The sequence below is a fragment of the Rhodococcus sp. HNM0563 genome (assembly GCF_012726195.1).
GTDB lineage: Bacteria > Actinomycetota > Actinomycetes > Mycobacteriales > Mycobacteriaceae > Rhodococcus.
In genome coordinates, this window is record NZ_JAASAF010000005.1 from 461018 (window position 1) to 506631 (window position 45614).

The following is a 45614-nucleotide window of genomic DNA, read 5'->3' on the forward strand; positions in this document are numbered from 1 at the left end:
GGACGGCTTCTACTACGACTTCCAGGTCGAGCGCCCCTTCACTCCCGAGGATCTCGCGAAGCTCGAGAAGCGGATGAAGAAGATCGTCAAGGACGCGCAGCGCTTCTCCCGCCGCGTCGTCGAGAACCTCGAGGATGCCCGCGACGAACTGAAGAACGAGCCGTTCAAGCTCGAGCTGATCGACGACAAGTCAGGCATCGATGATCCCGAGATCATGGAGGTCGGGGGCGCCGAGCTCACCATCTACGACAACCTCAACCCGCGCACGGGCGAGGTCGTGTGGAAGGACCTGTGCCGCGGCCCGCACATCCCGACCACCAAGTTCATTCCCGCGTTCAAACTCACCCGCAGCTCCGCCGCGTACTGGCGAGGCGACCAGGACAACGCCGGCCTCCAGCGGATCTACGGCACCGCGTGGGAGTCCACCGATGCACTCGACCGCCACCTGGAACTGCTCGCCGAGGCCGAGCGCCGCGATCACCGCAAGCTGGGCGCCGAACTCGACCTGTTCTCGTTCCCTGACGAGCTCGGTTCGGGTCTTCCGGTGTTCCATCCCAAGGGCGGCATCATCCGCCAGGAGATGGAGAACTACTCGCGTCAGCGCCATGTCGACGCCGGATACGACTTCGTCAACACTCCGCACATCACCAAGGGGCACCTCTACGAGGTCTCGGGTCACCTCGATTGGTACAAGGACGGCATGTTCCCGGCGATGCACATCGACGAGGAACTGAACGACGACGGCACGATCCGCAAACCCGGCCAGGACTACTACCTCAAGCCGATGAACTGCCCGATGCACGACCTGATCTTCCGGTCGCGAGGGCGTTCCTACCGCGAGCTTCCGCTCCGCATGTTCGAGTTCGGCTCCGTCTATCGCTACGAGAAGTCCGGTGTCGTCCACGGACTCACACGTGTGCGGGGCATGACCCAGGACGACGCGCACATCTTCTGCACCCCCGAGCAGATGCGCGACGAGCTGACCACCGTCCTCGAGTTCATCCTCGATCTACTGAAGGATTACGGACTCGACGACTACTACCTCGAGCTCTCGACCAAGAACCCCAAGAAGTTCGTCGGTAGCGACGAGTTGTGGGAGACCGCCACCGACACGCTGCGTGAGGTCGCGGAGTCCTCGGGGCTGAACCTCGTGCCCGATCCGGGCGGCGCCGCCTTCTACGGACCGAAGATTTCGGTACAGGTCAACGACGCGCTCGGTCGCAACTGGCAGATGTCGACGATCCAACTCGACTTCAACCTCCCCGAGCGGTTCGAACTCGAATACACCGGATCCGACGGTGCCAAGCATCGCCCGGTGATGATCCACCGTGCACTGTTCGGCTCGATCGAGCGGTTCTTCGGTGTGCTCACCGAGCACTACGCCGGTGCGTTCCCCGCATGGCTCTCGCCGGTCCAGGTGGTCGGTATCCCGGTCGCTGCCGAGTTCGAGGAGCACCTCTTCGACGTCGTCGGCAAACTGAAGTCGGCCGGGATTCGCGCCGAGGTGGATGTGTCCGACGATCGCATGCAGAAGAAGATCCGAACGCACACCACGCAGAAGGTTCCCTTCATGCTGCTCGCCGGCGAACGCGACGTCGCCGCCGGTGCGGTGAGCTTCCGGTTCCGCGACGGTACCCAGGTCAACGGTGTGCCCGCCGACGAGGCCGTGAGCATCATCGCCGAGTGGGTTCGTCGACGCGACAACGCTTCTCCCACTGCGGAGCTGGTGCGTCCGGTGGAACGGGGAGCGACCTCTTGACGGGCGAGGGAACTCCGGGGCCGGCAGACACGTCCGACTCGATGATCGACCGAGGGGTCGGCGAATCCGACCACCTGCAGCGGCTGTGGTCCCCGCATCGGATGTCGTACATCACCGAATCTCCGGGATTGCGGAGCGAGCCGTATGAGCCGTTCACCGAGATCCCCAAGATGGCCGACGAAGAGGGGCTGGTCGTCGCCCGCGGCGAATCCGTGTACGCGGTGCTCAATCTCTATCCCTACAACCCGGGCCACCTCATGGTGGTGCCGTACCGGCGGGTGGCGAACCTCGAGGACCTCACGGTCGATGAGAGCACCGAGCTCATGGCGTTCGCTCAGCGGGCACTTCGAGTGATCAAGAAAGTGTCCCGTCCCCACGGGTTCAACGTCGGGCTCAATCTGGGTGCCGCTGCGGGTGGTTCGCTCTCCGAACACCTGCATCTTCACGTGGTGCCCCGGTGGGGTGGTGACGCGAACTTCATCACAGTCCTCGGCGGATCCAAGGTGATGGTGCAGCTGCTGCGCGACACCCGCGCATTGCTGGCTTCGGCATGGGACGAGTAGCGCCTGCCGAAGGCGGACCAGTCCCTGACCACACCCATGGTCGGACGGTGCGTCGTGGCAGGATCTGGTTCCGGACACGTCGGTCGAAGGGGAAGTCGGGGGTCTCGGGATGCTGAGCTTCTTCGGTCGCGCATCGGTTTCGAAAGTGACCGCACCGCTCGGTCACGCCTTGATCCGCACGGGCCTGACCCCGGATGCCGTAACCATTATCGGCACTGTTGCAACGATCGCGGCTGCCCTCACGCTGTTTCCTTCGGGCCACCTCTTCGTCGGCACACTCGTCATCTGGTTGTTCGTGATGTTCGACATGCTCGACGGTGCAATGGCACGTGCCCGCGGCGGCGGAACACGTTTCGGAGCGGTACTGGATGCCACGTGCGATCGGGTCGCAGACGGAGCGATCTTCGCCGGTCTGGCCTGGTGGGCCGTCTATCACGAGCAGAGCAGGCCGCTGCTGATCGCGACGCTGATCTGCCTCGTGTGCTCGCAGGTGATCTCGTATGCGAAGGCACGTGCCGAAGCCAGCGGTCTGTCGGCCGACGGGGGTCTCATCGAGCGCCCCGATCGTCTCGTGATCGTGCTGGTCGGTTCCGGGTTGACCGGTCTCGGTCTCGACTGGGCGATCCACATAGCGATGTGGTTGCTCGCCGCGGGGTCGGTCATCACAGTGTTCCAGCGCGTACTCGCCGTGCGGGACTCTCCGGGTGCGCGCGAACTGCTACCGATCGCGCCGACATCGGACTCGACGTGTGAGACGGATACCGAGGATGGGGAGCGGTCGTGAACGGCGAGGACCGGGTATGAAGGCGGCCGAGCGTCTCTCGGACCTCGGATACGCGGCGGGATGGCGGCTGGTTCGACTCTTGCCGGAACGCGTCGCGACGCGGCTGTTCGATACGGGAGCCGACTTCGCTGCTCGTCGGAACGGCGGACCGAAGCAACTGCGCCGCAATCTTTCCCGCGTTCTCGGGGTCCCCCCCGAACAGGTCCCGGATGATCTGATCAGGGCTTCGACCCGGTCGTATGCACGATACTGGCGCGAGTCCTTCCGCCTTCCGTCGATGGATCTCGACGCCACCGCGGCGTCGATCGATTCCGCGGTCGAAGGCCGCGAACACATAGAGGCGGCGTTGGCTGCCGGTCGCGGCGTGGTTCTGGCGCTGCCGCACAGCGGCAACTGGGATATGGCCGGCGTGTGGTGTGTCCGCACATACGGCGGGTTGTCCACGGTGGCCGAGCGTCTACGCCCCGAGTCGTTGTTCCGTCGCTTCGTCGAGTACCGAGAGGGCCTCGGGTTCGAGGTGTTCCCTCTTTCGGGTGGTGAGAGCCCCCCGTTCGTCGAGTTGTCGGCGCGTCTGCGCGACAACAAGGTCGTCTGCCTGCTGGGAGAACGCGATCTTGCGCGCAAGGGCGTGCCCGTGACGTTCATGGGAGAATCCACGCGTATGCCTGCCGGACCGGCGAAATTGGCGATCGAGACCAACGCACCCCTACTTCCCGTGCACTGCTGGTTCACCGACGACGGATGGGGATTCCGGGTCCATCCGGAGATCGACGTCAGCGGCGGCATCGGCAGCGCCACGCAGCAACTCGCCGACCGATTCGCTGCCGATATCGCGGAGCACCCTGCAGACTGGCACATGCTGCAACCACTGTGGATGGACGACCTGTCCGACTCACGACGCGCCCGAATGGAGGAGTGAGTGAGGATCGGAATGGTCTGTCCGTACTCGTTCGATGTACCGGGTGGTGTCCAGGCCCACGTCGTGGATCTCGCCGAGGTTCTCATCGCCCGCGGCCACGAGGTGAGCGTGCTCGCGCCCGCCTCCGAGACCACAGCGCTACCCGACTTCGTCGTCTCTGCAGGTAGAGCGGTCGCGATTCCGTACAACGGCTCGGTGGCCCGGCTGAGCTTCGGCCCCGTTTCCTACGCGCGAGTGCGCCGCTGGATCAACGACAACAACTTCGACGTCCTCCACATCCACGAACCGAACGCCCCGAGCCTGTCGATGCTGGCATTGAAAATTGCCGAGGGGCCGATCGTCGCGACGTTCCACACGTCGACGACGAAGTCGCTCGTGCTGAGCACTTTCCAGGGGGTCCTTCAACCGTTCCTCGAGAAGATCAGTGGTCGGATCGCCGTTTCCGAACTTGCTCGCCGCTGGCAGGTCACCTCGCTCGGAGCCGATGCAGTAGAGGTCCCCAACGGAGTCGACGTGCCATTCTTCCGGCACTCTCCGCCGCTTCCCGGATATCCGAGGGCCGGCCGGACGGTGCTGTTCCTGGGCCGCTTCGACGAATCCCGAAAGGGCATGGATGTGCTCGTCGGTGCGTTGCCCGCACTGGTGGCGCGATATCCGAACATCGAGATCCTGGTCGTGGGTCGCGGTGACGAGGACCGACTTCGCAAGGACGCGGGACCGCACGCAGGCCACCTCCGGTTTCTCGGACAGGTCGACGACGACGAGAAGGCCTCCGCCATGCGCAGCGCCGACGTGTACTGCGCACCGAATCTCGGCGGGGAAAGTTTCGGGATCGTCCTCGTCGAGGCGATGGCATCGGGTACGGCCGTCGTCGCCTCCGAACTCGATGCGTTCAGGCGGGTGCTGCGCGACGGGCGAGCAGGGGTGCTCGTCCCCATCGGTGACTCGAAGGCGCTCGCCGACGGCATCCTGGAGGTTCTCGACGACGACGACCGCCGCGCCGCGTTGGTCGACGCCGGATCCGAGGTCGTGGAGACCTACGATTGGCCGGTGGTGGCCGACCAGATCCTGCGGGTGTACGAGACGGTCACCGTCGGCGCCGGCCCCGTGCGGGAGGTGCGGTCGTGACTCTCAGCGCTCTGACGATCCTCGTACTGTCGCTGATCGCAGCCGTCGTCCTGTTGCTCGGCCTGTGGGCATACGCGACCGCGAATCGCCTCGATCGGTTGCACGTGCGGTCGGACCTCTCGTGGCAGGCGCTCGATGCAGCCCTTGCCCGTCGCGCCGTGGTGGTGCGCAGCATCGCAGCATCCACGTCCGCGGCGGAGGGCCGCCGATTGTCGGCGCTCGCCGACCGAGCGGAACGTGCCGACCGTGCGCATCGGGAGGCCGCCGAGAACGAACTGTCCGTTGCGCTGGCCGGTCTCGATGCGGAGCGTCTGCGCCCGCAGCTGGTCGCCGAACTCGCCGACTCGGAAGCCCGCGTGCTCATCGCCAGAAGGTTCCACAACGATGCTGTGCGCGACACACTCGCGTTACGCACCCGTCGCCCAGTGCGGTGGCTTCATCTCGGCGGCACCGCCCCGCTGCCGACCTATTTCGAGATCGCCGAACGCGAAGTCGACAACGCCGGTGCCGTCGAGAGAACCGGCGACGTCGAGAAGACGGGGGTTGTTCCCTCGCAGTCACGGACGCCGGATCGGGCTCGCACATCGGCGCGGGTCGTGTTGTTCGACGACAGCGGGCGCGTGCTGCTGCTTCGCGGTCATGATCCGGCACGTCCGGAGGTGTGCTTCTGGTTCACCGTCGGCGGTGCCGTGGAACCGGGCGAGGATCTGCGTGTCGCGGCCGTCCGGGAACTCGCCGAGGAGACCGGACACGGCGTCGCCCCCGAACAGCTTGTCGGTCCGGTATGGCGGCGAGTGGCCGTCTTCCCGTTCAACGGTGAGGTCCTGCATTCCGAAGAACTGTTCTTCGTCCTCCAGACACCCGGATTCGAACCGGGTTCCGAGGGGTTCACCGAACTCGAACGTCGCATGGACCTCGAGTTCAGGTGGTTCGACAACGACGGACTCCGCGAACTGGTCGCTGCCGGAGAACCGCTGTATCCGCAGGACCTGCCGGAACTCCTCGATGAGGCAAGGCGTCTTGCAGGCAGCCGAACGCACACCGCATCGAACACTCCGCTGCGCGCCATCCGCTGACCCGGCCGGCGACCGATAAGGCCAGCGCATCGCGACTGGCTATGGGGAACACCCGCCATGCGGTCATAGGCTCGGCGGGTCGCTATCTGCGTCGGCGCGCCGACCCTTCCGCGCTGTGCCGTCGTGTCGGATCGCTGCATCCCGTTCTGCTGTGTCGAGATCTTCTGAGGAGTTCAGCTGTGAGTACCCCGGACACCACCGCCCCCACCGGGACCGCCCGCGTCAAGCGAGGCATGGCCGAAATGCTCAAGGGCGGTGTGATCATGGATGTGGTGACGCCGGACCAAGCGAAGATCGCAGAGGACGCAGGTGCGGTCGCGGTAATGGCACTCGAACGCGTGCCCGCGGACATCCGCGCACAGGGAGGGGTCTCGCGGATGAGTGACCCCGACATGATCGACGGCATCATCGAGGCCGTGTCGATTCCTGTCATGGCGAAGGCTCGGATCGGACACTTCGTCGAGGCACAGGTATTGCAGGCGCTCGGAGTCGACTACATCGACGAATCCGAGGTCCTCACCCCCGCCGACTACGAGAACCACATCGACAAGTTCGCGTTCACCGTGCCTTTCGTGTGTGGTGCCACCAACCTCGGGGAAGCGTTGCGCCGTATCAACGAGGGCGCCGCGATGATCCGTTCCAAGGGGGAGGCGGGCACCGGCGATGTCTCCAACGCCACTACCCACATGCGGCAGATCCGTCAGCAACTCCGGCGGCTGAGCTCGCTACCCGAAGACGAGCTCTACGTTGCAGCGAAAGAACTGCAGGCCCCGTACGACCTCGTCGTCGAGGTTGCGAAGGCAGGCAAACTTCCGGTGACGTTGTTCACGGCCGGGGGAATCGCCACGCCTGCGGATGCTGCGATGATGATGCAACTCGGCGCAGAAGGCGTGTTCGTCGGCTCCGGGATCTTCAAATCCGGCAACCCCGAGCAGCGCGCCGCAGCAATCGTCAAGGCCACCACCTTCTATGACGATCCCGACGTGCTCGCGAAGGTGTCTCGTGGGCTGGGCGAAGCCATGGTCGGCATCAACGTCGACGACATTCCGGTGCCGCATCGGCTCGCCGAGCGCGGTTGGTAGCCATCCCTGCCTTGTCACCGGGGCCCGGCGGATAACCTACTTCCGAGTACAAACGGAAAGGTCCCGCATGGCGAAGATCGAAGACATCCTCGAGCTCGAACGAATCGAAGAGAACATCTTCCGCGGTATTGCGACGGAGACGTTGCTGCCTCGGACGTTCGGCGGCCAGGTGGCGGGGCAGGCGCTGGTATCGGCGGTCCGCACCGTGGTTCCGGAGTTCCAGGTCCATTCCCTGCACGGCTATTTTCTCCGTCCGGGAGATCCCACGAAGGGCATCGTGTACCAGGTCGACCGGATCCGGGACGGGCGCTCGTTCTGCACGCGCCGGGTCACCGCCGTCCAGGACGGACGTGCGATCTTCACGATGTCGGCGTCCTTCCACGTCGACGATCGTGGCCTCGAGCATCAGGACGAGATGCCTACGGTGCCCCGACCGGAAGAGCTCCCCGACGCGAAGACCCTCGTCGAACAGGGCCGTGAGGAGTTTGCGTGGGCGTTGCGTGAGTGGTCGAACTGGGATTTCCGATTCGTGCCCCCGGAGCACATGGTCGCGGACCGGGGCGTGGCTGCGCACCAGCGGGTGTGGTTCCGTTCGCGTGCCGCACTTCCGGACGACCCGGTCTTCCACGTGTGCACACTCGCCTACATGAGCGATATGACCTTGCTCGGTTCCGCTCATGTGATTCATCCCGACGTAGCCACCCAGGACGCGTCGCTCGATCACGCCATGTGGTTCCTGCGTCCGTTCCGGGCCGACGACTGGTTGCTCTACGACCAGACGTCCCCGTCGGCGGGGTTCGGCCGTGCGTTGACCCAGGGCCGGATCTACGACAGTGAAGGAAACATGGTCGCCGCCGTCGTGCAGGAAGGGCTTACGCGCTGTCTGCGTGAGTCCTGATCTGCTCGGACCGTGTGGAGCGGCGGCCGCCGATGATATGAGAGGAAGGCGGTCGGCCGTGGCAACTTCGCTGCTGCACACCACCCCGACGATCGGAGTGCTCGCACTCCAAGGCGATGTGCGGGAGCATCGAGCAGCGCTCGAGGCGGCAGGTGCGCGCACCGTCGCGCTACGCCGTGAACGAGAACTCGATGCGGTCGACGGGATCGTGATTCCCGGTGGCGAATCGACGACCATGAGTAGGCTCCTCCGAGTCTTCGACCTGCTCGAACCGCTCCGTACGCGTCTGAAGGACGGGATACCTGCGTACGGCTCGTGCGCCGGGATGATTCTGCTCGCCACCGAGGTACTCGACACCCGTTCCGATGCCGAGCATCTCGACGTGCTCGACATTGCCGTGCGGCGGAATGCCTTCGGTCGCCAGGTGGATTCGTTCGAGACCGATATCGACATGGTCGGCATCGACGATGGACCGGTGCGGGCCGTGTTCATTCGCGCACCATGGGTGGAGCGGGTCGGTGCCGGGGTCGATGTCCTCGCGCGGGTTCCCCACGGCCCGGCCGCGGGGCGGGTCGTGGCGGTGCGGCGGGACGCGGTGTTCGCGACGTCGTTCCATCCCGAGGTGACCGGTGATCTGCGGGTCCATCGGCTCTTCGTCGAGGCGGTGCGCTCGCACGTCGCGGGCCGGTAGGTAGACTCGACTCTCCGAACTGTCGGTTTCACCGACTTCACATCGCCGGAAGGGGCTCGAAGCGAATGAGCGGCCACTCCAAATGGGCCACCACCAAGCACAAGAAGGCGGCCATCGACGCCAAGCGCGGCAAGATGTTCGCGAAACTCATCAAGAACATCGAGGTGGCAGCTCGTACCGGTGGTGGGGACCCCGGCGGGAATCCGACCCTGTTCGACGCCATTCAGAAGGCGAAGAAGAGTTCGGTTCCGAACGACAACATCGAACGGGCGCGTAAGCGCGGTGGCGGCGAGGAAGCCGGCGGCGCCGACTGGCAGACCATCACCTACGAGGGGTACGGCCCCAACGGTGTCGCGTTGCTCATCGAGTGCCTGACCGACAATCGTAATCGTGCTGCGGGCGAGGTCCGCACCGCAATGACTCGTAACGGCGGCAATATGGCCGATCCGGGCTCCGTCGCATACCTGTTCACCCGCAAGGGTGTCGTCACGCTCGAGAAGAACGGCCGGACGGAGGACGACCTTCTCGAGATCGTCCTCGACGCCGGCGCCGAAGAGATCAACGACCTCGGCGAGTCCTTCGAGATCGTCTCCGAACCGACGGACCTCGTTGCAGTTCGCACCGCGCTCATCGATGCGGGAATCGACTATGACGCAGCGGATCCCGACTTCCGTGCGTCGGTCGAGGTGCCTGTCGATGCGGAGGGCGCGCGGAAGGTCATGAAGCTGATCGATGCGCTCGAGGATTGCGACGATGTGCAGGACGTCTACTCGAACGTCGACATCCCCGACGAAGTCCTCGCCGAACTCGACGCCTGATCGACCGCCGTGGCGTCGGCCCCCGGGGCGGGCGCCACGACAGGTCGGATGTGCACACGGGCCTGAGCCGACGACACGGCCGGTGCGTGTCCTCGAGGCCGCGGCCGTGGTGTTCCGCTAGGCTCTCGAACAACTGTTCGTAGCGCGGGAAGGGTGTGGCGGTTGCGTGTGATGGGTGTCGACCCCGGCCTGACACGATGCGGATTCGGGATGGTCGACACCGGCCGAGGCCGGGTCGTCGTGCCCGTTGCTGTCGACGTGATCCGCACGCCCCCGGATCTCGATCTTGCCGAGCGGCTGTTGCAGATCTCCGATGCCGCCGAAGACTGGCTCGACCGTTACAAGCCGGACGTTGTCGCCGTCGAGCGGGTCTTCTCCCAGAACAACGTCCGCACCGCGATGGGAACCGCGCAGGCAGGGGGCGTGGTCGCCCTGTCGGCCGCCCGACGGGGTATCCCGGTCATGTTCCACACTCCTAGCCAGGTCAAATCCGCGGTCACCGGGAACGGCAGTGCCGACAAGAAGCAGATGACCGCGATGGTCACCCGTATCCTCGGGCTCGATACCCCGCCGAAACCGGCCGACGCCGCCGACGCATTGGCCTTGGCCATCTGTCACTGTTGGCGGGCGCCGATGCTGGCGCGGATGGCGGCAGCAGAAGCTGCGGCGGAAGAACAGAAGCGACGGTACGAACAACGGTTACGCGAACAGGTCGCGGCCCGGAAGGCAGGGACACGGTGATCGCCTCGGTACGCGGAGAGGTCCTCGAGATCGGCCTCGACCACGTCGTCATCGAATGCGGTGGGATCGGGTACCGCGTCAACGCCACACCGGCCACCCTCGCGACGTTGCGTCGTGGCGAGGAGACGCGACTCGTGACAGCGATGATCGTCCGCGAGGATTCCATGACCCTCTACGGATTCGCCGATTCGGAGGCGCGGGATCTCTTCGGACTACTGCAGACGGTGTCGGGTGTGGGCCCCCGCCTCGCGATGGCGACCCTGGCCGTCCTCGAACCTGCAGCGCTGCGCGCTGCCCTCGCCGACGGGAACACCGCGGCACTGACCCGGGTGCCCGGTATCGGCAAGCGCGGCGCCGAGCGCATGATCGTCGAACTACGCGACAAAGTCGCCGCGTACGGCGTCGACGAGAACGCGCCCACCTCGTCGGCGATATCCACGCCGATCAGAGAGCAGGTCGTCGAGGCCCTCGTCGGCCTGGGCTTTCCACTCAAGCAGGCGGAACAGTCGACCGACGCTGTGCTGACGGCGAATCCCGCCGCCGACACCTCCACCGCATTGCGTGCCGCGCTGTCGGCGTTGGGTAAGGCACGATGACCGACGACACACCCGCTCCGTTCGCCGACGAGTTCGGCGAGGAATCGCCGGTGACAGCCGAATACACCTCGTCCGACGGCGATATCGAAGCGAGCCTCCGGCCGAAGAGTCTCGACGATTTCATCGGTCAACCCCGGGTCCGGGAGCAGCTGCAACTGGTGCTACGCGGTGCCAAGATGCGCGGCGGCACGCCCGACCACATCCTCCTGTCCGGCCCACCCGGGCTGGGGAAGACCTCGATGGCGATGATCATCGCAGGCGAGCTGGGATCCTCGCTCCGGCTGACATCAGGCCCGGCACTCGAACGCGCAGGCGACCTTGCCGCGATGTTGTCGAACCTGGTCGAAGGCGATGTTCTCTTCATCGATGAGATCCACCGTATCGCCCGCCCTGCCGAGGAGATGCTCTATCTCGCGATGGAGGACTTCCGGGTGGATGTCGTCGTCGGCAAGGGCCCCGGCGCGACATCGATCCCCCTCGAGGTCGCCCCGTTCACCCTGGTCGGCGCGACCACGCGTTCCGGCGCCCTCACCGGCCCGCTGCGCGACCGTTTCGGCTTCACCGCTCACATGGACTTCTACGACCCGCCCGAACTCCAGCGGATCCTGCAGCGCTCGGCCCGCATACTCGGTATCGACCTGCACGAAGATGCCAGCGCGGAGATCGCCGGTCGTTCCCGTGGCACCCCGCGCATCGCGAACCGCCTGCTACGACGTGTCCGCGACTACGCCGATGTTCGCGCCGACGGCATCGTCACACGCGAGATCGCACAGGCCGCTCTCGAGGTGTACGACGTGGACCCGATCGGGCTCGATCGCCTCGACCGTGCCGTGCTCGGTGCGCTCGTGCGCAGCTTCGGAGGCGGACCGGTGGGTGTGTCGACGCTTGCGGTTGCAGTAGGCGAGGAACCTGCCACGGTCGAGGAGGTCTGCGAACCGTTCCTCGTACGTGCCGGCATGGTGGCACGCACTCCACGGGGACGTGTCGCGACGCAGGCCGCGTGGTTGCAGCTTGGCCTGACACCCCCTCCGGACGCTGCCGCCGGCGGGATCGAGGTGCGTGCCCGCGAACCGCACGTCGATTCGTATGCCGAGGAGTGAAGGCGTCTCATCGCCGCACACCGGACGGCAGGACATACCTTCCCGTTCGAGGTAGTGGCACACTGGTCTATTGCGTCGGTCCGTGGAGGCCGACAGAGCGTTGCTGTGGCGGACGCCATGGCTACACCGGTTACGAACCCGAGGACTGACTTCAACGATGGAATTGCTCTTCCCGCTCCTGATTCTCGCACTGCTCGTGCCCACGTTCCTGGGTGTGCGGCGCCAGAAGAAGGAGATGCAGAAGGTTACCGCCCTTCAAGACTCCTTGACTGTCGGCGACCGAGTCGTCACTACAGCGGGTCTGCACGCCACCGTGGTGGACCTGCACGACGACACCGTCGGTCTCGAGGTGGCCCCGGGCGTCGTCACAGTGTGGTCGCGCTTGGTCATCCGTGAGCGGATCGAGGAGCCGGCCGTGGCCGATGACCTCGACTCGATTTCGCTCCGCAAGGACGCCGACACCACATCACCCGAGGCGGGTCCGACCGAGCACTGAGGCGTACGCTCAGCCGTCTCGACCCGCCGACGCGTCCCACGTGGTCGACACCGCGGTAGCCGGTGTCGATCCGTCACGCCCTGCGCGGCCGCTTCACCGACCCACTCACTCGTATCGAGGAGACTGACAGACCGTGGCACCTTCCAATGGATCGGTGCATCCCGCGCGCGCACTTGCCCTGTTCGGGGTGATTCTCGTCGCGTTGTATGCACTGGTCTTCTTCACCGGGGACAAGTCGCCGACCCCGAAACTCGGCATCGATCTGCAAGGCGGCACGCGAGTGACGCTGACGGCACGCACCCCCGATGGGAGCAACCCGAGCCAGGAGAGTCTCTCGCAGGCCCAGCAGATCATCGAGACCCGTGTCAACGGTCTCGGCGTGTCGGGTTCCGAGGTCGTCGTCGACGGCGACAACCTGGTGATCACGGTTCCCGGCGACGACAGTGCGCAGGCCAAGACGCTGGGCCAGACCGCCCGTCTGTACATCCGGCCGGTCATCGGTGGTCCGATCGACAGTTCCATGACGGCGGACCAGCTCACCGAGCAGGCGCCGGCGGACGGAGTGGATCCCGCAGCGCCGCAGGGCGCCGATCCCGCCGCGCCGCAGGGCGCCGATCCCGCCGCGCCGCAGGGCGCCGATCCCACCGCACCGGAAGGCACTGACCCGGCAGCACCGGTTCAGCCGGAGTCTGCGGAGCAGACACCGAACGATGCTCCGGAACCGCAGGGCCGACCGTTCCCAGCGCAGGACCCCACCGATACTCCCGCCGAAACCGATGCTCCGGCCGAGCCCGGGGACGACTCTGCTCCCGCACCGGAGCAACCTGCCCCGGCACCGCAGGACTCCGAGCCGCTGACCCAGCAGGAGCAGGCCGCAGCCGACATCGCCGCAGCGAAGGCGACCAGGCAGAGCGAAGACCCGATGGTGCAGCAGGAAGCCGCGCTCGCCCTCGACTGCTCGGCCACCGATCCGTTGGCAGGCAACGATGATCCGGCGCTCCCGCTCGTGGCATGTTCGACCGACGGCACGGCGATCTACCTGCTCGGACCGAGCATCATCGATGGGCAGCAGATCGACGACGCGACGTCGGGTTTCAACAGCCAGCAGTCGCGTTACGAGGTGAGCCTGACATTCGATGACGAAGGCAGCACCACCTGGGCGCAGTACACCGCCGCGAACATCGGTTCGCAGGCTGCATTCGTGCTCGATTCGAAGGTCGTGAGTGCACCCGTCATCCAGGGCGCGACACCTGCGGGTAGCGCCACCTCGATCACGGGCCAGTTCACCAACACCCAGGCCGCCGAGTTGGCGAACACCCTCAAGTACGGCTCGCTCCCGTTGTCGTTCGTAGCCTCCGAAGCCCAGACGGTGTCCGCGACGCTGGGCTTCGCTTCTCTCGAAGCGGGTCTGATCGCCGGTGCGGTCGGTCTGGTTCTGGTTCTGATCTTCTGCCTCGTGTACTACCGGGCGCTGGGTCTGCTCACCGCGTTGTCGCTGGTGCTCGCCGGCCTGGCCGTCTACGCGATCATGGTGCTGCTCGGCCGCTACATCGGGTACACCCTCGACCTGGCGGGTATCGCAGGCCTCATCATCGGAATCGGCATGACTGCCGACTCGTTCGTCGTGTTCTTCGAACGAATCAAGGACGAGATCCGGGAGGGCCGCAGCTTCCGGTCGGCGGTACCGCGTGGTTGGGCTCGCGCCCGCCGCACCATCCTCTCGGGTAACGCAGTCAGTTTCATCGCTGCCGCCGTGTTGTATGTCCTGGCAGTCGGCCAGGTTCGTGGCTTCGCATTCACCCTGGGTCTGACCACGATCCTCGACGTCGTGGTGGTCTTCCTTGTGACCTGGCCACTCGTCCACCTCGCGTCCAAGTCGAAGACGTGGTCCAAGCCGAGCATGAACGGTCTCGGCGCGATTCAAGAGGTGGCGCGTGAGCGTCAGCTCGCTGCGGCTTCGGCGAAGGAGGCGTGACGATGACCGACACGACGACGACGGCATCGACCGGCTCGCGGAAGGGAAGGCTCTCCGGTCTGTACACCGGCACAGGAGCCTTCGAGATCATCGGACAGCGCAAGCGCTACTACATCATCACCGCCGCGATCGTGGCGGTCGCTCTGCTGAGCATGCTCGTGCGCGGTTTCACCTGGGGTATCGATTTCGAGGGTGGTACCCGGATTCAGATGCCCGCGGTGGCAGGCGCGACCACCTCCGACGTCGAAACGGTGTTCAGCGACACGCTCGGATCCGAGCCGGAATCGGTGCAGACCGTCGGTGCGGGAGCGGGAGCAACCTTCCAGATCCGGTCGGAGGCTCTCGACCTGGGGCAGGTCGAGGCGGTGCAGACCGCGCTGTACGACGAATTCCAGCCGCTGGGTGCCGACGGAGAGCCGTCGCGCAACGCCATCAGCGTCGCGGACGTCAGCGAGACCTGGGGCGGACAGATCACGCAGAAGGCGCTGATCGCACTGCTCGTGTTCCTGGTGATCGTGAGCGTCTACATCGGGGTTCGGTACGAGCGGGACATGGCGATCGCGGCCATCGCCGCGATGTTCTTCGACATCATCGTCACCGCAGGCGTCTACTCCCTGATCGGGTTCGAGGTGACACCCGCGACCGTCATCGGTCTGCTGACGATCCTCGGGTTCTCGCTGTACGACACGGTGGTCGTATTCGACAAGGTCGAGGAGAACACGCGCGGGCTCATGCATCTGCACCGCCGGACCTACGCGGAACAGACCAACCTGGCGGTCAACCAGACTCTGATGCGGTCGATCAACACCACGATCATCTCGGTGCTGCCGGTGATCGCACTGATGGTGATCGCCGTGTGGATGCTCGGTGTGGGAACCCTCAAGGACCTCGCGCTCGTGCAGCTGGTGGGAATCGTGGTCGGTGCGTACTCGTCGGTGTTCTTCGCGAGTCCGCTACTAGTTACGCTCAAGGAATGGCGTGGCCCGATCGCGAAGCACACCCGCAAGGTCCTCGCGAAGCGGGAAGAGGCAGCGGCGCGTGCGCAGAGCCGTGCCGGTGACCTCGCACCCGCGGGCGGTGACCTCGCGCACGCGGGCGACGATGCCTCGGCCGCGCCGACCGTGAGCTTCGCTTCGCAGCGCCCGGCGCCTCCACAGCGGACTCCGCAACCAGGTGCCCGCCCGACCGGAAAGCGTGCCAAGAGAAGGTCCTGATATGGCTGCGAGCGAAAGCAACGAGCGACCCCACCAGCGACCCCACCAGCGACGCAGCCGACTCCTCCGGAGGTTGGTTGCGGTCGGCGCGGCACTTACCGCGGCCGCCGTGACCACCGTGGCGTGCAGCACGGAAGACGAGCCGCTGCCGTCGATCGGATACATGATCGACAACACAGTGACCTCGTACAACGCGAATACGGTGGACGGGGCTGCCTCCGGAGCCCGGCAGGCGCTGGCCAGGGTCCTGCCCGGTTTCGGGTACGTGGGCCCGGCCGGCCGCGTCGTCGCCGACACCGACATCGGTACGGCAACGGTGATCCCGGGCGACCAGCTCACCGTCCAGTACCGGCTCTCGCCCGGCAGCGTCTACTCCGACGGTGTGCCGATGTCATGCGACGACCTTGTGCTCACCTGGGCTGCCGCCAGCGGGCGTTTCACCGCGCCGGACGAGTCGGGTACCGAGACCGATCTGTTCGATGCGGCGCTCCGCGGCGGCTACGCCGACATCGAGCGCATCGACTGCGCACCTGGTTCCAAGGACGCGACCGTGGTGTTCCGTCCGGACCGTGGAGACGCCGACTGGAAGTCGCTGTTCGGTGCCACCGAGCTGATGCCTTCCCACGTCGTAGCGCGGGCTTCCGGGGTCACCGACCTGGTGGGTGTCCTGACCGGCGGTGACGTCGAGGCGGTCCGGCCGATCGCCGAATTCTGGAACACCGGGTGGGCTTTGACACCGGGAGCTCTGGATCCGGCTCTGTTGCCGTCGTCCGGGCCGTATCGGATCGAGTCATACACCGAAGACGAGGGGCTCGTCCTCGTAGCGAACGACCGGTGGTGGGGTAATCCGCCCGGCACCGACCGGATCGTCGTGTGGCCCCGAGGGACCGCCGCGCAGGCCGCAGCCGAGGACGGACGGGTCCAGGTCGTCGACAGTGCCGACGGAGCGCTCGGGCACATCTCGGCGCTCGGGGAGACGGTGGAGTCGACTACCTCGGCCTCGCGCAACCTCGAACAACTCGTCTTCGCGACGAATGGGGTCTTCGAGAATCCCGCAGCTCGCCGAGCACTGGCGTCGTGCGTGCCGCGGCAGCAACTGTTCGACGAACTCGGTGCTGCGACCGACGACGAACGATCGGGTCTCGTCGGGTCGAGATTGCTCCCGACGGATTCGCCACTGTATCCACTCGTATTGGGGCCGTCCGACCGGTTCGGCACGGTGGATCTCGACGCGGCGCGTTCTGAGCGTGACCGTTCGGGGCAGGAGCGGATCCAGGTGCGGATCGGATACACGGCACCGGACATGCGTCGCGCGCGCACTGTCGAACTGATCGCGCAGTCGTGCCGTGATGCAGGCATCGACGTCGTCGACGCGGGGGCCGAGGCGTTCGTCCCGTCGCAGCTCGGTGCGGGTGAGATCGACGCGGTGCTCGCCGGGACCGCCGGGGTGTCGGGGGCAGGCGGCCGGGCCGACATGGAAGGTGCACGTGGCGCACTGCATTCACGTGCGGGAAGCAACATCGGCGGCTACGCCAACGGGCGTATCGACGAGATCCTCGACGGTCTCCTCGTGGCCGGGGACAATGCGACGGTGCTGGGGCTCGTGGAGGAGGGCGAGCGGATCCTGTGGGACGAGATGCCCACACTGCCGCTGTTCCTGCAGCCGCGCACCATCGGATTCGCCCCGAACATGCACGCCGCGCTCAGCAATCCGACGGCAGCAGGTGCGGGTTGGAATATGGATCGGTGGATACTTACCGGGTGAACGTTCTACGCACTGCCGATCCCGACCTGCTCCGAGAGGCCGCTGCTGCGGTGACGGCCCACACGCGCTGGGTCGACGATTTTCCAAGCCCCGGCGTTCGTTTTGCCGATCTCACACCGGTGTTCGCTCACGGCCCGGCGTACGCGGCAGTCGTCGCGGCGCTGGCCTCGGCCGCACCGGACGCCGAGATCGTTGCCGGGATCGATGCCCGCGGTTTCCTGCTCGGCGGTGGGATGGCGCGCGAACTCGGTGTGGGCGTGCTCGCCGTGCGCAAAGCAGGCAAACTGCCGCCACCGGTGCAGACGTGTGAGTACACGCTCGAGTACGGTACGGCCGCCATCGAGATTCCCGACGAGTCGCCGTCGTTGCGTGGGCGCAGAGTTCTCGTGGTGGACGATGTCCTCGCCACCGGCGGGACGCTCGGCGCCACTCTGGAACTGCTCGAGCGGGTCGGGGCGGACGTCGTCGGGGTCACCGTGGTGACCGAACTCGAGGCGCTCGGCGGACGTGCGCGCCTGGAAAGCTACCCGCTGACGTCGCTGGTGCGTCTCTGAGGATTACAGTTGGCGGAAAGCCGGTGTTCCGGAGCCAGCGATGGGAGGAACGGGGATGACCCAGAATCTTGACAAGTCCCAGAGCGCTGGTGCGGCACCCGCAGCGACACCTGCGTCGAGCTCGGCGTCGCGGCGTGTGCGGGCTCGCCTCGCGCGCCGGATCACCGGTCAGCGCGGCACCACCGTCAAGCCGGTGCTCGAACCGCTGGTGACGATCCATCGCGAGCTGTATCCCAAGGCCGACCTGTCGCAATTGCAGCGTGCCTACGATGTTGCGGAGGAACGGCACGCGAGCCAGCGGCGCAAATCCGGCGATCCGTACATCACCCACCCGCTGGCGGTCGCGACGATCCTCGCCGAACTGGGCATGGATACGACGACGTTGATCGCCGCGTTGCTGCACGACACGGTCGAAGACACCGGCTACAGCCTCGAACAGCTCACCTCGGAGTTCGGGGAGGAAGTCGCGCACCTCGTCGACGGTGTCACCAAGCTCGACAAGGTCGTGCTCGGCAACGCCGCGGAGGCCGAGACCATCCGAAAGATGATCATCGCCATGGCCCGTGATCCCCGGGTGCTGGTGATCAAGGTGGCCGACCGACTGCACAACATGCGCACGATGCGATTCCTGCCGCCCGAGAAGCAGGCACGTAAGGCTCGGGAAACGCTCGAGGTCATCGCGCCGCTCGCGCACCGACTCGGGATGGCGACCGTCAAGTGGGAACTCGAGGACCTCTCGTTCGCGATCCTGCATCCGAAGAAGTACGAGGAGATCGTGCGATTGGTCGCGAACCGCGCCCCGTCCCGCGACACATATCTGGCCAAGGTGCGCGACGAGATCGGGTCCTCGCTCGCTGCGTCACGGATCGATGCCACCGTCGAGGGCCGCCCCAAGCACTACTGGTCGATCTATCAGAAGATGATCGTCAAGGGCCGCGACTTCGACGACATCCACGACCTGGTGGGTATGCGGATTCTGTGCAACGAGGTCCGCGACTGCTACGCCGCTGTCGGCGTCGTCCATTCCCTGTGGCAGCCCATGGCGGGGCGGTTCAAGGACTACATCGCGCAGCCGCGGTACGGCGTGTATCAGTCGCTGCACACGACGGTCATCGGTCCCGAAGGGAAGCCGCTCGAAGTGCAGATCCGGACGCGCGACATGCACCGCACCGCCGAGTTCGGGATTGCCGCGCACTGGCGGTACAAGGAGACGAAAGGCCGGCATTCGGGCGATGTCGCCGAGGTCGACGACATGGCGTGGATGCGTCAACTGCTCGACTGGCAACGTGAAGCCGCCGATCCCGGCGAGTTCCTCGAATCTCTGCGTTACGACCTCGCCGTCAAAGAGATCTTCGTGTTCACCCCCAAGGGCGAGGTCATCACGTTGCCATCGGGTTCGACCCCCGTGGACTTCGCGTACGCGGTGCATACGGAAGTCGGACATCGATGTATCGGGGCACGGGTCAACGGAAGACTCGTAGCCCTCGAACGCAAACTCGAGAACGGCGAGGTCGTCGAGGTGTTCACCTCGAAGGACCCGAATGCCGGTCCGAGCCGCGACTGGCAGGCGTTCGTTGTCTCTCCCCGGGCGAAGGCGAAGATCCGGCAGTGGTTCGCGAAGGAACGCCGGGAGGAAGCACTCGAAGCGGGCAAGGAAGCGATCGCGAAGGAAGTCCGCCGGGTCGGGCTACCGTTGCAGCGGTTGATGAACGCCGACCTGATGGTGGCGGTCGCCAAGGAACTGCACTACGCCGATGTGTCGGCGCTCTACACAGCTGTCGGTGAGCATCATGTCTCCGCTCACCACGCCGTCCAACGCCTCGTCGCCTTGCTCGGCGGTGTCGGCGGCGTCGAAGAAGAACTCGCCGAACGGTCCACACCGTCCACGATCCCCACCCGCTCGCGGCAGAGCGGCGACTCCGGGATCCTCGTCCCGGGCGCGCCGGGCACCGTGTCGAAGCTCGCGAAGTGCTGTACCCCGGTCCCGGGCGACGAGATCATGGGGTTCGTGACGCGCACCGGCTCGGTGAGCGTGCACCGCACGGACTGCACGAATGCGGGTTCTCTGCGTGAGCAATCCGAGCGGATCATCGAGGTCGAGTGGGCGCCGTCGCCGTCATCGGTGTTCCTCGTCGCGATCCAGATCGAGGCACTCGACCGGCATCGGTTGCTCTCCGACGTGACGAAGGCGCTGGCCGACGAGAAGGTCAACATTCTGTCTGCATCCGTCACCACCACCGGCGACCGGGTCGCGGTGAGCCGATTCACCTTCGAAATGGGTGATCCGAAGCATCTCGGGCACGTGCTGAACGTGGTCCGCAATGTCGAGGGCGTTTACGACGTCTACCGCGTGACCTCGGCGGCCTAGGTGTAGTTCCCGGGGACGGATCGAGCGGTCACCCCACCGACGTGATCGTCACAGGGGTGTTCGGTACGCCGCCGCCCAGAATCGAGCTGGCGTCGTGACCGGTCGCCGCCGCGGCATCAAGGAGTGCCAGTGACTCGTCGGTGATGCGTGCGAAGGCCGTGTAATCGGGGCGCAGCAGCGTGTCGCCGGTGATCAGGAAGAACTGACTTCCGTTCGTGTCGGCTCTGCCGCTGTCCGCCACGGCTACCGTCCCGCGCGGGTAGGCGACTATCTGCGGGGGCCTTCCCGTCGCGGTCTGTGCCGTCAACTGCTGCACTGGATACTCGTCCGGATAGGTGTAGCCCGGCCCACCTGTGCCGGTCCCGGTCGGATCGCCACACTGGTAGTACTGCTGACCGATTTCGTCGGCCAGTCGATGGCATGACGTGCCGTTGTAGAAGCCTTGTCGGGCCAGGCTGACGAAACTGTTGACCGTGCAGGGAGCACGGCCTCTGTCGAGGACGAGATCGATGCGGCCGATGGAGGTCTCGAACGTTACGCCCGCTGAGCCGGTCGTCGATGCGGATGTCGAGGGAAGTGTCGCGCTCCGGGCAGCCGATCCCGACGTCGTGTACGTGCAGGAGACCGTGGGGGAATCCACCGGAGGGGTCTCGGGGAGGCGGGGGTAACGGGACACGGCTTCGCTGGTCAGTGCGTGACTGGGAGCCTGGGTTGTGGTGGCGGGTGGAGGTGTTGCGGCTGTACCGCTGGAACAGCCGGCTGTCAGTGTTGCACCGAGGAGCACGCCTGCGGCGGCGAAACCGCGCAATCCGGACGAGCCGATCGATGTAGGAGAGATCACAGAGTTGGTAGCGTAGCCGACAGAATCACGATTCGATAGAGGTGTTGTCAATTTTCCGTAAACCGCAGACGGATGTGTCGGCGGCCGACATGGAAGACGGGGTGTTCCTCGCCGAGGCGGCGAGGAATACCCCGATTGTCAGGAACCGTGCTCTACGACGAGACGCTCACCGATTCGATCTGTACGGGGCGATTCGGAGCGCCGCCGCCTGCCGACATCGAACCGTCGTCGCCTGCCGCAGCGACCTCCTCGATGACTGCGAGGCCTGCTTCGTCGACTGTGCCGAACACGGTGTACGTCGGGGGCAGCTGCGAGTCCTCGTAGACGAGGAAGAACTGGCTGCCGTTGCTGCCGGGCTGTCCGGTGTTGGCCATGGCGATCGTGCCGCGCGGGTACACCACCGGCTGACGTAGCTGCGGTGCGCCCTTGGCGTAGAAGTTCTCCGGGTACTCGGTGTCGAATCCGTAACCCGGGCCACCGGTGCCGGTGCCCGTCGGGTCACCACACTGCAGTACCTGCAGTCCGGGCGACGTCACGAGCCGGTGACAGGGAGTGTCGTCGAAGTAGCCCTGCTCGGCGAGCGAAACGAAACTGTTCACCGTGCATGGTGCAGAGGCCCGGTCCAGCAACAACCCGATGGGCCCCGCGCTCGTGGTCATCGAAACCTCGGCGATGCCCGCAGCAGGCACATCCGAGTCGGATGGCGATGTCACCTCCTTGGCGGCTTGCCCGTCCGGTGTATAGGTGCACGAGACGGGGTCGCCGTCCGCGGGACGCTCGGGCAGTGCGCCCGACGCGGGCGGCTGGTCGGCCTCGGAACTGATGGATGTGGTCGTCGTGGTGTCGCTCGCGGAGTCGTCGGCGCAGCCGGCCAGCAGCAGGGCCAGGCCTGCGCCGGCGGCAACGGTGGTGCGCAATCGGATCATCAGTCCATCCTCACACTCGTGAGAGTTGTTTCCAGGGCCGGGGCGCCGTCCTGGCCACCACCGACAACTCCGCTCGCCGCGATCTTGTCGAGTGTCTCGAGCCCGGTCTCGTCGATTTCACCGAAGACCGTGTACTGCGGCGGGAGGACGGAATCGCCGTAGACCAAGAAGAACTGGCTGCCGTTGGTCCCCGGTCCGGCATTCGCCATCGCGAGGGTGCCGCGCTTGTATGTCATCGGTTCCTGGGATGCGGGGTCGTCGGCCGCGAACTGATCGGTCGGGAACTCGTTCGCGAATTGGTAGCCGGGTCCACCGGACCCGGACCCCGTCGGATCGCCGCACTGCAGCACCTGCAAGCTGGGGGACGTCGTCAGCCGATGGCACGTGGTCGCGTCGAAGTAGCTCTGTGACGCGAGCGACAGGAAACTGTTGACCGTGCACGGCGAATCGGCGTTGTGCAGGATCAGCCCGATGTTGCCTTGCGATGTCTCGACACTGACGCTGATGTCGGTGTTGGCCTCGCCGGAGGTGAGGATCCCCTCGGTGCGCGGAGGCTCTACCGGTTTCGACGGTTCGCGGCCATCGGCCGGATACTCGCAGCTCACGGTTTCGGCGAGGGGTTCGGCCCGGCCGTCGGGCAGTGCCGGGTACTCGGATTCGGAGGTGTCGGTCGCTGCGGTCTCGGGGGGCGTGTCCTCGGAACCTCCGTTCATGGTCCACAGGACAGCGACCGCGCCGACCACCACGACGACGCCGAGTGCCGACAGTCCGATTGTCAGACGACGCCGTTGACGTTCGCGTTCCGCTCGGCGCTCGAGCTGACGCTCGAGTTTGCGTTTCGCGGCCTGGCGCCGCTGTGCATTGCTCGGCACTGCGTTTGTCCTCCCGTGAACCGATCGATGTACTGGTGCCCGCGTTCAGGCCGAGTCGAGTTTGCCACCCCAACCTGAGAACGGGGCGTCAGGGCACAGCGCTTAGGCTGTACGAGACCACGAATGCCCACACAGTAGGAGCGATGCTCGTGCTCGTAACCGGATTTCCCGCGGGGATGTTCCAGACGAACTGCTACATCCTTGCGCAGGACAACGCGAAGGAGTGCGTCGTCGTCGACCCTGGCCAGGACGCCGCGGAGCCTCTGATCGAGTTCCTCACCGGCTCCGACATGACGCCGCGCGCAGTGCTCCTCACGCACGGTCACCTCGACCACGTCTGGTCTGCCCAGCCCATCGCCGATCGATTCTCGATCCCCACCTACATCCACCCGGATGATCGCCACATGCTCAGCGATCCAGGCGTGGGATTGGGATCGAGCCTCGCTCCGCTGCTGGAAGGAACCACGTTCACCGAGCCGCACGAGGTGATCGAACTCGCCGACGGCGACGAGATCGAGCATGCGGGCATGACGTTCGTCGTCGATCACACACCCGGCCACACCCAGGGCTCGGTCGTCCTACGCACCCGCACGAGTAACCCGGACGGTGTCGAGTTCGACGTCGCACTGACCGGCGACACGCTGTTCCAGGGATCGATCGGTCGTTCCGACCTGCCCGGCGGCAACCATGAGCAACTGCTCGCGTCGATCGCCGCGAAGCTGCTGGTGCTCGACGACACCACAGCGATTCTGCCCGGCCACGGCGGCTCCAGCACGATCGGGCAGGAACGGACCTCGAACCCGTTCCTGGTCGGTCTCACCGGATCCCGCTGACCCGGCAAGCATCGAATCTTCCGACGAGAGAAAGCAGCGACAGTGAGCAAGGCCTCCACGTTCTCGGCTCCCAAGGGCGTGCCCGATTACGTCCCCCCTCAGTCCGCCGAGTTCGTGGCGGTACGCGACGGATTGACACGAGCCGCGCGGCTGGCGGGATACGGGCACATCGAACTGCCGATCTTCGAGGACACGGGGCTGTTCGCGCGAGGTGTCGGTGAGTCGACCGATGTCGTCACCAAGGAGATGTACACCTTCGCCGATCGCGGCGATCGATCGGTCACACTGCGACCGGAGGGCACCGCAGGCGTCATGCGCGCGGTGATCGAGCACGGTCTCGATCGCGGGCAGCTTCCGGTCAAGCTGTCGTATTCGGGCCCGTTCTTCCGTTACGAACGACCCCAGGCCGGGCGCTACCGACAGTTGCAACAGGTCGGGGTCGAGGCGATCGGTATCGACGACCCGGCGCTCGACGCCGAAGTCATCGCCATCGCGGATACGGGCTTCCGGGCCCTCGGCCTCGACGGTTTCCGCCTCGAGCTCACCTCTCTCGGCGACGACACCTGCCGACCGCAGTACCGGGAACGATTGCAGGAATTCCTGTTCGGTCTTCCGCTCGACGAGGAGACGCGTCGTCGCGCGGAGATCAACCCACTACGGGTGCTCGACGACAAGCGACCCGAGGTTCGGGAGATGACCGCTGGTGCACCGTTGATGCTCGACCATCTGTCCGAGAGCGCGCAGGCCCACTTCGACGAGGTGCGCGCACATCTCGACGCGCTCGGCGTGCCGTACGTCGTCAACCCCCGCATGGTGCGCGGACTCGACTACTACACCAAGACCACGTTCGAGTTCGTACACGACGGACTCGGCGCTCAGTCCGGCATCGGTGGGGGAGGCCGATACGACGGACTCATGGAGCAGCTCGGTGGACAGGCGTTGTCCGGCATCGGTTTCGGGCTGGGTGTCGATCGCACGATCCTCGCGCTCGCCGCAGAGGGCAAGACCGCGGCCACCTCCGCACGGTGCGAGGTGTACGGCATTCCGATGGGGGATGCGGCCAAGGGTGCGCTCGTACCGGTGGCGCACCGACTGCGAGCCGCGGGAATCCGCGTCGATCTGGCCTATGGCGGCCGAGGGCTCAAGGGCGCGATGAAGGCAGCCGACAAGTCCGGCGCCGTCGTCGCACTGGTCCTCGGCGACCGGGAACTCGAAGCCGGCGAGATCGTCGTCAAGGATCTCAGCAACGGTGAGCAGGAGACAGTGCCGCTCACCGACGTCGTCGCACGCGTGGGTGAGGCAGTTGACCGCGCCTGACGGTCGGCACGCGCCGAAGCCGATCGCACTCGACCTGATCCCCGCGCAGCTATTGGCTCCGCGCGCCCGGAGACTTGCGCTGCTCGCTGTTCTCGTCGGTCTGATCGTGGGCGCGATCGTGTGGCTCGTGGCATCGTGGTGGATCGCGGCCCTGGTTGCCGCTGTCGTCGGCCTTGTCCCGGCACTCGGTGCGATCGCAGTCACGAAACGGCACATCCGACTCGACGGAACGGTGATCACAGCCAGCGGACTGCTCCGATCACGCAGGGTCGAACTCGAGCACCTCGCGGGGATCGAACTGCTGGTGCGTGTGGGCCGGGTGTCGCAGGTCATCGTGCGCGTCAACGACGGCAGGCACAGCCTGATCATGATTCCGATCGCCTTGTACAGCGGTGACGGGGGCCGTGAGCTCGAAATCTTCGCGCTACGCAAGTTGGCAGATGCCTTCGCCTCGAGTGAACTTGCTTCGGCGGCCGCGATCTCGTCTGTGCTCGTCGAGCAATTACGCGCCGAAGCGCGGGATGCCGGACTCGGTGAACGCCCGTTGTACCGCGCGGTCGAACTGGCACGCGGCGCGGGACGGGTACCTCAGACGACACTGACAGACCACGAGGTGGCATCGCTCATCGAGTGATGCCACCTCGTGATGCCTGCCGGACGGATCACCACTGGTCGTCGACGGCTCCGATCACCGCGGGGGTCACGAACGGCAGTTCGCCGACCACCTCGCTGGTGGTCCCGGAGGTGACGAGAATCCCTCGAGTGCGATGGTGTTCGGTGTCCTCGGCGCGGTGTGCTGCACCCAGCGGGGCCCCACCGAAGGCAGGTCCGCGCGCGGCGGTGCTTGCATTGCCGGCTGCACCCGCGCCGGCGGAGGTGGGGGCCGCTGCGACAGGTGCTCCGGCCGCCGGAATCGCCGTCGCACCGGAGCTTGCTGCGCCGTAGCTGCCTGCGGCGCTGCTGTATGCCGCACCTGCGCTTCCTGTTCCGAGACCTGCCGCGCCGGCACCGGACGTGACCGAGGTGGCGAGCGTGGCGGTTGCGCCCGTCGTTCCTGCCGAGGTGGGCAGGGTGGAGGCGGGCTCGCCGGCAGGGCTTGGGAAGATCTCACCGATCTTCGGTATCGCGCCTGAAGCCGAAGTGGCGAACCCACTCGGATCGAGCGGCATCGATGTCATGGCAGGTGCAGGCACCGGGATGGGCGGAGTCAGTGCATTCATCGCTACTGTGTGCCCGGTGAGTTCTCCGCGGGTCCGTGCGACGACGGCAAGCGCAGAACTGACGTGCTCGACGGCCGATGCGAGAAGAGCAGCCTGACCTGGCGGAGTCATGGCCACCGGCGCGGTCGCGACGGCGGACGCAATGAAAGACTGTGCGATGCCGGTCAACTCGATGTTTCCGCGCTCCACGGTAGCGGTTGCCGCGCGGGTCACCTGACCGATGAGGTTGCCGCGCTCGCTCAGTTCGTAGGACGCGAACTGTGCTCTGGTCGAGTGCTCGGCGGTGGTATCGGCTGCAGTGCCCTCCCATGATTCGGGAAGGGCGGACAGCGCCGATCGGCCGAGCGCGGCGGCACCGTCGAGCAGCCCTGCACCCTGTTCCAGGATGACCGAGGGATCGAGGGCTCCGCAGATGCCGGTGCCGAACATGTTTCCGAGTTCGGCGATGGGGCGGAGCAGCTCGTCGATCTCCGGCAGTGTGGGGATCGGAATCGATTGCAGCAGTTCGTTGATGGTGTCCGGCCCGGGTGCCGTCGGCGGTGCGAACGTGGGCAGTTCGGGTGCCGGTGGCAGCGGCATATCGAGCACGGGCGCCACCGGCGATGCGCGCAAGGCATCGAGTACGGTGGGTGAGACCTCGGGCGCCGGTATCGGCGCGACAGCGTTCACGCGAGGCTCCGGTCGGAGCGGGCGAGAGCGACGGCGGTGGCAGCGTCGGTGCCGTCGTACGCGGCGGCAGCCTCATGTGCCGCAATGCCGTTGGATGCGTACGCGAGTGTCAGTTGCCCCACAGCGCGCGTGTGTTCGCTCTGTGCGGCGACGAACGCTGCGAGAAAGTCGGCGCCGATCAACCCCATTGCCGGACTCAGTGATGCGACATTCGCTCCAAGATCCATCGATCCGGCCCGCGCAACCTGTTCTGCTGCATGAAGATTGGTGTTTCCGTACAGTCGTACTCCATCGGGAACCACCCGGATTCCGGCACCGGGAATCAAACCGCTCATCGAACCCCCCTCGATATCAACGTGTGGAGCACTTTAACTCGAGGTGTCCGGTAGTGCGACCGGGCCTCCATGTGGAGCGAGTTGTCGGGTGGGTGAAAGTGTGTATCGAACACCAATTCGACGCGGTTGTTGACATCGTATCGTACTAGTGTTCGACTGTGGTGTATGCGGTGGACGACGCAGGCGGTGGACGTGGACGACGGTGCGCTGCCCGGACTCGGGCGCTCCGATCTTGTGCGCCGCGTGCAGACCCCCGAATTCGATGGCATCACCTTCCATGAGGTGTTGTGCAAGAGCGCATTGAACAAGACGCCCGAGGCGTCGCGTCTACCATTCGAGTACACGGTCAACACATTCCGGGGGTGCAGTCACGCGTGCCGCTACTGCTTCGCGCGCCCGACCCACGAGTATCTCGGCCTCGATGCCGGCCACGACTTCGACGCTCAGCTCGTGGTCAAGACCAACGTCGCGGCCGTTCTTCGTCGGGAACTCGCGCGCAAGTCCTGGAAACGCCAGCACGTGGCGCTCGGCACCAACACCGATCCGTATCAGCGTGCCGAAGGCCGGTATCGGCTGATGCCGGGCGTCATCGGTGCCCTCGCGGAGTCCGGTACTCCGTTCTCGATCCTGACGAAAGGCACACTCCTCCGACGCGACCTGTCGTTGCTCACGCTGGCGTCACGCCAGGTCGATGTCCGTCTCTCGGTCTCCCTGGCGATCGGCGACCTCGAATTGCAACAACAGATCGAACCGGGGACGCCGTCTCCGAAGGCGAGGCTCGATCTCATCCGTGCGATCACAGACGCTGGGATGTCGTGCCATGTGATGGTCGCTCCTGTCATCCCGTATCTCACGGATTCGAGACGGCACCTCGAGGGTCTGTTCGCCGGCCTCGCAGCTGCGGGTGCGTCCGGAGTGACTGTGATTCCGATGCATCTGCGGGGATCCACGCGGGGATGGTTCCTGTCGTGGCTGGGCTCGGAGCATCCCGCTCTGCTGCCGCGATATCGGCGGCTCTACGGTCGAGGCGCCTATGTGGGTAGGGAGTACACGCGCTGGCTCGAAGCGCGAGTCGATCCGCTTGTCGAACAGTTCGGACTCGGGAGTGGACGAAAGGCGCCTCGAACCGCGGCCCTGCCTGCTCCCGTCCGGGAGCGTGAAACGATCGGTCCTCCCACACTTTTCTGAGATGCGGATGCGCGTGTAGAGACTTTCGGCCCGCGCCTCCGAAGGCTTTCGGCATCACCGGTGTGGGCGCTACGACAATAGGTAGTATTCACCGTCGCCACGGTCCTACCATCGAGCCGTGACCACCACGAGACGGGTTCGGCGACCCAAGAGTTGGCACCAGCGAGCAGGTCTGCCCGTGCGGGTATGGCTCGTGTTACTCATCGTCGCCGGGCTCGCACATCCGTTCCTGCCGGAGTCGCGATGGCTGCTCGTGCATCTGTTCACATTGGGAGCAGTCACCAACTCGATCGTGGTGTGGTCGCAGACCCTTGCCGAACGATTCCTGGGATTTCACCTCGCCGAAACCGAGCGTGGGCCACAGCTCATCAAGATCTATGCTCTCAACGTCGGAATCGTCGTCACGATCGTCGGCGTCGTCGGTGGATGGTTCCCGGCCACCCTCGCCGGAGCGGTACTCATCGGTGCGATGGTGGCCTGGCATGCGATCTCCCTGATCTTGCTGACCGTGCGGGCACAGCGGGAGAGGACCCGGGCGGGGGACCGGCCGGCCGGTCATGCGCAGAGCGTGTGGTTTCTCATCGCGTCGTCGGCGATGCTGCCGTTCGGTGCCGGATTCGGCGCAGTGCTGGCCTACGGGGCCACGGAGCAGACCGAAGCCGGATTTCTCCTTGCTCACCAGGCTATGAACCTGCTGGGGTTCCTCGGTCTGGCCGCCGCCGGAGTGCTCACCGTCATGTACCCGAATCTGATCGGGGCACCGGATGCGCCGTCGGGACGACGCCCTGTAGCCCTGGCGGTCCTGCTCATCGGTATCGCGGTGCTCACGGCCGGGGCCTTGACCGGAAACTCGCTCGTCGCAGCGGCCGGTTGCGTGGCCTACCTGGCCGGATGGATCGTCGTGGCAGCACCGTTGTTGCGCGATGCGCTATCGCATCCACCCAACGGATTCGCTGCCGCGTCCGTCACCGCGGCGATGCTGTGGTTGCTCGGGTCGCTGGCCGCACTGGCTATCGTGCTCGCGACCGGGCCGATGGACCCGGATCGGGCAACACTGATGACCGTGCCCTTCCTGGCCGGATTCGCGGCGCAATTGCTGTTCGGAGTCATGAGTCACCTGCTGCCCACCTTGATGGGCGGGGGACCCGCGGTAGTCGGCGCAGGCGTAGACAAGATGAACCGATGGTGGATCTGGCGGATCGTCGTCATCAACACCGGCCTGCTGTTGTTCCTCGCGCCGCTCCCGAGCTGGATGCGAGTCGGGGTCACCTCACTCGTCATGCTCGCCTTCGTGATGTTCCTGCCCATCATGATCACCAGTGCCAGGGCGTCGGCGGCGGGCCGCCGAGCTGTGATGGCGGGGCAGGCACCACCCGAGCACGACCCGGCCGTACATCAGCGTGGCCTGCAGGCCACCGCGGCGCTGGCCTGCCTCGCGCTCGTCTTCTCTGTCTTCTCAGGTCTCGGCGGCGCGAGCATCGGTGGGCAGGACGCTTCGGCAGGTGTCACTCCGACCGGAAATACGACGGAGGTTCACATCGAGGCCATCGGGATGCGTTTCACCCCCGATACCGTCAACGTGCCTGCGGGTGACCGATTGGTCCTCACGGTCACGAATTCGGACGATCAGGTGCACGACCTTGTTCTTGCGACCGGCCACAACACCGGCAGGCTCGCGCCGGGTGAGGCCGCGACGCTGGAAGTGGGTGTCGTCGGCGCCGACATCGATGGCTGGTGTTCGATCGTCGGGCATCGACAGCAGGGCATGGTCTTCCGCATCGTCGCGGACGATGGTGACGGCGAGGCGATGGGCCACGGCCACGTCTCGGCAGGCGGCACGCCGACAATCGACCTCGCTGCAGACCCGGGCGAGGGTTTCGTGGCCCGAGACCCTGTGCTCGAGGCTGCACCTGTGGGCACAACACATCGCTACACCTTCGAGATCACCGAAGTGCCAGGTGAATACGCTCCGGGTGTACCGCAGACCATGTGGACCTACAACGGGCGAGCGATGGGACCGACCCTGAGGGGGAAGGTAGGCGACCTCTTCGAGATCACGATGGTCAACAACGGAAGTATGGGGCACTCGGTCGACTTCCACGCCGGCATGGTCGGACCCGACGAGCCCATGCGCACGATCAATCCGGGTGAGGAGCTGATCTATCGCTTCCGGGCCGAGCACAGCGGAATCTGGCTGTACCACTGCGCGACTCCGCCGATGGCGGTACACATCGCCGCGGGGATGTTCGGTGCGGTCGTCATCGACCCGCCGAGCCTCGGACCGGTCGATGCCGAGTACCTCATGGTGCAGTCGGATGCCTACCTCGGCGCCGGGCAGGTCGACGCAGAAAAGGTCGCGGCGGGAAATCCGGATCTGGTGATGTTCAACGGATTTGCGGGCCAGTACGTGCATCGTCCGCTGCACGCAGCGACCGGCGACCGTGTGCGCATCTGGGTCCTCGATGCCGGCCCCAACGAGACAGTCGCCTTCCACGTCGTCGGTGCCCAATTCGACACCGTCTACAAGGAAGGTGCGTATCTTTTGCGTGCCGACGATCCGGACAGCGGGGGCTCGCAGGTCCTCGACCTCGCGGTCGCGCAGGGCGGGTTCGTCGAACTGCAGTTCCTCGAACCCGGTACCTACACGTTCCTCAACCATCGGATGTTCGACGGTGACCGCGGCGCGATGGGGAAGATCGTCGTCGAATGACGGTGGGGAGTCGAAGGACAGTGGGGAACGGAGAGAAGTCTGCGGCGCGGTGTCGGGTCAGGTTGTCTTTCGCGACCGGTCGGCCAGCAGGCTGTCGAGGATGGGCGCCCACGTGTCCTTCCGGTCCGGAAAGCACCGTGTGAGCAGATCGACCATGACGGCCGGTGCGATGGATGCTCCGGGCGATGCACCGAGTAGTCCTGCGATGGTCCCGTCGGCGCTCGTGACGAGCTCGGTTCCGAATGTGAGCACGCCGCGGCCGTGTTCGTCCGGCTTGATCAGCTGTGCACGCTGCCCGGCCTGCATGAGGTGCCAGTCGGCGGGATCCGCGCCCGGGTAGAACCGGAGGAGCTGCGCGAACTTGCGTTTCTTCGACGAAGCGAGTTGCCCGAGAAGGTACCGCACGAGGGCCAGGTTGCGCAGGCCTGCGGTGGCCATCACGACGGCGTTGCGCGGGCGGATCGTGCGGAACAGGTCGGACAACCGGCCGTGTCGTAGTAGCCGGGTGCTGAATGTGGCGTACGGGCCGAACATCAACGACCGACTCCCGTCGACCACGCGCAGGTCGAGGTGCGGCAACGACATCGGCGGAGCACCGATATCGGCCCGACCGTAGACCTTTGCGGTGTGCCGTCCGACGACCGCCGGGTTGTCGGTACGGAAGAACTGCGCTCCGACGGGGAACACGGCGTATCCGCGCACCTCATCCAGTCCTGCATTCTGGAGCAACTCCAGCGAATAGCCGCCCGCGCCGACGAAGACGAACCGAGAGGTGAGACAGAAGCGTTGCCCGCCGGCGCGGTCTCGACCGGAGATCGTCCACAGGCCGTCATCGCGGCGGTGCAGGTGTGAGACCTCGTGGCGCAATCGCACGTCGGCGCCGCGGGCGGCGATGTCTTCGGCGAGCCACTTTGTCAGCGCCCCGAAATCGAGGTCGGTGCCGGCGAGGTGGCGCGAGGCCGCCACGGGCTCGGCGTCGGTGCGGCCCTCCATCAGCAGTGGAGCCCACTCTCGGATGGTCTCGGGATCCTCGGTGTATTCCATGTCGGAAAAGGCCGGTGATGTCCGCAGGGTGTGCACCCGTGTGCGGAGGTACTCGACGTCTCGCGTGCCGAAGACGAGGTCCATGTGGGGTGTGGGAGTGAGGAACTCCGGCATGGTGTCGTTGGCTGCGAGCGACGACCAGAACTTTCTGGAGATACAGAATCGGCGCGCGATGTCCTGCGCCGTCGCTCCGTCGGTGGGATCGGGCATGTAATTGAGTTCTGCGTAGCCCGAGTGCCCGGTGCCTGCGTTGTTCCATGCGGCGGAACTCTCACCGGCGATCTCGTCGAGACGTTCGAGGAGGACGATCGAGGCATCGGGTTCGACGCGGGACATCATGGCGCCGAGGGTGGCGGACATGATTCCGCCTCCGATCAGGACGACATCGTGGACAGTGTCGGATGTGTTGTCTCTCATGGGAAACACTCCTTCTCTCGCTGGTGCCCTCAGGCTCCTCCACGGAGACCGATCCGTCCAATGAGGTGATCGAGGAAGTATCATCCGAATATGGATGGAACTCTGTCGGCCGAGGTCGCTGAGATGGTCCCGCTGCTCGCAGCCTTCGACACCGCCGCGGCGGAGGGGCACATCACTCACGCGGCCGCCGTCCTCGGTGTGCCGCAGTCGTCACTGAGCAGGCGACTGAAATCACTCGAGCAGATCCTCGGGGTGGCCCTGTTCCAGCCGGTCGGTCGGGGTGTCGCATTGACTGCAGCGGGTCGCGATCTGCACGAACGTACCCGCGGTGCGGTTCGCGGACTCGACGACGCGGTGAACGTCGTGCGCAGCAACGCCGACCCGGACAGCGGATCGGTTCGGTTCGGATTCCCGCTCACCCTCGGTCCTGTCAGCATTCCCTCACTGCTCGCCGAGTTCCACGAGACCGCACCACGGATCCGGTTCGCGCTCGTCCAGGCCCACGGCGAGGCACTGTGCGGGATGGTCCGAGACGGGCGCCTCGACCTCGCCGTCGTGATCCCGCCCCCGGACGACCTGCCTGCCGTACACATCGGGACACAGCGGATCCTGCTCTACGTCGCGCCGTCACACCCGCTGGCAGGGCGGACGCAGATCGACCTCACCGAACTCGCCGACGAGCGATTCATCGCGAACCCGCCCGACTACCATCTGCGGCAGCTCCTCGACACCTGGTGCATGGACGCGGGTTTCGTGCCGCAGGTAGCGATCGAGATCGGTGAGTTCGAGACTGCGCGCGCACTCATAGCGCAGGGACTCGGGGTCGCACTGCTCCCGGTGCCCGAGCGCCGAATCGCGACCGGTCGAGTCGCTTCCGGTGGCAACCTCGTCGGGATCGGGCTGACCGGACACCGCGAGCGGGACATCGGTCTGATCAGGGGGAATCACCGCCCGACCCCGGCAGTCGCGCGTCTGCACGATCACATCGTGCGACGAGCGGGCTCGTTCCTCCCCGGAGGCCGATGATCGATCGAAACGGTCAGTTCGGCAACTCGAGGAGATACTTGTCGAGCACGACCCGCACCTCGTCGGAGATCGGCGCCGCACCGCCTTGCGGTTTCGTGCCGACATCCACTGACGTCGCCAACGCCACGCACCGGCCGTGCTGGAACAGCGCTGAGCCGAGAACCAGCGACGAAGTGCCGATCTTCAGTACTCCGGTGGAGATCACGACTTCGTGGGGATAGAACACCTCGGCGAGATAATCGATCTCGATCCGGGCCAGCACCGCGCGTTCGAAGGCGGGCCCGTCGAGGGCCGAGGCGAGTTCCTCCATCACGAGCACGCGGGCCTGTTCGAAGTATCGGGCGATCGACACATTGTTGACATGCCCCAGTGCGTCGACGTCACCGAACAGCGGGGTGACTGTGCGGCGCAGCGGATAGAGGTCCTGCGACAGCCGTCGCGGATCGTGACGCATCGGGGTCCGGCCTCTCGTGCAGGTGTGGGTGTCCATCACGATACCCACGGCGGATCGAGGAAGCCGCGCCGATCTCGGTCAGTGGAGTTGCGCGCGCATCCAGGCCGGGTCGGGGTTGGTGTGTGCGCGTCCTCCGACAAACACGGTCGGCACGGTCTCGTTGCCGTCGTTGACCGCACGCACCCGTGCTGCCGCTTCGGGATCGCGCCAGATGTTCACCCAGATCGCGCGATCGGCGCGGCGGAGCAGTGATGCCCGCAGGCGCATGCAGAACATGCACCCCGGGCGCCAATAGATCACGGGGGTGTTCGTGTCGGCCGCCTCGATTCGGGCCGCGGCATCGTCGATGTGGCGCGGGAATGCCAGCGGGGATCCGACCCAGGCGAGGACAAGTAGAACGACCGCGATCGCGATCGAGGCAGAGGTGAGAGCTCCGGTTGCCAGTACGAGCACGGCGACTGCCGCGATCGCCAGCGAGGGGATCCAGGTTCTCCACATGAGCCACAGCGTACTTCCGGTTGCGCCCGGCAGAGTCGGGCGGCGATCGAGTCGGCCGCCACGCTAGCGTTGTCGATCATGGTCGTCACCGAGCGTTCACCTCGTGTTCCCGCACAGTTGGCCCAGCCGATGCTGTTGGCTGCTTTGTCGACTGCGATCGTCCTGGCGCTGCTCGCCGTGGCAGCAGTCCCCGTGCGCGACGAGTTGTATCTGGCCATCGCGCAGACTTTCGAAGGGTCGTGGTCGGGGCCCGCAGCAGGTGTCGTCGCCGACAAGGGGTTACTCGTTCTCGTGGCCACCGCAGCTGTGCTCGCGGTGCGGACCTGGCTCGAGAATCGCCGCGCCTTCGTCACTCTCGTGGTGGCAGGGGCCGGGGTCATCGTCGCGTACTTGTCGAGCGAATTCATCAAAGTGGTGGTGACCGAACCGCGGCCGTGCCGTGCCCTCGGCATTCGGACCGTTCTGGATTGCCCGGAGATCGGTGACTGGTCGTGGCCGTCGAACCATTCCGTGATCGCTGCGTCGTTTGCCACTGCGTGTGTGCTTGCGGTCCGGCGAACGCTCTGGTTCGTCGCCCCGCTGGCCGCGGTGCTCGGTCTCTCACGCGTCGCAGGCGGCGTGCACTACGTTCACGACGTGTTCTCGGGCATGGCGTTGGGGGTGCTGGTCGTGTCTTTGGTGACGGCAGCATTACTGCCGCTCGCGGACCGGATCGGGGCATTCCGGGGGTCGGGTCCGGTCAGGCCTTCCAGTCGGCCGGACGAACCGCGTGGCGGCTGAGGATCGAGATGCGGTTGAACGAGTTCATCGCGATCGCAACCCAGATGATCGCGGAGACCTGCGCATCGTCGAGGACCTTTCGGGCTTCCGCGTAGCGGCAGTCCTGCTCGTACGACGACGGCAGGGTCGTCACCAGTTCGGCGAGGGTCAGTGCGGCACACTCCGCCTCGGTGAACAGGTCGGTGTCGCGCCATGCAGGCAGGACGGCGAGACGCTGCGCCTTCTCACCTGCCTTCAGCGCGTCACGAATGTGCACGTCGAGGCAGTAGGCGCATCCGTTGATCTGCGACACGCGGACATTGACGAGTTCGGTGAGCTTCCGGTCGAGGCCCGCCTCGCTCACCGCGTCTCGGACGGCGACCGCGACCGCCACCTGTGCGCGGTACACCGGGCGGGTCTGCTTGTCGATGGGGATGCGCTCACTGCGTTTCATGTGTGCCCTCCGGCCGGTCGACGATGGTGTCGTACTCGTGGTGCTCGGCGACGTATCTGGCGACGTACGGGCACACCGGCACGATGCGTCCGTCGTGCGCCGCGACGTCGTCGAGTGCGAACTTCACGAGGCGGCCCGCGAGGCCGAGGCCCCCGTAGTTCTCGTCCACCTCGGTGTGGACGAACACGCGTCGCGTGCCCTCGCCGTCCCGGTAGTCGGCGTGCCCCACGACGGTGTCGCCGTCGAGGATTTCGTAGCGACTGCGCTGCGGATTGTGCGAGACGCTGATGTCGGCGAGGCGGGGATCGGGAGTATCCGTGGACATATCAGAATCCTTCCGGCAGGTGCGGCAGCCTTCGAGCGTAGCTGCGAACGACGGGGTCATCGGCCGTTCTCGTGGTTCACCGGGTCAGCTGGTGCGCCTGTGTTCCTGCATGTGGTTCTGGATCGCGGTGAAGGCATCGCCCATCACAGTGATGACCTCGGGGGAGAGGACGTCGAACATGGTTGCGCGTACTGCGGCGACATGGCCGGGTCCGGCCGAGGCGAGGACCGCGGCGCCGGTATCGGTCAACTCCGCCCATGCGCCGCGCTTGTCGGATTCGCATTCGACACGCCGGACCCACCCGGCGCCCTCCATGCGCGTGATGGCACGGGTTATCCCGCTCCTGGTGGTGGTGCTCGCGTCGGAGAGTTCTCGCATCCGAAGTCTGCGGTCTTCCGCTTCGGAGAGCAGGACGAGAATCTCGTAGTCGGCGAATGAGATGCCCGAGTCGCGCACCAACTGCTTGTCCAGGGATTGGAAGAGCATGCGGGTGGCGTCGAGATAGGAGCGCCACAGCCGGTGCTCGTCGTGGGCCAGCCACTTCGTCGGTTCCATAGTTCAACCATAGCAGGTAGTTGACGAAGCAACTATCAATTTGCCATGATAGTTGACAGATCAATCAGTTGGCGGGCGGCTTGCTGCTGCCGGTGTACGGAGGAGGGCTCGGATGGCTGTCATCGCGCAGGACCAGGATTCGTTCGCGCATCGCCGCGAGGAGATCCGCGACCGTTATCTGCTGCCCGTGGGAACGCGACCCGAATCATCTGCGCGGGGCTTGCACCACACGGCCATTGTGAGCGGCGACGTCGAGCGCACCGTGGTGTTCTATCAGGAACTGCTCGAGTTCCCCTTGGTCGAACTCATCGAGAATCGCGACTATCCCGGATCGTCACACTTCTTCTTCGATATCGGCAACGGAAACCTCTTGGCGTTCTTCGACTTCCCCGGTCTCGACATCAGCCCCTACCGGGAAGTGCTCGGCGGACTGCATCACATCGCCATCAGCATGGAACCAGCTAAATGGACGCACCTGCGTGACAAGCTGACCGCCGCAGGAATCGAAGTCGCCGAACACAGCGAAGTTTCGTTGTACTTCCCCGGCCCCGACGGCGAGCGCCTCGAGCTCATCGCCGATCCGCTCGGTGAAATGTACGGCTCGACCATCCTCTGACTCGCTCCGAGTCGATGACACCCGGTGTGTGAAGCACCGATGGCGCACACTGAACCATGAGTTCGGCACAAGACGGAAGGTCACGATCGAGATGAGCAACACCGACGCCACACCCACCGAGATCCGCTGCCGCACCGAGGACCCTCCGGTCGGTGACACCCGGAATCCGCGCGTCGAGATCATCACCTCGCGTGAGGTGCCTCTCGGCGGTCCGCGTGCCATGCCCGTGCGTCGCACCCTTCCTCAGCGACAACGTTCCCTCATCGGTGCATGGTGCTTCGTCGACCACTACGGACCCGACGATGTCTCGGTCACTGGAGGCATGGACGTCGCACCTCACCCACACACCGGCCTGCAGACTGTGAGTTGGCTGTTCACAGGGGAAGTCGAACACCGGGACAGCGACGGAGTGCACGCCATGGTTCGCCCGGGCGAGATGAACCTGATGACCGGCGGCCACGGCATCTGCCACTCGGAGGTCTCGACACCGGCGACGACCACGCTGCACGGCGTCCAGCTGTGGGTGGCCCTGCCCGACTCGGACCGCGACGCCCCACGCGAGTTCCAGCATTACGTGCCCGAACCCACCGACCTCGGCGGTGGCACTGGCAAGGTGTTCCTCGGAACCCTCGCCGGCAACACCTCGCCGGTCCGCACCTTCACACCGCTCCTCGGTGTCGAAATCGTCATCGACGCGGGCGCGACCCTCTCTCTCGACGTCGACTCCGCGTTCGAGCACGGGATCCTTGTCGACACCGGAGAAGTTGCGCTATTCGATACCGTCCTGCAGCGCGCAGCACTCGGCTACGTCGGCACCGGCGTGCCCCGGTTGACCCTGACCAACCGCGCCGATGAACCCGCGCGAGTGCTTCTGCTCGGAGGTGCGCCGTTCGGGGAGGAAATCGTCATGTGGTGGAACTTCGTCGGTCGGTCCCACGACGAGATCGTCGCCTTCCGCGATGCCTGGCAGAACGGATCCGACAGGTTCGGGCGCGTCGAAGGATACGTGGGAGACGTCGCGAGGCTTCCCGCGCCGGGTCTGCCGAACGCTCAGATCCGTCCCCGCCGCAATCCGCCCACCGCAGACCCGAACTGCTGACCCGGAGAAACAATCACCATGAGCACCGCTGTCCACGAACCGCACCTCGACGTCCGCCGCGCAGACGACCGGCCCAAGACCAAGATCGACTGGCTCGATTCGAAGCACTCCTTCTCCTTCGGGCAGCACTATGACCCCGCGAACACCCACCACGGCGTTCTGATGGTGAACAACGACGACATCGTCACCCCTGGACAAGGTTTCGACACACATCCCCATCAGGACATGGAGATCGTCACTTGGGTTCTGAAGGGTTCACTCGTCCACCAGGATTCGACCGGTCATTCCGGTGTCATCTACCCTGGGCTGGCTCAGCGCATGACCGCGGGTTCCGGAATTCTGCACTCGGAGAAGAACGACTCGTGGCGCTTCGACGGCGCCACCGGTCTGCACGCCGAACAGCACGATGAACCCGTTCACTTCGTCCAGATGTGGGTGTTGCCCGACGAAGCCGGCGTAGCACCGGGATACGAGCAGCTCGAGATCGACCGCGAACTGCTCGCCGGTGACCTCGTACCCGTAGCGTCCGGGATCGACGACCACGCGGACCACGCGGCAATTCGCATCCGGAACCGGTATGCGGCACTGCACGTGGCGCGGATGCAGCCCGGACGTCCGGTCACATTGCCCGACGCACCGTCCCTGCATCTGTTCGTCGCGCGCGGCAATATCGCTCTCGAAGGGGTCGGACTGCTCGCCGAAGGCGACGCGGTGCGCGTCAGCGGCGGAGGTGGGCAACAGCTCACCACCGATACCGGCGCCGAAGTCCTCGTGTGGGAGATGCACGCCACCGTCGGCGGCCGAGCGCCGCAGTAGGCTCGTGGATGTGGGATTCTCTTCGGCCGATCTCTCCGCCACAGCGGTAGCGCTGCTCCGTGACAGTGGGCCGCGCACGCTGTCGGGACTCGCGGAAGCTCTCGCGGACCGCGGTTTCGGAGATCGCACGCGGATCGAGGCTGCGATCGAACTCGACGATGCACTCTCCGACCCCGTAATCACCGAGCTGCGCGACGGACGCTATGTCGCGCTCGATGCCGTGCTCGACGGGCGCGTTTTCGCCCATCGGCTCACCGCGGAAGAGATCGCGGCGAATGCCGTCGAATTGTTCGACGTATTGCTCCCCGCCTTGCTGGTCCAGGCCCATTCACCGATCAGCGTCGCTGTTCCCGGATTCCACGACGATCTACTTGCGTCCCGCTCACTGACCGACAAACCCTGGGCGCAATTCGGGGTCGTCATCCTGCCCGAAGACGTTCTGGCTTCGCGCAAGGCAGGCGACCTCGTCGCGCTCACCGTCCGACACGGTGAGGTCACCGTCGAACAACTCGAAGACGAAGTGATTGCGGGCACGGTCGGCGCATGGGCGTCGGCGATCTCGGCGCGGGCCCCCGAATCGGATCTCTATCTCGAACTGGATCTGCTCGAGGCACTTGTCGCCGATCCACGACTGGCGCGCGACCGGTGCGCCCCGCTGAGCGAACAACTCGCCGAGGCCGGATTCGCACGCGCAGGCAACAGGGTGATCCGGACGGATGTTGTACCTGCCACGAGACAAGCCGAACAGGAGACCGCCGCATCCGGTTGGTTCGGCAAGACATTCGGGCTCGACGAAATCTCGGCGCGCACGGCCACTCGATTCCTGGCCGTTCTAGTGTCGTGGTCCCCCGCGGACGACGAGGACTACTCGCTCGAAGCCGACCTGGACGAGTACTTCGATGACCCCGCCGCACTGACACCACTCGCAGCTGCGGCTGTTGCGCAGCTGGTGGTGGACGAGGCGCTGCTCCGGCTCGGAATCGGACCGCGCGAGGTGATGCAGGCCGCGGAACAGCTCTTACGTCGTGGGCCTCGCGTCACGCGGGCCGCCGCACACTGGATGATCGGACGGGCCGAACTTGCGCGCGGCGATGTCCACGAGGCCGAACGCCGCTACCGACTCGCATCCTCGGAGAATCCCGGTTTCTCACCCGCATCGGAAGGTCTCGCGACATTCGCATCGATGCGAGGCGAGGCAACCACGGGTCTGCTGTTGCTCGAGCGAACCGCGACCGGAACCCAGCATGCAATGTATCCGTTCCTGCAGCATTTCAAGCCGGTCGAACACCCGGAACTGGGCCGCAACGACCGCTGCTGGTGCGGTTCGGGCCTCAAGTACAAAGTGTGTCACCTCGGTAAGGCCCACGCCGCGCTCGAGCACCGCGCCGTCTGGTTGTATGCCAAGGCAGGTCTGATCATCGACCAACCGCGCTGGCAACGACTCTTGGCCGACGTCGATCCGGCCGACGACAACGTGCGGCTGATAGCGGACGTCGTGCTGTTCGACGGTGGAGCGTTCGACGATTTCGTCGAGCACTGGGCTTCGATGCTTCCCGAGGACGAACGCGACCTCGCGCAGCGGTGGCTGGGTGCGCCACTTGTGATGGGAGTGCTCGACGAGGTGCGTCCCGGCGACGGATTCACCATTCGCGAGCCGAGCAGCGGCAAGAGCACGCGAGTGATGGATCGGACCGTGGGTGACGATGTGGGCGTCGGTGAGACCGTACTGGTCCGACCACTCCCGGTCTGCGGGCAGTGGCACAACTATCTCGGTGTGCACCCGGTTCCGGACGGCAGCCACGAAGCGGTCCGCGCGCTCCTCGACGCACCGGAGCTGTCCCCGCAGGCCCTCGGGCGGGTACTCGGGGACAGCGACCGGTGACGTCGAACGAACTTATGCGGTGTCCTGCTCGGAGGGGAGCAGTCGGGCCAGCACGTCGGTGAGGGTGATCAGGCCGACCACCCGGCTGTCGTCGGTCACGGTGGCGAGGTGATTCCGCGACTCGCGCATCGTGGCGAGCGCCTCGTACACCGGAATCGCCGCGTCGAGTGTCAGTGCCGGCCGCATGAGATCTGCGGCGGTGACACTGTCGCCGGCCTGCAGGCTGTCACGTACGTGGACGACACCGTCGATGTGCCCGTTGCCCCGGACGAGCAACCGAAGGTGCCCGGTGCGTCGCACCACGTCCTGGATCTGCGCCACGGTGGCCTCGGGCCGGACACTGCTCGGATGCGCCTGTGGGGTGACGATGTCACCCACCGTGAGCGTCTCGAGTTCGAGTGCGCTGCTCAGATGGCCGTGGTACCGCTCGTCGAGTGTCCCGACCGTGGCCGAATGCTCGACGAGATGGCGTAGTGCGTCCGGATCCTGACCCGATGCGACCTGGTCCACCGGCTCCACTCCGACCTTGCGGAGCAACCAGTTCGCCATGTGGTTGAGCTGCATGATGAGCGGCCGCATGACCCACATGAAGCCGCGCATCGGGAGCGCGAGCAAAGTCGCCGACTTCTCCGGATGCGCAATGGCCCATGACTTCGGCGCCATCTCACCGACCACGAGGTGCAGGAAGGTGACGATGATCAGAGCCAGAACGAACCCGGCGACGTCGGCGAGCCACAGCGGCGCGCCCCAGCTCTCGAATGCCGGTGTGAGCCAATGGTGGACCGCAGGCTTGGTGATCGCGCCGAGTGCCAATGTGCACACGGTGATCCCGAGCTGTGACCCCGCCAGCAGCACCGACAGTTCCGAAGCGCTGCGCAATGCAGCACGAGCCGACCGACTCCCCGGTGCCGCATCTTCGAGCCGGTGGCGCCGTGCGGCGATCAACGCGAACTCGACGGCGACGAAGAATGCACTCGCCGCGATCAACACGACGGTCGCGACTGCGACCACCCATGGATTATCCACGGTGCTTCACCTCGCCGTCCGTCTTGTCGTCCACCGCTGTGTCGTCGTTCGTGGCCTCGCCGCGCCCGCTTCCGTCGGCGCCCAGGGTCACGAAGATCGAGGACGGAACGTGCTTGTCGACCGAGCGGACCTCGGCAGTGAGGAATCTCGCCGCAGGATGCGATTCGTGCACCAGATCCGCCGGATCCGGATCGACGTCGATCGTCACCGTGTCGCCGACCTCGGGAAGTCCGCCGAACTCTGCTATCACCAGACCCGCGAGGGTTTCGTAATCCCCCTCCGGGAGTTCGGCATCGAGCGTACGGACCACTTCGTCGAGGTGCGCATCGCCGCGGATGAGCCACCCATCACCCGATCGGGTGATCACCTGGGTCTCGATCGCGGGATCATGCTCGTCTGCGATCTCGCCCACGACTTCTTCGGCGATGTCCTCGACCGTGACGACACCGGCGAAACCGCCGTACTCGTCGATCACCAGCGCCATCTCCTCTCCCGTGGCGTTGAGCTGCGCGAGTACTTCGGGCAGTGCCAGGGTCGTCGGGACGATCACCGCGGATCTGCAGACGTCTCCGGCCGTACCGGTCGGATTCTCGATTGCCAGGAGATCGTGCAGATGAACGACACCTCGAATATCGTCGGACGAGGTGCCCGCAACCGGGTATCGGGTGTGCCCGGTGCCCATCTTCTCCAAGACGCTGCTGACGGGTTCGTCGACGTCGACGAAATCCACGCGAGCACGGGGGATCATGGCGTGTTCTGCAGTGCGGGTGGGGAAGTCGAGGATCCGATCGAGCAGTTTCGACAGCTCGGGATGCAGCTCGCCGGTGTCGCGGGATTCGGCAACGATATGCTCGAGATCCCGAGGTGTGGCCGAATGCTCCACGTCATGGACCGGCTCGATCCGCAGCACTTTCAGCAGCAGGTTCGACGACGCATCGAACAGCCGGATGAGCCACCCGAAGAGCTTGAGGTACACCGTGGTGGAGAGTGCGAGCCACCGGGCGACCGGCTCGGGCCGGGCGATCGCGAGGTTCTTCGGGACGAGCTCACCGAAGACCATCTGCACCACGGTGGAGAACAACACCGCGAGGACGGTGCCGACAGCGACGCCGACGGCGGTGGGCACTCCCACTCCTCCGAGTGCCACACCGAGGCCACTGCCGATCAGGGGCTCTGCGACGTAACCGACGAGTAGGCCTGTGATCGTGATACCCAGCTGTGCACCGGAGAGCATGAACGAGGTGCGGCGAGTGACCGACAGAACGCGTGAGGCGACTTTGTCTCCGCTTTCGGCGCGGGCCTTCATCCGCGAGCGGTCGACCGCCATGTAGGCGAATTCCTGGGCCACGAAGTATCCGGTCAAAGCTGTGATGGCCAGAACGACGAAGATTCCGAAGGCGATCCCGAGTGCGGTCAGCATTCGGTGTTCCGAGTGCCGGGAACGAACTGAGGTTCAGGGACAGGGTGGTCGTCCACGGACGGGGACGGGGCGGGTCTTCGAGGTTTGCGCTTGGCGCGTCTCATAGTTCTCTCTGTGTGTATTCGCGGACAGGTACCTGTTCAGGATAGGGGGTCTGCGCCGGTGCAGTGCGTCGACTGCCGCCGTGTCGGTGCCCCCTCGGCCCCAGCGCGGCGACGATGGTAGGTCGAAGAATGATCGGTGAACAAGGGGGAGAGCGTTCGGTTCCGGCGCGGCCCGAGGCTCCGCACATCGAATTGGTGGGTAATTTCCTTTTGTCCGATGTGTGAATTATGGCCGTGCGGGAAATTTGCTCGACACTGTGTAATTCGATCTTCTCGCGGCATTTCCGAGGCTATTTCAAGGCTTCGGTGGCGAGTTCGTCTGCGGAAGGACGCCCGGTAGTTGGACTGCTTCCACCTGCGAAGATGTAGATTTTCTCATATCCGTGATCGATTCGTGATTGGAGTCCAGCCGCGGAAATGTGATTTGTTTCTCACCCGTCTGTGCTGCGGAATCTGAATTCTCTGGTAACAATTGAACCGCGGTCGCTACCGCGACCGGACCGCTGTTGATTCTCCACAGATGGGATTTACACATGCTCGCTGACCTGGCCGAATTCTTCGTCAACGCCGCTGACCTCTTCGGGGCACTCGACTTCTTCAGCGGTTCCGCTGAAGGAATCAGCAGCGCCCAGCAGTAGTTCTGTCGATCTTCGGACCCGGGGGCCACGGCCCCCGGGTCCGACTCGTTTCCGAACATCGAGGCCGGTTGCGGGCGCGCCACCTATCCTGGGCGCTATGGCAATAGCAACCGCCGACCACGTCTCGCGCGACGAACTGCTTGACTTCGTCCGCCCCCGCCACCGTGGCGTATTGATCACGTGGCGGAGATCGGGCACACCGCAGGTCTCACCCGTGACTCTCGGCCTCGATGACGACGGCAGAATCGTCATCGCGACCTACCCGCAGCGGGCAAAGGCGGTGAACCTACGCCGCAACCCACACGCGACCGTGTGCGTCCTGTCCGACGAGTTCAACGGTGCGTACGTCCAGGTCGATGGCGTCGCGGAGGTGCTCGACATGCCTGGTGCTGTCGAGCCGCTCGTCGACTACTTCCGATGTATCTCCGGGGAGCATCCGGACTGGGACGAGTACCGCGCCGCGATGCGCGAGCAGGGCAAATCGCTCATTCGCGTCACCATCGACTCGTGGGGCCCCATCGCCACCGGCGGATTCCCGCCGGAACTGCAGCGCTGACCGGCCCTCGAGGAGTCACATGGTGCATCGAACCGTCGACGTCGGTGAACGCAGGGCCCGCCTCGCCGTCCGCCATCGCATTGCTCCGGCCTATCGCGCGGCCGACGCAGTCGAAGCCGCCAGGAGCATGGTGTGCCTGCACGGCACCGATCCCGCGACCGTGTACCTCTCCACGTGGTCGCGAGTGACCGATTTCTCCGCGGCGGAACTCGATGCCGCGCTCTACCTGTCTGGGTGAGAGTGCTCCATCGTTCACGGTGGAGGTGAATCACTATCATGCAGAATGGCGTTGGGACTCCACGTACTCGGCGATCACGGACAAGGGCGCACCACCTGCGGTGCCGCAGTAATACGACCGCGACCATAAATGCCCGCCCCACAGATACCGAGACACATGCTCCGCATGGTCACGGCGCAGGTGCCGCGAGGACACCCCCTTGAGCGAGTTCACCAGCTTCGACAACTGCACCGTCGCGGGGAACTCCAC

The 45614-nt window shown here is 65.6% G+C and carries 46 protein-coding genes (1 of these 46 cut by a window edge); 32 read left to right on the forward strand and 14 right to left on the reverse strand.

What is annotated here, in order from left to right; translation table 11 throughout:
• The 19 genes from thrS to HCA61_RS14530 form a co-directional block, all read left to right on the forward strand.
• Positions 1-1759 carry the 3' portion of a threonine--tRNA ligase gene (thrS, locus tag HCA61_RS14440; protein WP_169688845.1) on the forward strand. It extends 308 nt beyond the left edge of the window, so 1759 of the gene's 2067 nt are visible here — the last part of the coding sequence; its start codon lies off the left edge, out of view; it ends in the stop codon at positions 1757-1759.
• 41 nt (positions 1760-1800) lie between these two features.
• A complete protein-coding gene (locus HCA61_RS14445; protein ID WP_169688933.1) occupies positions 1801-2322 on the forward strand; it encodes an HIT domain-containing protein in 522 nt (173 codons plus the stop codon).
• A gap of 109 nt (positions 2323-2431) precedes the next feature.
• Entirely contained in the window at positions 2432-3106 is a 675-nt protein-coding gene (gene pgsA, locus HCA61_RS14450; protein ID WP_169688846.1) for a phosphatidylinositol phosphate synthase, read from the forward strand.
• A 16-nt stretch (positions 3107-3122) separates the two neighbouring features.
• The gene (locus HCA61_RS14455) at positions 3123-4025 is read left to right on the forward strand and encodes a phosphatidylinositol mannoside acyltransferase (RefSeq protein WP_169688847.1); all 903 of its coding nucleotides are present in this window, start codon (positions 3123-3125) and stop codon (positions 4023-4025) included.
• The gene (locus HCA61_RS14460; RefSeq protein ID WP_169688848.1) at positions 4026-5153 is read left to right on the forward strand and encodes a glycosyltransferase family 4 protein; all 1128 of its coding nucleotides are present in this window, start codon (positions 4026-4028) and stop codon (positions 5151-5153) included.
• Complete coding sequence (locus HCA61_RS14465) at positions 5150-6229, forward strand: NUDIX domain-containing protein (RefSeq protein ID WP_169688849.1); 1080 nt, start codon at positions 5150-5152, stop codon at positions 6227-6229. The genes HCA61_RS14460 and HCA61_RS14465 overlap by 4 nt, the downstream gene beginning before the upstream one ends.
• 179 nt (positions 6230-6408) lie before the next feature.
• Positions 6409-7311, forward strand: a complete 903-nt coding sequence (gene pdxS, locus HCA61_RS14470; RefSeq protein WP_169688850.1) for a pyridoxal 5'-phosphate synthase lyase subunit PdxS — start codon at positions 6409-6411, stop codon at positions 7309-7311.
• A gap of 67 nt (positions 7312-7378) precedes the next feature.
• Positions 7379-8209: an acyl-CoA thioesterase II gene (locus HCA61_RS14475; protein ID WP_169688851.1), complete on the forward strand. Its 831-nt coding sequence runs from the start codon at positions 7379-7381 to the stop codon at positions 8207-8209.
• Between the two features lie 73 nt (positions 8210-8282).
• Positions 8283-8900: a pyridoxal 5'-phosphate synthase glutaminase subunit PdxT gene (pdxT, locus tag HCA61_RS14480; protein ID WP_240959548.1), complete on the forward strand. Its 618-nt coding sequence runs from the start codon at positions 8283-8285 to the stop codon at positions 8898-8900.
• 65 nt (positions 8901-8965) lie between these two features.
• On the forward strand, positions 8966-9718 hold the full coding sequence (locus HCA61_RS14485; protein WP_169688853.1) for a YebC/PmpR family DNA-binding transcriptional regulator: 753 nt from the start codon (positions 8966-8968) through the stop codon (positions 9716-9718).
• Between the two features lie 162 nt (positions 9719-9880).
• Complete coding sequence (ruvC, locus tag HCA61_RS14490) at positions 9881-10459, forward strand: crossover junction endodeoxyribonuclease RuvC (protein ID WP_169688934.1); 579 nt, start codon at positions 9881-9883, stop codon at positions 10457-10459.
• The gene (ruvA, locus tag HCA61_RS14495; protein WP_169688854.1) at positions 10456-11055 is read left to right on the forward strand and encodes a Holliday junction branch migration protein RuvA; all 600 of its coding nucleotides are present in this window, start codon (positions 10456-10458) and stop codon (positions 11053-11055) included. The genes ruvC and ruvA overlap by 4 nt, the downstream gene beginning before the upstream one ends.
• Complete coding sequence (gene ruvB / locus HCA61_RS14500; RefSeq protein ID WP_169688855.1) at positions 11052-12155, forward strand: Holliday junction branch migration DNA helicase RuvB; 1104 nt, start codon at positions 11052-11054, stop codon at positions 12153-12155. The genes ruvA and ruvB overlap by 4 nt, the downstream gene beginning before the upstream one ends.
• 157 nt (positions 12156-12312) lie before the next feature.
• The gene (gene yajC, locus HCA61_RS14505) at positions 12313-12651 is read left to right on the forward strand and encodes a preprotein translocase subunit YajC (protein WP_169688856.1); all 339 of its coding nucleotides are present in this window, start codon (positions 12313-12315) and stop codon (positions 12649-12651) included.
• A gap of 133 nt (positions 12652-12784) precedes the next feature.
• The gene (gene secD, locus HCA61_RS14510; protein WP_169688857.1) at positions 12785-14626 is read left to right on the forward strand and encodes a protein translocase subunit SecD; all 1842 of its coding nucleotides are present in this window, start codon (positions 12785-12787) and stop codon (positions 14624-14626) included.
• Positions 14627-14628: 2 nt separating this feature from the next.
• A complete protein-coding gene (gene secF, locus HCA61_RS14515) occupies positions 14629-15840 on the forward strand; it encodes a protein translocase subunit SecF (RefSeq protein WP_169688858.1) in 1212 nt (403 codons plus the stop codon).
• A 1-nt stretch (position 15841) separates the two neighbouring features.
• The gene (locus HCA61_RS14520; RefSeq protein WP_169688859.1) at positions 15842-17605 is read left to right on the forward strand and encodes an ABC transporter substrate-binding protein; all 1764 of its coding nucleotides are present in this window, start codon (positions 15842-15844) and stop codon (positions 17603-17605) included.
• A 26-nt stretch (positions 17606-17631) separates the two neighbouring features.
• Complete coding sequence (locus HCA61_RS14525; protein WP_169688935.1) at positions 17632-18159, forward strand: adenine phosphoribosyltransferase; 528 nt, start codon at positions 17632-17634, stop codon at positions 18157-18159.
• A 55-nt stretch (positions 18160-18214) separates the two neighbouring features.
• Positions 18215-20527: a RelA/SpoT family protein gene (locus HCA61_RS14530; protein WP_169688860.1), complete on the forward strand. Its 2313-nt coding sequence runs from the start codon at positions 18215-18217 to the stop codon at positions 20525-20527.
• A gap of 28 nt (positions 20528-20555) precedes the next feature.
• On the opposite strand, the gene HCA61_RS14535 is transcribed toward HCA61_RS14530, so the two are convergent.
• From HCA61_RS14535 to HCA61_RS14545, 3 genes are all read right to left on the reverse strand, one after another.
• Positions 20556-21368 (reverse strand): peptidylprolyl isomerase, encoded by an 813-nt coding sequence (locus tag HCA61_RS14535; RefSeq protein ID WP_247274192.1) that lies wholly within the window; start codon positions 21366-21368, stop codon positions 20556-20558.
• A 152-nt stretch (positions 21369-21520) separates the two neighbouring features.
• Positions 21521-22294 (reverse strand): peptidylprolyl isomerase, encoded by a 774-nt coding sequence (locus HCA61_RS14540; protein WP_169688861.1) that lies wholly within the window; start codon positions 22292-22294, stop codon positions 21521-21523.
• Positions 22294-23166 carry a peptidylprolyl isomerase gene (locus HCA61_RS14545; RefSeq protein WP_169688862.1) on the reverse strand — a complete coding sequence of 291 codons (873 nt, stop codon included), beginning with the start codon at positions 23164-23166 and terminating at the stop codon, positions 22294-22296. Before HCA61_RS14545 ends, HCA61_RS14540 begins: the two co-directional genes overlap by 1 nt.
• Before the next feature lie 149 nt (positions 23167-23315).
• Here HCA61_RS14545 and HCA61_RS14550 point away from each other — a divergent pair, with 149 nt between their 5' ends.
• From HCA61_RS14550 to HCA61_RS14560, 3 genes are read left to right on the forward strand one after another with little or no spacing between them, the layout of a single operon-like run.
• Complete coding sequence (locus tag HCA61_RS14550; protein ID WP_247274210.1) at positions 23316-23999, forward strand: MBL fold metallo-hydrolase; 684 nt, start codon at positions 23316-23318, stop codon at positions 23997-23999.
• A 42-nt stretch (positions 24000-24041) separates the two neighbouring features.
• A complete protein-coding gene (gene hisS, locus HCA61_RS14555; RefSeq protein WP_169688864.1) occupies positions 24042-25316 on the forward strand; it encodes a histidine--tRNA ligase in 1275 nt (424 codons plus the stop codon).
• Entirely contained in the window at positions 25303-25950 is a 648-nt protein-coding gene (locus HCA61_RS14560) for a hypothetical protein (RefSeq protein ID WP_206040034.1), read from the forward strand. Before hisS ends, HCA61_RS14560 begins: the two co-directional genes overlap by 14 nt.
• A 28-nt stretch (positions 25951-25978) precedes the next feature.
• On the opposite strand, the gene HCA61_RS14565 is transcribed toward HCA61_RS14560, so the two are convergent.
• Together HCA61_RS14565 and HCA61_RS14570 are read right to left on the reverse strand one after the other, a co-directional pair.
• The gene (locus HCA61_RS14565; protein ID WP_247274194.1) at positions 25979-27205 is read right to left on the reverse strand and encodes a hypothetical protein; all 1227 of its coding nucleotides are present in this window, start codon (positions 27203-27205) and stop codon (positions 25979-25981) included.
• Positions 27202-27540 carry a type VII secretion target gene (locus tag HCA61_RS14570; protein WP_169688865.1) on the reverse strand — a complete coding sequence of 113 codons (339 nt, stop codon included), beginning with the start codon at positions 27538-27540 and terminating at the stop codon, positions 27202-27204. The genes HCA61_RS14565 and HCA61_RS14570 overlap by 4 nt, the downstream gene beginning before the upstream one ends.
• A gap of 165 nt (positions 27541-27705) precedes the next feature.
• Here HCA61_RS14570 and HCA61_RS14575 point away from each other — a divergent pair, with 165 nt between their 5' ends.
• Positions 27706-28728, forward strand: coding sequence for an Rv2578c family radical SAM protein (locus tag HCA61_RS14575; RefSeq protein WP_169688866.1), 1023 nt, complete (start codon positions 27706-27708; stop codon positions 28726-28728).
• Between the two features lie 118 nt (positions 28729-28846).
• Complete coding sequence (locus HCA61_RS14580; protein WP_169688867.1) at positions 28847-31438, forward strand: multicopper oxidase domain-containing protein; 2592 nt, start codon at positions 28847-28849, stop codon at positions 31436-31438.
• Positions 31439-31495: 57 nt separating this feature from the next.
• On the opposite strand, the gene mqo is transcribed toward HCA61_RS14580, so the two are convergent.
• Entirely contained in the window at positions 31496-32899 is a 1404-nt protein-coding gene (mqo, locus tag HCA61_RS14585) for a malate dehydrogenase (quinone) (RefSeq protein WP_169688868.1), read from the reverse strand.
• Positions 32900-32989: 90 nt separating this feature from the next.
• Here mqo and HCA61_RS14590 point away from each other — a divergent pair, with 90 nt between their 5' ends.
• Complete coding sequence (locus HCA61_RS14590) at positions 32990-33925, forward strand: LysR substrate-binding domain-containing protein (RefSeq protein WP_206040035.1); 936 nt, start codon at positions 32990-32992, stop codon at positions 33923-33925.
• A 13-nt stretch (positions 33926-33938) separates the two neighbouring features.
• Here the strand turns inward: HCA61_RS14590 and HCA61_RS14595 are convergent, their stop codons facing one another.
• Together HCA61_RS14595 and HCA61_RS14600 are read right to left on the reverse strand one after the other, a co-directional pair.
• A complete protein-coding gene (locus HCA61_RS14595; RefSeq protein WP_169688869.1) occupies positions 33939-34379 on the reverse strand; it encodes an acyl-CoA thioesterase in 441 nt (146 codons plus the stop codon).
• A 78-nt stretch (positions 34380-34457) separates the two neighbouring features.
• Complete coding sequence (locus HCA61_RS14600) at positions 34458-34877, reverse strand: glutaredoxin domain-containing protein (protein ID WP_169688870.1); 420 nt, start codon at positions 34875-34877, stop codon at positions 34458-34460.
• Between the two features lie 78 nt (positions 34878-34955).
• On the opposite strand from HCA61_RS14600, the gene HCA61_RS14605 reads away from it, so the two are divergent.
• The gene (locus HCA61_RS14605) at positions 34956-35657 is read left to right on the forward strand and encodes a phosphatase PAP2 family protein (RefSeq protein WP_240959317.1); all 702 of its coding nucleotides are present in this window, start codon (positions 34956-34958) and stop codon (positions 35655-35657) included.
• Here HCA61_RS14605 and HCA61_RS14610 read toward each other — a convergent pair.
• The 3 genes from HCA61_RS14610 to HCA61_RS14620 form a co-directional block, all read right to left on the reverse strand.
• Positions 35617-36090 carry a carboxymuconolactone decarboxylase family protein gene (locus tag HCA61_RS14610; protein ID WP_169688871.1) on the reverse strand — a complete coding sequence of 158 codons (474 nt, stop codon included), beginning with the start codon at positions 36088-36090 and terminating at the stop codon, positions 35617-35619. The genes HCA61_RS14605 and HCA61_RS14610 overlap by 41 nt on opposite strands.
• A complete protein-coding gene (locus tag HCA61_RS14615; protein WP_169688872.1) occupies positions 36077-36415 on the reverse strand; it encodes a GNAT family N-acetyltransferase in 339 nt (112 codons plus the stop codon). The genes HCA61_RS14610 and HCA61_RS14615 overlap by 14 nt, the downstream gene beginning before the upstream one ends.
• 84 nt (positions 36416-36499) lie before the next feature.
• Positions 36500-36970: a MarR family transcriptional regulator gene (locus HCA61_RS14620; RefSeq protein ID WP_169688873.1), complete on the reverse strand. Its 471-nt coding sequence runs from the start codon at positions 36968-36970 to the stop codon at positions 36500-36502.
• Positions 36971-37082: 112 nt separating this feature from the next.
• Between HCA61_RS14620 and HCA61_RS14625 the strand changes: the two genes are divergently transcribed.
• From HCA61_RS14625 to HCA61_RS26840, 4 genes are all read left to right on the forward strand, one after another.
• Positions 37083-37586 carry a VOC family protein gene (locus HCA61_RS14625; protein WP_169688874.1) on the forward strand — a complete coding sequence of 168 codons (504 nt, stop codon included), beginning with the start codon at positions 37083-37085 and terminating at the stop codon, positions 37584-37586.
• A 91-nt stretch (positions 37587-37677) separates the two neighbouring features.
• Positions 37678-38685, forward strand: coding sequence for a pirin family protein (locus HCA61_RS14630; protein ID WP_169688875.1), 1008 nt, complete (start codon positions 37678-37680; stop codon positions 38683-38685).
• An 18-nt stretch (positions 38686-38703) separates the two neighbouring features.
• Positions 38704-39501 (forward strand): pirin-like bicupin family protein, encoded by a 798-nt coding sequence (locus HCA61_RS14635; protein ID WP_169688876.1) that lies wholly within the window; start codon positions 38704-38706, stop codon positions 39499-39501.
• 10 nt (positions 39502-39511) lie between these two features.
• Positions 39512-41383, forward strand: coding sequence for an SEC-C metal-binding domain-containing protein (locus HCA61_RS26840; protein WP_169688877.1), 1872 nt, complete (start codon positions 39512-39514; stop codon positions 41381-41383).
• A 12-nt stretch (positions 41384-41395) separates the two neighbouring features.
• Here the strand turns inward: HCA61_RS26840 and HCA61_RS14645 are convergent, their stop codons facing one another.
• Both HCA61_RS14645 and HCA61_RS14650 read right to left on the reverse strand, forming a co-directional pair.
• Entirely contained in the window at positions 41396-42409 is a 1014-nt protein-coding gene (locus HCA61_RS14645; protein ID WP_169688878.1) for a hemolysin family protein, read from the reverse strand.
• Positions 42402-43829, reverse strand: coding sequence for a hemolysin family protein (locus HCA61_RS14650; protein ID WP_169688879.1), 1428 nt, complete (start codon positions 43827-43829; stop codon positions 42402-42404). Before HCA61_RS14650 ends, HCA61_RS14645 begins: the two co-directional genes overlap by 8 nt.
• 839 nt (positions 43830-44668) lie before the next feature.
• Between HCA61_RS14650 and HCA61_RS14655 the strand changes: the two genes are divergently transcribed.
• Both HCA61_RS14655 and HCA61_RS14660 read left to right on the forward strand, forming a co-directional pair.
• Entirely contained in the window at positions 44669-45127 is a 459-nt protein-coding gene (locus HCA61_RS14655) for a PPOX class F420-dependent oxidoreductase (RefSeq protein WP_169688880.1), read from the forward strand.
• Between the two features lie 19 nt (positions 45128-45146).
• A complete protein-coding gene (locus tag HCA61_RS14660; protein ID WP_240959319.1) occupies positions 45147-45365 on the forward strand; it encodes a hypothetical protein in 219 nt (72 codons plus the stop codon).
• Between the two features lie 36 nt (positions 45366-45401).
• Here HCA61_RS14660 and tnpA read toward each other — a convergent pair.
• On the reverse strand, positions 45402-45614 hold a 213-nt coding region (gene tnpA / locus HCA61_RS14665), incomplete at its 5' end, for an IS200/IS605 family transposase (RefSeq protein ID WP_169688881.1).

Excerpts from the sequence above, each read along its gene's own strand:
- HCA61_RS14445 (WP_169688933.1), top strand. The coding sequence starts at position 1,801 with ATGATCGACCGAGGGGTCGGCGAATCCGACCACCTGCAGCGGCTGTGG.
- pgsA (WP_169688846.1), top strand. The coding sequence starts at position 2,432 with ATGCTGAGCTTCTTCGGTCGCGCATCGGTTTCGAAAGTGACCGCACCG.
- HCA61_RS14455 (WP_169688847.1), top strand. The coding sequence starts at position 3,123 with ATGAAGGCGGCCGAGCGTCTCTCGGACCTCGGATACGCGGCGGGATGG.
- HCA61_RS14475 (WP_169688851.1), top strand. The coding sequence starts at position 7,379 with ATGGCGAAGATCGAAGACATCCTCGAGCTCGAACGAATCGAAGAGAAC.
- HCA61_RS14485 (WP_169688853.1), top strand. The coding sequence starts at position 8,966 with ATGAGCGGCCACTCCAAATGGGCCACCACCAAGCACAAGAAGGCGGCC.
- ruvB (WP_169688855.1), top strand. The coding sequence starts at position 11,052 with ATGACCGACGACACACCCGCTCCGTTCGCCGACGAGTTCGGCGAGGAA.
- yajC (WP_169688856.1), top strand. The coding sequence starts at position 12,313 with ATGGAATTGCTCTTCCCGCTCCTGATTCTCGCACTGCTCGTGCCCACG.
- secF (WP_169688858.1), top strand. The coding sequence starts at position 14,629 with ATGACCGACACGACGACGACGGCATCGACCGGCTCGCGGAAGGGAAGG.
- HCA61_RS14520 (WP_169688859.1), top strand. The coding sequence starts at position 15,842 with ATGGCTGCGAGCGAAAGCAACGAGCGACCCCACCAGCGACCCCACCAG.
- HCA61_RS14530 (WP_169688860.1), top strand. The coding sequence starts at position 18,215 with ATGACCCAGAATCTTGACAAGTCCCAGAGCGCTGGTGCGGCACCCGCA.
- HCA61_RS14540 (WP_169688861.1), bottom strand. The coding sequence starts at position 22,294 with ATGATCCGATTGCGCACCACCGTTGCCGCCGGCGCAGGCCTGGCCCTG.
- HCA61_RS14570 (WP_169688865.1), bottom strand. The coding sequence starts at position 27,540 with ATGAGCGGTTTGATTCCCGGTGCCGGAATCCGGGTGGTTCCCGATGGA.
- HCA61_RS14575 (WP_169688866.1), top strand. The coding sequence starts at position 27,706 with ATGCGGTGGACGACGCAGGCGGTGGACGTGGACGACGGTGCGCTGCCC.
- mqo (WP_169688868.1), bottom strand. The coding sequence starts at position 32,899 with ATGAGAGACAACACATCCGACACTGTCCACGATGTCGTCCTGATCGGA.
- HCA61_RS14590 (WP_206040035.1), top strand. The coding sequence starts at position 32,990 with ATGGATGGAACTCTGTCGGCCGAGGTCGCTGAGATGGTCCCGCTGCTC.
- HCA61_RS14595 (WP_169688869.1), bottom strand. The coding sequence starts at position 34,379 with ATGCGTCACGATCCGCGACGGCTGTCGCAGGACCTCTATCCGCTGCGC.
- HCA61_RS14600 (WP_169688870.1), bottom strand. The coding sequence starts at position 34,877 with ATGTGGAGAACCTGGATCCCCTCGCTGGCGATCGCGGCAGTCGCCGTG.
- HCA61_RS14605 (WP_240959317.1), top strand. The coding sequence starts at position 34,956 with ATGGTCGTCACCGAGCGTTCACCTCGTGTTCCCGCACAGTTGGCCCAG.
- HCA61_RS14610 (WP_169688871.1), bottom strand. The coding sequence starts at position 36,090 with ATGAAACGCAGTGAGCGCATCCCCATCGACAAGCAGACCCGCCCGGTG.
- HCA61_RS14615 (WP_169688872.1), bottom strand. The coding sequence starts at position 36,415 with ATGTCCACGGATACTCCCGATCCCCGCCTCGCCGACATCAGCGTCTCG.
- HCA61_RS14620 (WP_169688873.1), bottom strand. The coding sequence starts at position 36,970 with ATGGAACCGACGAAGTGGCTGGCCCACGACGAGCACCGGCTGTGGCGC.
- HCA61_RS14625 (WP_169688874.1), top strand. The coding sequence starts at position 37,083 with ATGGCTGTCATCGCGCAGGACCAGGATTCGTTCGCGCATCGCCGCGAG.
- HCA61_RS14630 (WP_169688875.1), top strand. The coding sequence starts at position 37,678 with ATGAGCAACACCGACGCCACACCCACCGAGATCCGCTGCCGCACCGAG.
- HCA61_RS14635 (WP_169688876.1), top strand. The coding sequence starts at position 38,704 with ATGAGCACCGCTGTCCACGAACCGCACCTCGACGTCCGCCGCGCAGAC.
- HCA61_RS14650 (WP_169688879.1), bottom strand. The coding sequence starts at position 43,829 with ATGCTGACCGCACTCGGGATCGCCTTCGGAATCTTCGTCGTTCTGGCC.
- HCA61_RS14655 (WP_169688880.1), top strand. The coding sequence starts at position 44,669 with ATGGCAATAGCAACCGCCGACCACGTCTCGCGCGACGAACTGCTTGAC.
- HCA61_RS14660 (WP_240959319.1), top strand. The coding sequence starts at position 45,147 with ATGGTGCATCGAACCGTCGACGTCGGTGAACGCAGGGCCCGCCTCGCC.